This is a genomic window from Bacillus sp. TH13 (genome assembly GCF_016651175.1).
Lineage (GTDB): Bacteria > Bacillota > Bacilli > Bacillales > Bacillaceae_G > Bacillus_A > Bacillus_A thuringiensis_S.
In genome coordinates this window covers 3,437,353-3,493,383 of sequence record NZ_JAEKEJ010000025.1, presented here as the reverse complement: position 1 = coordinate 3,493,383, position 56,031 = coordinate 3,437,353, and the positions used below count along the sequence as shown (strand labels likewise).

Below are 56,031 nucleotides of genomic sequence, written 5' to 3'. Positions count from 1 at the left end.
CAATTCCAACAATAATTTTCTCTTTATATAGACGAACTGCTTCCTCTAAAAATGACTTATCATAAAGAGCTGCTGTTCCTAAAATCACTTTTTCTACACCTACTGACAATAACTCCTCCACCGCTACAAGTGAACGAATTCCTCCTCCCACTTGCACAGGAATACGTACCGCCTTGCAGATTTTTTCAATGACGGGCAAATTTAACGACTCGCCAGCAATTGCACCGTCTAAATCAACAATGTGTAGTATTTCCGCTCCAAGCTTTTCAAATATGATTGCCTGCGCTACCGGATCTTCATTCATCACCGTTTCTTTACTAAACTCTCCTTGATAAAGTCTAACGCATCGTCCTTCTTTTAAATCGATAGCTGGGAAGATTTCCATGTTTCTACCACCCCTTGAAAATTTTTTAATATTTGCATGCCAATTTCGCCACTTTTTTCTGGATGAAACTGTGCACCAAATACATTTCCTTTCGCTACAAACCCTGGTACTTGCATTCCATAATCACTTACTCCGCATACAATTTCATCTGGACAATCCGCGTAATATGAGTGAACATAATACACGAAAGAACCATCCACTAATCCATTCCAAAGCGGAAATTCTCTTTCCTTCCTTAATTCATTCCATCCCATATGAGGAATTTTATACGAAACTTTTAACTTACGAATTTCCCCTGGTAGTAAACCTAGCCCGCTACAATCTTTTAGTTCCTCACTTCGTTCAAATAAAAGTTGCATGCCCAAACATATACCGAGGATTGGTTTTCCTATGTCACAAACTTCTTTTAATACACACACTAAATCTCTTTCTTCTAATACGTCCATCGCTTTCGGAAATGCACCTACTCCCGGTAAAATCACGCCATCGCTTCTCAATATCTCTTCTTTATCACTCGTTACAATGTACTCTGCCCCAATATATTTTAATGCTTGCTCTACACTGCGAATATTCCCCATTCCATAATCTATAATGGCAATCAATTACAACATCCCTTTCGTTGAATTTACACCAGTAATGTTGGCATTTTTTTCGACCGCTTCTCTAAGTGCTCTACCAAAAGCTTTAAATAATGCTTCAATTTTGTGATGTGTATTACTTCCATATAGAACGCGCGCATGTAATGTAATATTGGCAGCATGTGCAACTGCTCTAAAAAATTCTTCCGTCAATTCTGTATCAAAATCCCCGAGCTTCGGATTTGTTAATTCCCCTTGAAATACACAATATGAGCGTCCACTTATATCAATTGCGACAAATCCTAAAGATTCATCCATCGGTACATACGCAGAACCGTAACGATTAATTCCCTCTTTATTTTGCAATGCTTCTTTCAAGCAATTTCCGAGTACAATTCCAACATCTTCAACGGTGTGATGTGCATCGACAAATACATCACCTTCTGCTTCAACTTGCAATCCAAATCTTCCATGTCTAGCAAATAAAGTAATCATATGATCGAAAAAACCAACCCCCGTTTGAATAGATACATTTGTACTTTCATCAAGCTGCAAACTTAATTTAATTTTTGTTTCTGTCGTCTGACGTACTTGACTGGACTGACGCATTATTTTTCCTCCTCAAACCTTATTTGGATTGCTCTCGCATGTGCATGTAACCCTTCTTTATTTGCAAGCTCTGCAATATGATGCTGTACATTTTTTAATGCTTCCTCCGTATAAGAAATAAAACTTGATTTTTTCACGAAATCATCGACTGATAACGGAGAAAAAAATCTTGCCGTTCCGCTCGTTGGTAATACATGATTCGGTCCCGCTAAATAATCCCCGAGCGGTTCAGGTGCATATGGCCCAAGGAAAATAGAGCCTGCATGTTTCACATAACCTAGAGCATTCATCGGTTCTTTTATATGTAACTCTAAATGTTCTGGAGCAATTTCATTTGATAACTTTAGTGCCTCCTCTAAAGAAGGAACGATAAAGATGGCTCCATTTCTATTTATCGATTCACGTGCAATTTCACTTCTTGGTAACGTTTCTAACTGTCTTTCTATCTCTTTTTCTACTTCTTTAGCTAGTTCCATATTCGTTGTAATACAAATCGCCGTCGCCCTCTCGTCATGCTCTGCTTGCGATAATAAATCCGCTGCGATATATTTTGCATTACCTGTTTCATCCGCGACAACTACAATTTCTGATGGACCAGCAATCATATCGATATTTACTATTCCGTATACTTCTCGCTTCGCTAGAGCGACATACAAATTTCCCGGTCCAACTATTTTATCCACTTTCGGAATCGATTCCGTCCCGTATGCTAAAGCAGCAATTGCTTGCGCGCCACCTATCGTATAAATTTCATCTACTCCCGCAAGATTTGCAGCAGCTAATATATGCGGATCAATTCCTCCTTTCCTCGGCGGTGTTACCATTACAATCTTTTTCACACCTGCGAGTTTCGCCGGCAATACATTCATTAATACTGAAGAAGGATATGAGGCTGTCCCACCCGGTACATATACACCTACATTTTCTAACGGCCGAATGAGTTGCCCTCTAATTATCCCTTTACTTTCACAATCGAATATTGAGTGCTTCTTTTGCTTCTCGTGATACGAAACAATGTTTTTCTTCGCCTCTTTTAAAGCTTCTAAAAATGAATTCTCTACAAACATACTCGCTTGCTGTATTTCTTCTTCACTTACACGAAAATCTTTCATCTCTATACCATCAAACTTTTTTGTATAGAAAGATAAAGCTTCATCTTTCCCTTCCCTTACATTTCTAATGATTTCTCTTACACTTCTTTGAACAGTTTCTTCTATTATATTAGCGTTTTCTCTTAGCACTTTTACTTTAGATAATGCCTCCTTAAAGTCTTCATAAATGATTTTCATTTTAAGTCCTCCTATTTCCCTGATAAGATTTCTTGCTCCATCATATTTATAATACTGAATATTTCGTCTTTTTTAGTTTTTAAGGCTGCCTTATTTACAATCATCCGAGCCGATATAGAGTGCATTTCCTCAAATACAATAAGTCCATTCTCTTGTAATGTTTTTCCTGTTTCAACAATATCTACAATCGCATCTGCCAATCCAAGAAGAGGAGCGATTTCTACAGAACCTTCTATTTTAATAATTTCTACATCCTCTCCCTTATCATGAAAATAAGTAGAAGTAATATGTGGGTATTTCGTAGCAATTCTTTTCTTCCGGTAACTCTTCGGATTATACGTAGGAATAGAAGCAACACAAAACTTACAAATCCCCACTCCTAAATCCAGCATTTCATAAATATCTTTCTCGTTTTCCATTAAAATATCTTTTCCAACGATCCCAATATCAGCTACCCCATGTTCTACATAAGTAGCAACATCAACCGCTTTTACTAAAATAAATGAAACATTTGTATTTTTACTTTGAAATACAAGCTTCCGACCTTTATTTTTGAGCTCAAAACAATCAATTCCAATCTGCTCAAAAAGTGAAATGACATGTTTTTCTAATCTTCCTTTCGTTAACGCAATTTGAATGTTACGCATGAAGCCTCTCCTTCTTTCTGGACTACCCATTTCTCATTCCATACATATTCCACTAAATATTCATTCTTTGCCTCAACGACCGTTCCTATTTTATTTTTTCTTGCAAATTGAAAGGTATCGCTTAGATTAGAGAATAGAGATAACCAAGCATTCTTCCCATCCTTTCGAAGTAAATTTCGTAACCTTTCTGCTTCCGCTAATCTATTTAACTCATAATGAATCACAATATCAATTTGATTTCGTTCATATGGTTCTTGCTGCTCTTGCAGCGCCTTCACAATTTGATTTACTTGTACCGCGAGTCCAACAGCTGGCAGCATTTCTCCAAAATTCCCAATTAGCTCATCGTATCTTCCGCCACTAACGATTTCTTCTCCAATTTCATATATATATCCTTTGAAAATAACACCCGTATAGTAATCTAAGTGTTGAATCATGCCCAAATCAATTGATATGTAAGAACCATATCCTAACGTTTCAATTGTTTCATACATTTCTTTTACTCTTGCAATTGCCATTTTCATTTCATTACTTGAAGCAAGCTTTTCTGCCTCCTCAATAACTTCTAAATTTCCAAATAGCCTTGGTAATTTCTCAAGTAATCTTACTGTCTCATCGCATCGATCTAATTTCTTTTCTCCGATAAAATTTGAGAGGGCAGCATAATTTTTACTTTCTATATACGTTCTAAGTACCCTTTCTTCTTCATCATGGATGGAGAGTTTTTTTACAATACATTTATATAACTGTACTTGCCCAATCTCAATTGTAAAAGATTGCACCTTCAACTTTTGAAGTGCTTGAATGACACTTATTACACATTCAATTTCAGCTCTTACATTATCAATCCCGATAACTTCAATACCACTTTGTACGATTTCATTATATTTTCCAGAATGGGATTCATTCGCTCGAAATACATTCCCGCTATACGTCACTTTAAGTGGCGTATCCCATCTCTGTGTTCCAATCACTCTTGCTAAAGGAATTGTCATATCTGGACGTAAAACGATAATCCTTCCCTTTTCATCAAAAAATTTATACATCTTCTCTTCATCTATCGGTCTATTTTGAAATGCAAAAACATCATAAAATTCAATTGTAGGTGTTCTTATTTCCTCATAACCTCTCTCTAAAAAAGTAAGCCTTAATTTTTGCTCCACTTCTTCAATTAACGTACATTCTTCGAATAAATAATCTCTCGTTCCATTCGGGTTTGCCCGTTTCCATTTTGTCATCTGAATTTTCACACCTTTCCCCTTCTAATGTATGCCTATTTCATTCACCTAAGCCGAAAATAAAAAGAGCCTTGTAGACAAAATACCTACAAGGCTCTTCAGTAGAGTGTAGGTACAACGGGAATACCCCTTGTACCTACACGTTTTCACGCTAGGTTCAAGGGTTTCATGTATGATGATGTAGTTGTGTAAGCATTGTAATAGATTTTATTGTATTCATAATACTTACTCCCTTTCTCCTCTGATTTTCACATAGTATATAACAGTTAATTTTGAATGTAAATACATTTTTAATATTCCGTCACTTTTTTAAATATAAAGCCACTTTTCTTTCATACTCTTTTATTTCTTGTTCATATTGCATTGTAATACTAATTTCATCTAAACCATTCAATAACTTCTCTTTCCACATTTTCTCGATTGTAAAATGAAATCTGTGCATATTCGTTATAATTATTTCATTTTCTAAATCAACTGTGATTTGTTCCCTCGCATCTGTTTTTGCAAGTTGTTCACGCATATCTTTGTCCATTACAATCGGTAACATGCCATTCTTCATACAATTCATATAAAAGATATCGGCAAATCCTCCAGCGATAATAACGCGGAAACCATAATCAGCAAGCGCCCATGGAGCATGTTCTCTAGACGAGCCACATCCAAAATTATCACCTGTGATTAATATGCTGGCTCCTTTTCTTTCTTGCGCATTAAGCGGGAAATTAGGGTTTTCTTGGCGATTATTATCATATCGCCACTCATCAAATAAAAACTTCCCAAACCCAGTTCTTTCAATTCTCTTTAAATATTGCTTCGGAATAATTTGATCTGTATCAATGTTATCATTCATCAGTACTGCGGCAGTACCTTTATGAATACGAAATGGCTCCATCATAACTCTCCTTTCTAATATCAACAAAATGACCATGTAACGCAGCCGCTGCCGCCATTGCCGGGCTAACTAAATGCGTTCGTGCTCCCTTTCCTTGTCTTCCTTCAAAATTGCGATTTGACGTAGAGGCACAATGTTCTCCTTCAGGCACTTGATCTGGATTCATACCTAGACACATTGAGCATCCGGGCTCTCTCCATTCAAATCCAGCTTCTTCAAATATGCGATGTAATCCTTTATGCATCGCTGCTTCTCTTACCCTTTGAGATCCAGGTACAACAAGTGCTCGCACACCTTCTTTTACTTTTTTACCTTTCACGACAGATGCAGCAATTTCTAAATCAGAAAGCCTAGAATTTGTACAAGATCCAATGAAAACATGTTGAACTGGAATGTCATACGTACTTTGTCCGGGACTCAACCCCATATAAGAAAACGCTCTTTCGTCATTTGCATCATGCTTTTCTGGCAATTTCTCATCAATCCGAACACCCATACTAGGATTTGTTCCCCACGTAACGTACGGCGCTAAATCCGTAACATCTACTAGAATATGTAAATCATAAACTGCATCTAAATCTGTATAAAGTTCTGACCATTTTTCCTTAATAGATTCATAGTCTTTCGGCGCATATTTACGCCCTTTTACGTAAGCAACCGTTTTTTCATCTGGTGCAATAATGCCAGCCTTTGCTCCCCCTTCAATTGCCATATTGCAAAGCGTCATCCTCTCTTCCATATCCATAGCATGAATGGCCTCTCCGTAAAACTCCATTACGTAACCTGTTCCAACTGCTACTCCGTACTTTGAAAGGAGATGTAAAATAATATCTTTCGCATAAACACCTTGCGGTAACTTTCCTTTTAACTCAATGCCCATCGCTTTCGGCTTTCGTTGCCATAACGTTTGCGTTGCTAATACATGTTCCACTTCACTCGTACCAATACCAAACGCTAGTGCGCCAAAAGCACCGTGTGTTGCTGTATGACTATCACCACAAACAATCGTTTTTCCTGGCTGTGTGAGTCCAAGTTCTGGTCCTATAACATGAACGATCCCTTGCTCTTCATCTCCGATATCCGCTAATGGCACCTGAAATTGTTTACAGTTTTCCCGGAGTGTATCTAGTTGCTGCTTCGCAATGCGATCGGTAATATTCCAAACATCTTTCGTTGGAATATTATGATCCATTGTTGCAAATGTTAAATCTGGTCTGCGGACTGTTCGATTTGTAAGCCGCAAGCCTTCAAAGGCTTGCGGTGACGTTACTTCATGAACAAGATGTAGATCGATATATAATAAATCCAATCCATTTTCATTTGTCGCAACTACATGTCTTTCCCAAAGCTTATCTAGTAACCTTTTCCCCATTATTTTCCTCTCCCTACTAACGCTTGCTCTTCCATTTCTTGCATAACTGCCTTTGTAAATGAAGTTGTCGTTTCAGTCCCCCCGATATCTGCTGTACATTTTCCTGATTTAAGGACTGCAGAAACTGCTTCTTCAATTGCATATCCTTCTCTCGTTAATCCGAACGATTGCCCAAGCATCATTGCAACAGAACGCATCATCGCAATTGGATTTGCCTTATTTTTCCCCGCAATATCCGGTGCTGATCCGTGAATAGGCTCGTATAATGAAGGCCCCTTTTCAGCGTGACTTGCTGATGGAAGCATTCCTAATGATCCAGCTAATACTGAAGCCTCATCACTTAAAATATCACCAAATAAATTTTCCGTTACAATAACATCAAATCTTCCTGGATTCCGAATTAATTCCATAGCCGCTGCATCTACTAAAATGTGTTCTACTTCCACATTTGGGTAACGAAGTGCTACTTCTTCTGTCACAGTTCTCCATAGTTTACTAGATTCTAAAACATTCGCTTTATCAATAGATGTTACTTTTTTCTTCCGCTTATTTGCTAATTGAAAGGCATACGAAACGATACGTTCAATTTCATGTCGATGATACGTAAGTGTATCTGTCGCCACTTCTTCCGTTCGCTCTTTCGGATAAGAAAAATAAATTCCGCCTGTTAATTCACGAACGACAACGAAATCAATTTCATCAGCATTTTTTAATGGTGATAAATGTGCAGTTGCACTTTCTACCGTTACAGGGCGAACATTCGCAAATACACCGAGTCCTTTTCTTAATGCTAATAATCCTTTCTCAGGCCTTTCTTTCGCACTATCCCACCTTGGTCCACCTACTGCTCCAAGTAAAACCGCATCACTCGCTAAACAGGCGGCAAGTGTTCGCTGTGGTAATGGTTGCCCAGTTAAATCGATAGCAACACCACCAAAGTACTCATCTTGCAAATGAAAATGATGTCCATATAGCCTTTCTACCATATGCAATACTTCCTTCGCACTTTCCATAACTTCTGGACCAACACCATCACCAGCTAAACAAACGATACGTTTTTCCATTTTTAACACTCCTTTTAACTGAATTTTCAGAACTTCGATTTGATAGGTGAGGAAAGCTTCTCTCACCTATCAAATATTTATTTCACAAGCGCTATAAGAGATTTTAATTTCCCTGCTGCATGGACATAAGCTCTCGCCGACGCTTCCAATACGTCTTGCGCAACTCCGAAACCTGATATTTGGTGACTACCTTCTTTTAATTCAACATGAACGTGAGCAAGTGCATCTTGACCTTGTGTAATAGATTGTATGCGATAATCTGCCAATTCACATTCTAATCCTAAAATTCTTTGAATCGCATTGTATATCGCTTCAATACTACCAGAACCAGTGGCTGCATCTTCATATACATTTCCTTCCTCATCCTTCAGCACAACTGTTGCGCATTGTGTACTATTTGATACGAAATGCACTTGTAATTGCGTAATGTTATATTGCTGGGCTGCAAATGCTGCTTCACCAAGCATAATTGCGCGTAAATCTTCCTCAGTAATTTCCTTTTTACGATCCGCCAATTTTTTAAATGCTTCGAATGCCGCATCTCGCTCTTCATTTGTAAATTCATAACCAAGCTCTTTCATTTTTTCCGTAAACGCATGACGGCCAGAATGTTTCCCAAGTACAAAGAGATTTTGAGATTCTCCTATAAGCGCTGGTTCGATAATTTCATAAGTTGTTACTTCTTTTAGAACCCCATCTTGGTGGATGCCTGATTCATGAGCAAATGCATTCGCTCCAACGATTGCTTTATTTTTCGGTACAACCATACCCGTTAACCTGCTTACTAATGTACTCGTTGCCTTAATCTCTTTTAAAGTCATCGAAGGTTCTGCTTTATAAAAATCTTTTCTAATATGAAGAGCAACCGCAACTTCTTCTAACGCTGCATTCCCTGCTCTTTCTCCAATGCCATTAATCGTTCCTTCTACTTGCAATGCTCCACCTTCAACCGCAGCTAACGAATTTGCTACTGCCATACCAAGATCGTCGTGACAATGACAAGAAAAAATCGCTTTTTCATATGATGGAACGGATTCTTGTAAGTATCTAAAAAGAGAATAATATTCTTCCGGATTCGTATATCCAACTGTATCCGGAATATTAATTACATTCGCTCCTGCGCGAATCGCAGTTTCTACTGCTTCAGCTAAAAATGCTCTCGATGTTCTTGTCGCATCTTCTGCAGAAAATTGTACTGTCGGAAATAATGATTTTCCAAGCGTAACCGAACGATGAATACTATTTAACACATCTTCTTTTGACATACAAAGTTTATATTTCATATGAATATCACTCGTAGCTAGAAATACGTGTAGACGAGGAGATACAGCACCTTTCACAGCTTCATATGCTCTTCGAATGTCACTTTCTTTCGCTCTAGCTAAACTCATAACCGTAGCATTTTGAATTGTATTCGCGATGCGTTTTACCGATTGGAAGTCACCTTCGGAAGCTGCCGCGAATCCAGCTTCCATTACATGAATACCAAGCCTCTCTAATTGCCTAGCAATTTGTAACTTCTCTTGTTCATTTAAATTTACTCCTGGTGATTGTTCGCCATCACGAAGCGTTGTATCCATGAACAAAATCTGCTTCATATTATTTAATCCCTACCTTTACTCGCGGCTGTACGAAAGGCATCATTTCACGTAATTTACGTCCAACTACTTCGATTTCATGTTCATTCTCTTTCTCATTTGTCGCATGGAAATTTGGTTTTCCTGCTTTATGCTCTGCAATCCAGCCTCTTGCAAATGTACCATCTTGAATTTCTGCTAATACTGTCCCCATCGCTTTCTTCGTATCTTCAGTCACAACGCGCGGTCCTGATACGAAGTCTCCCCACTGCGCTGTATCTGAAACTGAATATCTCATATTTTCAAGTCCACCTTCGTACATAAGGTCGACAATTAGTTTTAGTTCATGTAAACATTCAAAATATGCAAGTTCCGGTTGATAACCAGCATCAACTAACGTTTCAAATCCAGCTTTTACTAGCGCAGTTACTCCGCCGCAAAGCACAGCTTGCTCTCCAAATAAATCTGTTTCTGTTTCTTCTTTAAACGTCGTTTCTAATACACCGGCTCTCGTCGCTCCAATTCCATCAGCATAAGAAAGTGCCTTTTCAGTCGCAACTCCTGTTGCATCTTGATATACGGCAAATAATGCAGGAACAGCCCCGCCCTCGGCGAACGTACGACGTACGAGATGCCCCGGTCCTTTTGGCGCTACTAGAAATACATCTACATTAGCTGGTGGTTTTACTTGATCAAAGTGAACATTAAATCCATGTGCGAACACGAGAGAGTTTCCGGCCTGTAAATTTGGTGCAATTTCAGCTTCATATACTTCTGGTTGTAATTCATCAGGTAGAAGAATCATTACTACATCAGCTTTTTCCGCTGCTTCTGCTACTGTATATACAGAAAACCCATCTTCATTCGCTTTATCCCAAGACTTACCTTTTCTTAAACCTACTACTACATCAAATCCGTTATCTCGTAAATTTTGCGCATGCGCATGACCTTGCGAGCCATATCCGATGATTGCTACTTTCTTTTCCTTTAATACATTTACTGTTACATCTTTCTCATAATAAACTTTTGCCATTTTCATTTCCCCCTATATTTAAATGATTATTGAATTAACATAACTTGCTTATCTTGTTTTTTCATACTACGTGTAAATGCTGTTACACCTGTTCTCGCAATTTCTTTCAAACCGTATGGACGAAGTAATTCAATTAACGCTTCTACTTTATCTTGCGTACCTGTTACTTGCACAACTATGGAATCCTTCCCAACATCTATTACAGCGGCTCGAAACGGTTCAATTAAACTATATAATTCTGCCCTCGCTACAGAAGTTGCTACTTTAATAAGAGCAAGCTCTCTAGCAATCATTGCTTCTTCTGTAATATCTGACACTTTCAGAACATCGATTTGCTTATGAAGTTGTTTAATTAACTGCTCAACTTGCTGTTCACTTTCCACATGCACAACTATCGTCATTCGTGAAATATCCGATGATTCCGTATGCCCCACTGAAATACTTTCAATATTAAAATGTCTTCGGGTCATAACACCTGTAATTCTATTTAACACACCGCTCTGATTACGAACTGTCGCTGTAACAATTCTCTTCACCTTTTTTCCACTCCCTCCATTTGGTGAACACCTTTCCCGGGCGCAACCATCGGCATAACTTTCTCAGATTGAAGTACACGGCAATCAATTACGACTGGTTCTTGTAATTCGATCGCATGCTGGATTTGCTTCTTTGCAAGAAGTGGATCATCAATACGAACACCTTTTATACCATACGCATTCGCAAGAGCGACGAAATCTGGTTGGCATAGCAATAAAGAATGTGAATATCTTTGATTATAAAATTCGTCTTGCCATTGCCTTACCATCCCTAAAGCTTCATTATTTAAAATAAATACTTTAACAGGTAAAGAATGTTCTTTTAATACACTTAATTCTTGCAGAGTCATTTGAAACCCAGCGTCACCGACAATTGCAATGACTAGTTCATCTGGCTTTGCAATTTGTGCACCAATTGCTGCCGGAAATCCAAATCCCATCGTCCCTAATCCTCCAGAAGTTACCCATTTATCTGGATTTTTCAACGGATAGTATTGCGCTGCCCACATTTGATGTTGCCCAACGTCTGTTGTTACAATCGCTTCTCCTTTCGTGATTTCATATAGCATATCAATCGCGTATTGAGGTTTAATACTTTCAGAATTTCGTTTATAAGAGAATGGATACTTTTCTTTTCTACTCTTTAATAAAGAGAGCCATTCATGATGATTTTCTTTCTTTCCTTCTGATTGAAGCAATACTTCTAACGCCTGCTTAGCACTTGCAACAATAGGAATCTCTGTTGGCACATTTTTCCCGATTTCTGCTGGATCAATATCAATATGTGCGACAGTCGCACCTTTAGCAAAATAAGCTAAATTCCCAGTAAGACGATCGTCAAATCTCGCACCTATATTAATCAGTAAGTCGCATTCATATAACGCCATATTAGCTGTATAAGAACCGTGCATTCCCCCCATCCCTAGAAATAGCTCATCATCTGGTGGAAAACCACCAAGTCCAAGTAATGTATGCACAACAGGGATTTCATATTTACGTGCAAAACTTGTCAATTCTTTCGAAGCTTTCGCATGCAGTATACCTGCTCCAGCTAAAATTAACGGTTTTTTTGCGGTTTCAATTGCTTGTAGTAATTTGTTTATTTGAAGTAGATTCGGTTCATAATTTGGATTATATCCTGGTAAATCCATTTGTACATTGCTACATCGCTCACCTTTCTCGACTACCATATCTTTCGGAAGGTCAATAACGACTGGTCCTGGTCTTCCTGTTCTAGCAATATGAAATGCTTCTTTAATAATTCGAGGTAAATCTGAAGCCTTTCGCACTTGATAGTTATGTTTTGTCACCGGCATCGTAAGCCCCATAATATCAGCTTCTTGAAAAGCATCACTTCCAATTAACGTCGTTGCTACTTGGCCTGTAAATACTACAAGTGGCAATGAATCAATCATCGCGTCTGCTAGACCAGTAATAACATTTGTAGCACCTGGTCCACTCGTTGCAATGACAACCCCTGGATTACCAGTAATTCTGGCATATCCTTCAGCAGCGTGAATAGCCCCTTGCTCATGCCTTGTTAAAATATGCGGAATTTCACAATCATACAGTGCATCATAGAGAGGTAAAACGGCACCACCCGGATAACCGAAAATCACTTCTACGCCTTCCTTTTCTAGCGCTTCTAACAATAGCTGTGCACCAGTTGCCAGTTTCTCTTCCGTTTTTGAAGACATTGTTCTTATAAGCCCCCTTTTTCAAACTTTTATACAATAAAAAAATCCTACGTCCACACTCCAGCTATGTGCTGAAGGGACGAAAGATTTCGCGGTACCACCCTTCTTTGCAAGAATACTCTTGCCTCAGTGATCCATAAATGGATCTAGCTAATAACGGAGCTACCGTCTAAGCCTAGACAAATGCTTTAGCTTAGCACTCAAGGGCGATGTTCGTCGACGTGAACCATCGGTTTTCAGCAACCACCGACTCTCTGTGAGGCTTCACAATCAACTACTCCTCCCTATCAACGCTTTCTTATGTTAAAAAAGTTGTTATCCAACTTTATTTTCTTCGTAAATTTTCTCTCCATCTTCTACAACTAACTTACGAAACTCTTCTAATAAACGGTTCGTATGTGGACCTGTTTGCCCTAAGCCAATCGTTCTACCATCTACTGTCGTAACAGCAATAACTTCAGCAGCTGTTCCTGTTAAAAACACTTCATCAGCTACATATACATCATGTCTTGTAAATAACTCTTCTCTTACGTCATACCCAAGTTTTTCGCCGATTTCTAAAATAGCGTTTCGTGTAATACCTTCTAACGCTCCAGCAGAACTTGGTGGTGTAATTAATTTATTTCCTTTTACAATAAACACGTTATCTCCTGATCCTTCAGCTACATATCCTTGATCATTTAACATAAGTGCTTCTTGTACTCCAGCTAATTTCGCTTCAATACGAACTAAAATATTGTTTAAGTAATTTAAAGATTTTACTTGAGGGGATAAAACATCGGGACGATTTCGGCGCGTTGCAACTGTTACAACTGGAATCCCTTTCTCATAATATTCTTGTGGGAATAAAGATAATTGTTCTGCAATTACTACTACATTCGGCTTCTTACATGAATCGGGATCTAATCCAAGATTTCCTGCTCCTCTCGATACAACAAGGCGAATGTATCCATTAGATAATTTATTTTGTCGAATCGTCTCAACAACAATATTTGTTACTTCATCTAATGAATATGGAATTTCTAAAAGGATTGATTTTGCTGATTCATACAACCGAACAAGATGCTCTCTCAAACGGAAAACATTACCGCTATAAACTCTAATTCCTTCAAATACTCCATCGCCATATAAATAGCCATGATCATATACTGAAACTTTTGCTTCATCTTTTGGAACAAATTCTCCATTTAAGAAAATCCATTGCTCATTCACTGGAAGCGCCTCCTATGTTCTATGAATTTTTTATTGTTTCCTAGTTTACTCTCCTTTTTAAATAAATCAAGTGAATTTTTAGAAAATTTATAATCTTTAATCGTACGTACATCTTAAATTATATTGATTTAACAACATTGTTAACGTTTACAAAAAGTTCAAAATTTTTTTCGCCAATTTTCACTAAAAAAATATTTGTTTAAAAGAAGGATTTTCATCAATTAATACGAATCTATTGTATTCAATAAACGGACGTCCGATTTTATAAATCCGGGAATATATAACGACTTTTGCTGAAAAAGGGGGAAAATAACAAAAATAGCGCTGTCTAAAAATAACATTCATATTTTTCATTTCGTAATCATAATCCTATTTTTAAAAAACAATTTGTCAAAATGAAGGAGGAAATAAATATGGCGTGTGTACAAATTAAAGGAACGAGACAAGAGGTAGTAGAAATGCTGCAATTATTTGATCTAATGGACACGAAAGGTTTTTGTAAATTCGATAATTACGTAGAGGTAGAACCAAATACGCAAGAACATAATCATTTTATTGCTTCAATCGACATCCATTCAAATACTTCTTCTGCACAAGATACATTAAACGATCAATTCGTTAGTCAAATGCTTACTGGCGTATATAACGACTAAACAAAGATTTACTTCCTACCGTCTTTTCATAAATATATGCAGTGAACTTGAGCATACTAGCAATTAGATGGTAGGAGGTGAGAATTATGGCTAGAATTGGCGTTGAAAACTCATTAACAGACGTTCAACAAGCTCTTCAGCAACAAGGTCATGAAGTTGTTACACTTAACTCAGAACAGGATGCACAAGGGTGTGATTGTTGCGTTGTAACTGGGCAAGATTCTAATGTGATGGGCATTGCAGATGTATCAATTAAAGGATCAGTCATTACAGCTCACGGTTTAACAACGGATGAAATTTGTCAACAAGTTGAAAATCGCACTTAAAAAATGAAAGAGGACTCCTTTTAAAAGGAGTCCTCTTTTTTATATTCACCTAACGGGAAAGTAACATATACTGGATGAAAGCCCTACCTCTCTCTCATCATTACGGTTCCACTGACCGCTCCTTGATTCACTAGTATACATATATAGCTTACAAATACAATTTATAGGGTTTGTTCACAAAAGTTGTTGATAAAATTACCCGATCTTTCGCAAACTTTTCGTATTGCATTCATAAGAGATATTTACTTTACACTAGCTGTAACCGAGACACGAACTAAAATTCTAACACCAATACAATAACTTGTCAACTTTTTTCCACAAATTAAAAACAGACAGTAACGGTTTGTCTGTTTTAGAATGGAGCTTTTTCTTTTATTACATATACAACAAAGCCGCTTACTAACATAAATAAGCCAACTACTAAGTTTTTGATATTAATCATAAATTCCTCTCCCTTATTCCACACATCATATATATTTACATTTCAATTATTCCGATCATCCTAAAGCGCACTTTTTCTAATATATCATAATTCCTAAAAAATGCAAGTTCACTTTCGACGACCATTCACAAATTTATCTACAGTGCTTGGTACCGTATTTAAAGCCTTTTCAATTAAATGTGTACTACTATTAAGGTGTAATACTTGCACACCGTTAGAACCGACTACTAAAAAAGCAACTGGGCTAATAGAAACCCCAGCCCCGCTTCCTCCTCCAAATGGATGCCCTTGCTTGTTCTCTTTATGCTGATTTTGCCCACCGTTATGTTTTTCAGTAATGAAATCCCCTTTAAAATCACTTCCACCAGCTCCAAAACCAAAAGCCACTTGAGATACTGTTAATACTACATTTCCGTCAGCTGTTGAGACCGGGCTCCCAACAATTGTATTTACATCTACCATCTCTTTTAAATTTGTCATTGCCGTTTTCATTAAATTTTCAATTGGATGTTCCATTATGTATTGCACCCTTTCCTCATTATTCCTTTTTATACTTTCCAAAATAGAGGAAGTCATACTAACTTTTCCTATTTCAAGAAAACATTTTCCTCCTTTTATAAGATACTACTCCCTGTACATGCTCCGGTATAGTGAAACTTTAATCAGTGGGATGTGTACGTAGCTCGACTCCCACAAATAGCAGGATAAAAAAGAAAAAGAGATACATACTACTATTGAACCTTGTTATGAAAGGAGTCATGACTTTGACTGAGAAATTTGATGATTATAAAAGAACAGATAGAATAGATAGTGATTATAGTGACTATAAAGAAGAGTACGCCGCTGAGGTTGCACCACAACGCATTGATTATGATTACGATGATAAAGACGATAAAGATGCTGTAAAATCATCCGCCGCTGGATCAACTGCTGGTTTTATCGCTCTTGCGCTATCTATCTTATCGCTATTTACATTCCCAACACTATTTGGTCTTGTTTCTGTTTTACTCGGTATTTACGCTTATAATCGCGGAGCTACTGTAACTGGCGGTATCGCTGCAGTTGTCGGTGGGATTGCTGCACTTATCGCAATTTTATTCCGAGTAGCACTAATTGGTTTACTGTTCTCTCTGTTCTAAAAAAGAAAAAGGTATCTCGCTTAACGCGGGATACCTTATCCTGTAAACACATCTTCCGATGGATATTTTATTTTTTGTTTTGCTGGTCGTGCTAAAGAGAACACAAGTGTTAATGGTCCAATTAATCCGCAAAACATAACAAACATAATAATACATTTTCCTAATGCCGATAGCTTTGCAGTAATTCCCATCGTTAACCCGACTGTGCCAAACGCTGATATTGTCTCAAATAATAATTGAATAAAGCTGAAGTTTTCTGTAAGCATTAATATAAATACCGCTGCAAAAATAAGTATTTGACTCGCAACAGCAATCGCTAAGGCCCTCGTTACTGTCGACATTTTAATTGTACGCTGAAATAAAACAATTTCCTCCTTTTTTCTAAAGAAAGAAAGGACAGATGTAATTAAGATAACAAACGTTGTTAATTTAATCCCTCCACCTGTTGATACACTTCCTGCACCAATAAACATTAAAATCATCGTAAATAATATAGATGATTCTTCCATACCTCCATAGTCAACCGTATTGAATCCAGCTGTCCGCGGGGTAATACCTTGAAAGAAGGAAGCCCATAGTTTTTCATTTAAAGATAAATTCCCTAACGTCTTAACATTATTATATTCCAATACGAAAATTACAATCATTGCTATAACATTTAGCACTACTGTTCCAATAATCATTATTTTTGAGTGAAGTGATAATTTTCGAAAACTACGACTATACCATATATCAATTAATACGGTAAAACCGAGTCCCCCGATTACAATTAAAGAGCAAATCCCAATATTAATAATGGGATCCCCTACATATCTTGTTAAATTATCTGGCCATAAAGCAAATCCTGCATTATTATAAGATGCAATTACATGAAAAATACTATAGTATAAACCTTTTCCAAAACCAAACTCTGGAATAAAGCGAAACGATAAAAAGATGACCCCAATAAGTTCAATACAAATCGAAAATATAAAGACACGCTTTACTAATTTTACAAGACCACCTATATTTGTTTGATTAAATGCTTCTCCAATTAATAAACGATGGCGTAATCCGATTTTTTTACCTAGTACCCAAACAATTAAAATGGCAATTGTCATAAGACCTAGACCACCTGTTTGAATTAAAAACATAATAACAATTTCGCCAAATATCGTAAATGTACTTGCTGTATCCACTACTCCCAAACCAGTTACGGTCGCTGCTGACGTTGCTGTAAAGAAAGCATCTACCCAACTAATATGTGCTTTCGTTGCGAATGGTAATTTCAACAACAAACCGCCAACCACAATTAAGCAGAAAAAGCCTAATGCTAATATTTGTGGTGGGTTTAATCGTATAAGACGATTATACAGCCCTTGTTTTTTTGCTACGTCCATATCACTAACTCCCTTATTAAAGTGAAGCTTTCCCCTCATACAATAAAAAGCTTTTTAAAAGCCCTTAAATAATTGGGACAAACCTTATATTCTCATAATATAGTTGAGCATAATCCTTTTTTTCATAGATTACAACTTTTATTTATATTCAGATTCCTTTTCATTTTATGCTGGAAAACTCTATATCCTAACTCAATATTGTTAGCAATAACAATTTCATATGTACTATTTTTCAAATCCCCATATCTTTCACTCTATGTTCACATAGAGGTCACATCCACCTTTTATAGTATATGTATCGAAGCTGTTCCTCCCTAATTTATAAGACATTCCCCAGTGTCTTTGAATAGCTTCCATCCCTAATTAAATTGACATAAATTGTCCCCTTCCTTGACCATCTTATAAATGATGGTCTTATTTTTTTGTCTTTCTATCTTTTATTTAAAACTCCCTCTCTCTTTCACTCTATATTCACACAGAGGTCACATCTACCTTTTATAGTATATGTATCGAAGTTGTTCCTCCCTAATTTATAAGACATTCCCCAGTGTCTTTGAACAGCTTCCATCCCTAATTAAATTGACATAAATTGTCCCCTTCCTTGACCATCTTATAAATGATGGTCTTATTTTTTTGTCTTTCTATCTTTTATTTAAAACTCCCTCTCTCTTTCACCCTATGTTCACATGAGAGTCACATCTACCTTTTATAGTATATGTATCGAAGTTGTTCCTCCCTAATTTATAAGACATTCCCCAGTGTCTTAAAGCAACTTCCATCCCTAATTAAATTGACATAAATTGTCCCCTTCCTTGACCATCTTATAAATGATGGTCTTATTTTTTTGTCTTTCTATCTTTTATTTAAAACTCCCTCTCTCTTTCACCCTATGTTCACATGAGAGTCACACCTACCTTTTATAGTATATGTATCGAAGTTGTTCCTCCCTAATTTATAAGACATTCCCCAGTGTCTTAAAGCAACTTCCATCCCTAATTAAATTGACATAAATTGTCCCCTTCCCTAGACCATCCTATGTGATGGTCTATTTTATTTTCCAAACACAAAATCAGTCTATCTACACTTAAATAAAAACCAAAAAATTCAGAAAATATTGTCAAATTAGGTATTTTTTCGGTATAATTACTTTAGAAAGAAATTTCGCAAAAACAAAAGGGGGGATTTTATTGAAACAAACAAAAGCAATCTTAATCGCATTATTTCTAGGTCTAGTTGTTGGACTCACTCTAAATTTAGCTGCTCCATCTATCTTTGAGCCACTAAATCAATATGTGTTCAACCCAATTGGTCAATTATTTATTCGACTTATTAAAATGCTAGTTGTTCCTGTTGTGTTCATTTCTATCGTACTTGGTGCTGCCGGCCTTGGAGATCCGAAACAACTTGGAAGAATCGGTTTAAAATCAATTTCATTCTTTCTCGTAACAACTGCGGTTGCCATCTCTATAGCGGTTACATTTGCACTTATTATAAAACCAGGAGCTGGCGGTAATTTTAAAACAGAAGGTCTTAAGTATGAAGGTGCAAAAACTGAAACATCTTTCGTCGACACATTGCTAAATATCGTACCAGATAACCCAGCAAAAGCGATGGCTGACGGAAACATGTTACAAATCATTGCCTTTGCCGTATTGATTGGACTCGGTATAGCTATTTTAGGAAAACGAGTTCAAGGTATCCATTCATTACTTGAACAGGGCAACGAATTAATGATGTATCTTGTTAATCTCGTTATGAAATTAGCCCCAATTGGAACATTCGGTTTGCTCGCTTCATCCGTTGGTAAAATGGGGCTTGCAGGCGTCGCTGCGATGTTCAAGTATATGATTGTCGTTATGTTAGTACTCATTATTCACGGGGTCTTTGTATATGGTGGCTTATTAAAGGTATTAGCAAAAGAAAGTATTGTTCGTTTCTTTAAACATTTCGGACCAGTAATGGCAATTGGCTTTAGTACATCTAGCTCTAATGCATCGCTTCCATTTGCAATGAAAACAGCACAAGATAAGCTTGGCGTTCCAAAAGCGATAAGCTCATTTGTACAACCACTAGGGGCAACTATTAATATGGATGGTACTGCCATTATGCAAGGGGTAGCCACTGTATTTATCGCTCAAGTATACGGTGTTGAACTTACATTACCGCAATTAGCTATGGTCGTATTAACTGCTGTACTAGCTAGTATCGGTACTGCTGGTGTGCCAGGTGTTGGACTTGTAATGCTTACAATGGTTTTAAATCAAGTAAATCTACCAGTAGAGGGTATCGCTTTAATTATCGGTATTGACCGTATTCTAGATATGTCTAGAACAGCTGTAAACATTTCTGGTGATGCAATTTGCGCAATGATTGTCGCAAAATCAGAAGAAAAATATAATACTGATCAATCGGCAGCATCTTAAATCAAAAAAGGAGTGAAATATATTCACTCCTTTTTTGATTTACTCCCTTTTTTAGAACGATATTCTTTCCCTTTATTATCATTACCAGTTTCAAATTCAGTGCTAAATTCCTGATTGAACTGGCCGGACTTTGGTGATCCTTGATTACCGCTCCCTTTACTACCGTTACGATTCGTCATATTTCTCCCTCCCTTCCTTGTATTAGTAGTATGGCGCTCTATCTTTTTTCATACACATTTTATTTTTTAACATCTATTACACACGAAAGAAGACCTCCCATATATAAGGAAGATCTTCTATTTCATCACGTAAGCGTTTTCTTGTTTATAATCACTTAAATAAGTTTTTTGGAAATTGAAATCATTACATTCATTTCATCTTCTGAAAGTGCAGAGAATCTTTCTTGTAAATATTGTTTTTTCGCATCTTCCATTTTCGCAACTAAATCTTTCCCTTGTTCTGTAATCTCTAAATACACAACTCGGCGATCTGATGTAGAACGTGAACGAGTTACAAAACCTTTATTAATTAATTTTTCTGTAACAGCTGTAATATGACTATTCGACACATTTAATTCATTTGCTACACGCGATACCATTTCTTTATTCGTACGATTTAATATTCTCAGGACGATGAATTCATTCCACGGTATGTAACCACCGAATATTTTTCCGATATCATTACGCAATGTGCGAAACATAGCAAACACATTTGTCGATAGTTCTTCCATTAATTGCTCTCGATTTTGAGACAACATTGACAGCTCCTTTTATTTCATTTAGTTAAATAAAAACCTTATTAATAATTTTACATGAAATCTTACTTTTTGTCACCTTATTTTCCCATAATTCGTAGTTTTTTAATATGTATTTCATGATAAAATGAAGTCAACTTCCAGAAAAAGGGGGTATTTTAATGCGTGAGGAGGAGAAGTTCTCAAATCTCAGCCTAAAAGATAAAACGATTATCATTAGTATTATTGCTCTTTTTCTCATTATAGTTTTTGCATTTATATTTTTTGTATATGTAGGAATCTTTCAAATTACAGGTATAGAGTATAGTTCACGTAATGCGTTACTTCTCTTTTTTTTATTAATCACTTTCTTAGACAGTATTACATTTTTCATCTTCAGTTTCTTCAAAGCGCTGCTATATCCACTGACACAAAACATGCCAAATTGGATTTCTATTACTCTTTTCTCATTCATTGAAATTACACTAGATTGGTTCGTCATTCATACTGCTGATGATTGGATAGAAAGCGTACAAATGTCCAACATAGCTGAATTATGTGTCGTACTATTCTTTTTCCTCTTAAATAAATTATTAAGTGACGAGAAAGAGTAAGAATACAAGCTTTTCTATATAAAAATTGGTACAATGAAAGCAAATCTTACTAAAGAGGTGCTAATTATGAACTTACAACAATGGGCTGATAAAGGTATGTCCTTTGATACATATGTGAATGAAATGCAAGTAAACCAATATGAGCTACTACACATTTACAATAACTTTTTAATTCCAAATGAATTACTTCCTGTATTAGAAGAACGTCAAAATGACGGCTGGCGTGTTATCGTATTAACTGCTGATTGGTGTGGCGATGCTCTTTTATGCGTACCTGTTATGAAACGAATTTCTGAAGTTGCAAATATTGAAATGAGTTTATTAATTCGCGACGAAAACTTAGAATTAATGGATCAATATTTAACAAATGGAACAGCACGTGCGATTCCAATCTTTATTTTCATTGATAAAGATGGAAATGAACAAGCCGTCTTTGGACCACGCGCTCCAAAAGTACAAGAATTAGTAACTTCAATGCGCGCTACATTACCTGAAAAAGAAGATCCAACATTCGAAGAAAAACAAAAAGAAATGTATGCTAATTTCCGTGCTACATTAGCTGATGATACTTCTCTTTGGGAGCATGTAATGGAAAATATGGTGGAAAAAATAGTAAAATAAAAAAACTGCCGAGCTCGGCAGTTTTTTTTATTACATAATGAAGAAATAGAATACCGCAGCTAAAATGAAACGATAATAAGCGAACGGTGTTAGTTTCACACGAGATAATAATTTCAAGAATGAAACAATTGCAAGCATCGCAACAACGAATGCAGTTACAAATCCTGTTACAAATAGCGTTATATCTGCCGAGCTTAATACATCCCAGCTTTTAATTAAATCTAATCCACTTGCAGCTACCATCATCGGCACCGCTAAAATGAACGTATATTCAGCTGCCGCTGTATGCGACACGCGAGCTAATAAACCACCACTGATTGTAGAACCAGAACGAGAAAATCCTGGCCAAAGAGCTAAACATTGAAACATTCCAATTGTAAATGCCTGTTTATATGTGATTTCATCTAACGTTCTTGCTGTACTTGGTTTTGAAAACTTCTCAGCAACAATCATTAAAATACCACCGGCTACTAAGCTAATAACAACTGGTCCTGGACCAAATAAAACCTCTTTAATAGTGCTATGGAATAATACGCCAAGTATCCCGGCAGGAATCATCCCGATAATAATATGTAATAAATTTAACGATGGTCCGTCTGTTACTTTACCTATTCCAACTAACGACCATAGACGCTTCCAAAATATAACAACAACTGCTAAAATCGATCCCAATTGGATAACAACTTCAAAAACTTTCGCTCTCTCATCGTCAAATCCAATTAAATGTCCTGTTAAAATCATATGTCCTGTTGATGATACTGGTAGAAACTCTGTTAACCCTTCAACAGCACCCATGATTAAACCAATTAACCAATCAGCCACAAGTAGTGCCTCCTTAATAACAAATAATATGTAATTTTTTCACACCTTATCATAATACCTTATCCCTTTTCAAAGTGCATCCTTTTTTTATTGGTTTCATATGTTGTAGGCGCGTATTTCTTTTCTAATCTTTGATTAAATTGTATGATAGTAAGAGTTTGTTTTTTTATATGGAAAGGGGATTTTATGAAAGAAACTACTTCATTTTCACAAAAGTTAAAGCAATTTGTATTACTATTTTTTCCGATTTTCGTAACGCAAATGTCATTATTTGCGATGAGTTTTTTTGATACAACAATGTCAGGACATGCAAGTCCAACTGATTTAGCAGGTGTTGCAATTGGAACAAGTATATGGCTTCCAGTTAGTACGGGATTAACAGGAATTTTAATGGCTACTACTCCCATTGTTGCACAGCTCGTCGGATCCAAGAAAAAAAAGGACGTTCCCCACGTTGTCATACAAGCAGTTTATTTAGCAATTTGTGCTAGCTTCGTTGTTATCCTCATCGGTTTCTTCGTCGTTTCACCTATTTTAAACGGCATGCGCTTAGAAGAACCTGTGGAACGAATTGCAGCTCAATTTTTAAGTATTATCGCAATAGGAATTATACCTTTATTCACTTACACTGTTTTACGTGGATTTATTGATGCATTAGGAAAAACTCGAACAACGATGATTATTACATTGCTATCATTACCAATTAACGTAATATTAAATTACCTATTAATTTTTGGTAACTTCGGTTTCCCAAAGCTTGGTGGTGTCGGAGCAGCAATTGCTTCCACTGCAACATATTGGTGCATTTTAATTATTACAGTCATTATTATTCAGACGAAAGAGCCTTTTGCCTCTTTCAACATTTTCAAACAATTATATCGCCCTTCTCTTTCTAGTTGGACAGCATTCTTAAAGCTTGGCGTTCCTATCGGATTTGCTATCTTTTTTGAAACGAGTATTTTTGCTGCGGTAACGCTCATGATGAGTAATTTTAGTACGACAACTATTGCAGCTCATCAAGCAGCTATGAACTTTGCTTCCTTGTTATATATGACTCCGCTCAGTTTAGCAATGGCAATGACTATTGCAGTCGGATTCGAAGTTGGAGCAAAACGTTACGATAATGCAAAACAATACGGACTGATTGGAATTGGATTAGCCCTTGCCTTTGCTTTATTATATTCGATTCTTCTCTACTTCTTTGATAATCAAATTGCTTCTATTTATACGACAGATGCAAAAGTTCATCATTTAGCAAAAGAATTTCTTATCTTTGCGATTTTATTTCAAATTTCAGATGCAATTGCAACCCCTGTACAAGGAGCTCTGCGTGGTTATAAAGATGTAAATGTTGCTCTAATTATGACTTTAATTGCTTATTGGATAATAGGTCTACCACTAGGTTACATATTAGCAACGTATACAGAATGGGCCGCAAAAGGCTATTGGATCGGTCTTATTATCGGTCTAGCATTTGGCGCTGCCTTCCTACTTATCCGTCTCTTTCAAGTACAACGAAAATATACAACACAAAACAGCCGCTAATAATAAAGTGGCTGTTTTCTTTATGCATATTTTTTCTTGTAACGTATAATATAATGAAAAAGAAAGGTGGGTACATATGGACGAAAAAGAAAAAAAGCAACCATTCGATGAAGAATTTGCCCCTGAAATTTCACCTGGATATCGGCAAGATGTACATAAGCCACCTAAATATAAAAACACTTCGTTTTTAATGGGCATTACCATTTTCGCTGCTGTATTACTCATACTTATCATTTTCGTTTATTTTTGATGAAAGGTGGCCTATTATATGAAGAAACAAAATTCCAATCGTTCCAAAAGAACTGTTAAAACACAAAAAGGATATGCAGGCGATTCTGTTCATACACTTAAACAAGTAGAGCAAGGAAATTTATATATTGCTCAAAAAGAACTTGGTCAACAAAATGAAAATCTTTAAAGGTCCTTGATTCCTTGAGGGCCTTTTTATTCCGCATTAAGTAGTACACCCCCAAATGATCTATTGAGCAATGAATTTCCTTTATTGTACGCGCTGCTTTTGTTCTAGCACCATAAATATATTATTAACCTTTACAATTTTCACTTCATAATTCAATTTCATTTCGCTTCTCTTACCATTTTCAGTACCCGCAACGTACGCTACAGCTTGATAGAGAAAACTCTCATCTGTCTCTTCACGTATCTCCTCGTTTGTAAATTTATACTCTAACTCTTGAAAACGATTTGGATAATAATTTTCCATTAATTGTTCATACCCTCTATTTAAAAATATTTCTTCACCTTTTCGTTTCACATCTTCTTTATTATTAAACTCAAACACTGATAGTTGTTCAGTCACAAAATGCTCTCCTACCTTTTTCATTTCATTATGAGTTAAATTTTCTATACTTTTATTCTTTAACTCCTTATTTAATCCGTACTGATCAATCGGTTTAAAGGTAGCAAAAACCTCCTCTTTATATGACCAAAACAATACAAAAGCGATACATAGAGAAATGATTAACAGTCTTTTTTTCGTAATACTCCCGCCCTTCTTCATAATGATAGCTATATTTTAACATATAGAAAGAAAATTCTGATATCATAAAGTAGAATAACTTAACTCAGAAACGAGGAACAATTATGGACTCTTACAAACATTATATAAAAGAAGCTTTGCCTAATCTTTCTATACGTTCATATAAACAAAATGAAGAAGGATGGGATAATGTAGCAGTTATAGTAAATGATGAGCTACTGTTTCGTTTCCCGCGAAAACAGGAATATGCAATGCGAATTCCGTTAGAAAAAGAACTATGCACAATTCTCACTCAATCACTACAAGAAATCGAAGTTCCACAATATCACCTAATTTATAAAAATGAATCTGAGGAGGTTCCTCTTTGTAGTTACTATACTCTCATTCATGGTGAACCATTAAAAACAGAAACAGTTGCCAATCTGGAGGATACAGAGCTAAAAGCAATTATTACACAATTAGCTACTTTCCTTACGGTACTACATAGTATTCCTTTAAACCAAGTTACACCGCTATGTTTCCCTATTGAAAAAACATGTACCTACTGGAAAGAGCTACAAACAAAATTAAATCAATATCTCACTACTAACCTTACTTCATTACAGAAACTAGCCTTAAATCGCTTATTTGAAAATTTCTTTGCATGTTTAGCTACATCCACTTTTCAAAACACAATCATTCACGCTGATTTTACACATCATCACATTTTATTTAACAAGCAGAACAAAAGCATTTCAGGTGTTATCGATTTTGGTGATGCGCAAATTGGCGATCCTGCTTTTGATTTTGCAGGACTATATTATGATTTCGGACATGAGTTTACTACTTCTGTATATGAACAGTACAGTACACTTATTTCTCATCATGATCCATTACTCATTCACCGCATTACTACCTTTTATCAATACAGTCCTTTATTACATAATATTATTTATAACTTTGAGTCAGAGAATGAACTCGAATTCATTACAGGTACAGAACAGCTAAAAATGATATTACAGGGATGAGATTACATTCTCTCCCTATATACTCTCTCCTCATACATCATTAACTTTTTATCCATTTCAACAATAACTTTATACAATTGAAATGCCTGTAAGATTTGCAGTTGAATTTCAAAAGGAGCATTTTGTTCTTTTAACCATTGAAATACTTTCGTTTCATCTTTCATTAATTATTCCTCCCTTTATCCCGCTATTTGCGGGCAGTAAGACCCCCACCTCATAATTCAGCGGAAGCAAAGAAGTTAGGTGGGGGGCGGGCTGCCCGTTAAAGCCCGATTGGTTAAGGCTAATAATCAGTGGGGGATGAACAACCCCCCACTGATTAAAGTTTCACTTTATTAAAATCTGCTACAAATATACCGTAAATGATGAAAAGCTTTTCATGTCAATAACAAAAAAGGATGCAAAATTGCATCCTTTAATGTACGATATTTTTCTTCTGCTTCGCTTCTTTCTTTACTTCTTCCCTTTGGCATTCGCTACGAAACGCGCAACTCATACACTCAGAACGAAAATGACGCTCTGTATAATGCTCAGGTTGCTGTAACATTTCTTTCATTCTAGATAAATCAGCCATTCCAGTTATAATATCTTCCTGTTTCGGAATGTACTCATACTTAGTTCCTTCTATTAAATTAATAACTTCAATTTTTCCTGGAAGAACGCCGAAAGCTTTATAACTGAATACTGTTATTAGCTTCTGACAAAGAGCAAGCATTTCCTCATCTGCATCGACAACATACTTTTTAATTACAAACGACTCAGCACTCCACTCACCAACTTCAAATGTCAATGACATGTGGACACCTAACTCTTCCATATATGTTTGAAACTTCTCGTATAAAAACAATGGTGGTGTCTGACTATCATCCCTTTCAACAAACTGTAATAAGTGATCCGTTAGCTTCGCTAATACAATATAGTACTCTGTCTTCGAAGCAAACATATTAATCCTTACTTTTTTCCAACACTTTTCTATTAATATTAAAAGTACAATTTTCGTTTGTTGACCCGCAGGTAGCGTGTAATACTCGTTAATAATTTGATTCACAATCATTTGTGCTATTTGTTGCCATTCAAATGAAGAAGGTTCTCTTCTTTTTATATGACGAAAATAAAATTTATGCGGACACCGCATAAAATCATACAAATGATAATCTGTCATCGTTTTAATTGAGATTTTCTCATGCACTTGCTCTTCATCTCCCTTCTGCCATTAAGAAAGGTGTTTTACAAATTCAGCTCCAAACTGTAAACATTTCTCTACATCTTCATCTTCTGGCGTTAATTCTACTTTTAGTCCTTCTAACACAACTGCTGCACCGCGCTCTTGTAGCTTTTCTATTAAAATGTCAACCGCCACTCCGTATTTCGGATAAGCCGAATCACATGATCCGAATACTGCCGCTTTTTTCCCAGTTAAATCAATAGAATCCATTGCATCATAAAAATCTAAGAAATCATCAGGAAGATCACCATCTCCCCAAGTGTATGCACCTAAAATAATTCCATCATACTGTTCTAATATAGAAGCTTCTGGTGAATCCATAATATCAATAACTTCAATTTCATTTTCTGTTTCACGAATTACGCCGGCAATATGGTCAGCCATTTCCTCTGTATTTCCACTCATACTTGCAAAAATCATTACTAACTTACTCAACTGAACCTCTCCCTTTACTTTGTATCTCTTTTTCTGTTTGAATACTCTTCTTCTCATCTACATATTCAGACCGAATTATATTTCGTTGCCATTCCATATGCTGATCAACATCTTTATTTTTATCTTTTAATCCCCTCCGTAGAAGGTGAAATTTTTTTCTCATTAACATGTCGCATCCATCCTATTGATAATAATTATCAATTTCAACTACATTTAGATTAATTGACATTGATTATCAATGTCAATAACTTTTTTTAAAAAAATGATTAAAATGTACAAGCTTGTCCGTTAGCTATTCATATACTATGAATGAGCATAGTTCTTTCTCAGCCCTCTCTGACGGAAAGAAATAAAAGCAACTGCAATAGAGCGCAGTTGCCTTTTTTTGTTTTTCTATGATTTTATTAACCTTATAGTCGTCTCTAAAAATAGCTCCACTCCACAAATTAATGCTGATTCATCCACATCAAATTTCGGATGATGGTGTGGATAACAAGTATCTATATTTTCATTACCTGTTCCTAATTTAATGAAACAACCCGGCGCTTTTCTTAAATATGCTGAAAAATCTTCTCCTCCCATAGAAGGTTCAAGCTTCACAACACGCTCATTCCCAAACAAATGTAGTGCACTTTCTTCTACTACTTTCGTAATATATTCATCATTAATAACAGGATCATATCCGTAACGATACGTATATGTATAATCTCCTCCATGTGCTTTTGTAATTCCTTTCACGATTTTCTCAATTTTTTCTTCCGCTTCTATTCTTAATGTTTGATTAAAAGAACGTACAGTTCCCATTAAAGTTGCTGTACTTGGAATAATATTATCAGCCATTCCCCCATGAAACTGCGTAACTGAAACGACTCTTTGCATGAAAGCACTTGTATTTCTTGATACGATATGTTGTAAATTTGTAATAATCTGTGCTCCGATAGCAATAGGATCAATCGTTTCTTCTGGACGTGCTGCATGTCCTCCTTTGCCTTGAATCTCAACTGTAAATACGTCTGGAGCTGCCATCATTGGCCCATACGCAATGCCTATCTTTCCGCTCTCCAATCCAGACATAACATGTAAACCTATTACATAATCAACACCGTCCATAACGCCCGCCTCGACCATTTCTTGTCCACCACCAGGGTATACTTCTTCTGCATGCTGAAAGAATAGACGAATTTCCCCTACAAACTCTTCCTTCATATTTGATAACACCTCTGCTGTACTTAATAAAATAGCTGCATGAGCATCGTGCCCACATGCATGCATCACTCCTTTATTTACAGACGTATAAGATTTCCTTGTCTCCTCTTGGATTGGTAAAGCATCTATATCAGCTCGAATCGCAATCACTTTCCCTTGCTTCACGCCTCTTTTAATTGCTAGTACACTATACTTCGTCGGTCTCGTTACTTCAAAAGAAGAAAACGAGCATAATGTATCATATATAAATTTCGAAGTTTCTTTTTCATGAAATGATAATTCCGGATACTTGTGGAAATGTCGTCTCCATTTTATAATGTTTTCTTCTGAAATAAGATCCTTCCAAACCCTCTTCATTAGAGATTCCTCCTTTTAAGAAACTTTAGGAATTCATACATTAACTATGAAAAAATGCAAACAAATATTGCATTTCTATACATTCTCTCAGGGCAATTTTATACATTCACACAATCCACTTCCTATTTACATATCAAACCCATTACAAATTCATGCTGAATGTAATATAATTGCTAAGTTAGGGATTTTCTTTTTTAGTATTTAGTGCTAATATCAGAAAAGAGCCTTTTGACTTATTTTTACCTAAAATGTGGGATTTTGTTTTTTTCACAATAATGTAGGACATGATACCTACAAAGAGCTATTATTTCATTAAGAGAGGGAAAGACATGGAAAGATTAAAAGAGATATGGTCTCGACCACTCACACAATGGATTGCAAAGACGGTTTATTACCTTGCAATTTTATTTGCATTACTTTGGTTGTATGGATTCCATGATACAAACACAAGTACATTTATTTACAATGAATTCTAGGGTGGGAACGTTATGAAGTTATTAGAACTAATTGAAAAGTGGGCTATTGAAACGCCTGATCAAACTGCTTTTGTTTGGCGAGATGCGAAAATTACGTACAAACAATTAAAGGAAGATTCTGATGCGTTAGCACATTGGATTTCTTCTGCGTATCCAGATGATCGTTCACCAATTATGGTGTATGGCCATATGCAACCTGAAATGATTATTAACTTTTTAGGATGTGTAAAAGCTGGACATGCTTATATTCCTGTAGATTTATCTATCCCAGCTGATCGTGTACAACGTATCGCTGAAAATTCTGGTGCGAAATTACTTTTATCGGCAGCAGCAGTAACTGTAACTGATTTACCAGTTCGCATCGTAAGTGAAGACAACTTAAAAGATATTTTCTTTACTCATAAAGGGAACACTCCAAATCCTGAACATGCGGTAAAAGGTGATGAGAACTTCTACATTATTTACACATCAGGAAGCACAGGTAATCCGAAAGGGGTTCAGATTACTTATAACTGCCTTGTTAGCTTTACAAAATGGGCTGTAGAAGATTTCAACTTACAAACAGGGCAAGTATTCTTAAACCAAGCACCTTTCTCATTCGATTTATCTGTCATGGATATTTACCCATCATTAGTAACAGGTGGTACACTTTGGGCAATCGATAAAGATATGATTGCGCGTCCAAAAGACTTGTTTGCTTCTTTAGAGCAATCGGATATACAAGTATGGACTTCCACACCTTCTTTCGCTGAAATGTGTTTAATGGAAGCATCCTTCTCTGAGAGTATGCTACCGAACATGAAAACATTCTTATTCTGCGGTGAAGTATTACCAAATGAAGTAGCTAGAAAATTAATTGAGCGTTTCCCAAATGCAACAATTATGAATACGTACGGTCCAACAGAAGCTACTGTCGCTGTAACAGGTATTCACGTTACAGAAGACGTACTTGATCAATACAAATCACTTCCAGTTGGCTATTGTAAATCAGACTGTCGCCTTCTTATTATGAAAGAAGATGGCACGATTGCACCTGATGGTGAAAAAGGTGAAATCGTAATTGTCGGTCCAAGCGTAAGCGTTGGATATTTAGGAAGCCCTGAATTAACAGAAAAAGCATTTACTATGATTGACGGTGAGCGCGCCTATAAAACAGGCGATGCTGGCTATGTAGAAAATGGTCTTCTATTCTATAATGGTCGTCTTGATTTCCAAATTAAGCTGCATGGTTATCGAATGGAATTAGAAGAAATTGAGCATCACCTTCGTGCGTGTTCTTACGTAGAGGGAGCAGTTATCGTTCCAATTAAAAAAGGTGAGAAATACGATTATTTATTAGCGGTTGTTGTTCCTGGAGAGCATTCGTTTGAAAAAGAATTCAAATTAACATCTGCAATCAAAAAAGAACTCAATGAGCGATTACCAAACTACATGATTCCACGTAAATTCATGTATCAATCTTCTATTCCAATGACACCAAATGGAAAGGTAGATCGCAAAAAATTATTGAGTGAGGTTACAGCATGACCGCATATGGATCATTTTATTTTTTCGCTATAGTGGGCATTTTATTAATACCTACTATCATAGCTGGATTAAAAGGTAAAATGTTGCGTAAATATAATGCCGTTTTAACATTAGTCATGCTTGCTATTATCTTCTCAGATAAACCAAAGCAAGCAATGATGTTAGCTGCATTTATTATTTGGCAATATGCCCTTATTAAAGGCTATTTAATTTTAAGAAAGCAAAATAATAGTACATTCACATTTTGCATAGCTGTTATTTTATCGATTTTGCCTCTTATTTTGGCAAAAATCGCACCCTTTGCATCGTTATTACCTGAGTTAAAACTTGTTGTTTTTCTAGGTATATCTTACGTAACATTCAGAGCAGTTCAAATGGTATTTGAAGTTCGTGATGGTTTAATTAAAGAGCTTTCTTTCTTTAACTTCTGGGAATTCGTTTTATTCTTCCCTGCAATTTCAACAGGACCTATCGATCGTTACAGAAGATTCCAAAAAGATATTCAAAAGCCACCTAGCGCTGAAGAATATCAAAATTTACTATATACAGGACTAAATCGTATTTTCCAAGGTTTCTTGTATAAATTTATTATTGCTTACTTAATAAAGCAATATTGTATGGATCCAGCATTCGCTCAACACGATACAATCTTTTCAAATATGATTTACATGTATAGCTATAGCTTATATCTATTCTTTGATTTTGCTGGTTATAGCTCTTTTGTAATTGGTGTAAGTTATATGATGGGAATTAAAACGCCAGAAAACTTTAATAAGCCATTCCTTAGTCGTAATATTAAAGACTTCTGGAACCGCTGGCACATGAGTTTATCATTCTGGTTCCGTGATTTTATTTACATGCGTTTCGTCTTTTTTGCAACGAAGAAAAAGTTAATTAAGAACCGTTACACAATTTCATATATCGGTGCATTTTTAAACTTTTTCATTATGGGAATTTGGCATATCCAAGGAAGCGCTGTTGCGCAGTATATTATTTATGGTCTATATCATGCCGCACTGTTTATTTTATTCGATATTTTCGAACGAAAAAACAAAAAGCATAAGTTTTGGCCAAACAATAAATTCACACGCATCCTTGCGATTGTAATTACGTTCCACGTTGTATGTTTCGGTTTCCTAATCTTCTCTGGACACCTTAACAGATACTTTTAATGCACCCTTCTTATTCCATTAAGAAGTTGCACATATAATAATTTCGGATATAAAGGAGATTTTAAAAATGGCAGAATTCAAAGAGCAAGTATTAGATATTTTAGAAGAAGTATGTGAAAACGATATTGTGAAAGAAAACTTAGATGTTCAATTATTTGAAGAAGGTATCCTTGATTCTTTCGCTGTAGTATCTTTATTAGTTGAATTCCAAGAGCGTTTAGATATTGAAGTTTCTATTTCTGATTTTGACCGTGACGAGTGGGCTACACCAAACATGGTTATTAAGAAGTTGGAAGAAATCCGATGAACAAAGCAAAATTTGGTCCGATGCTTTTAGCATTGGCCCTTTTTGCTGTATTCTTACTTATTCCAACGCGCTTCCTACTTCCACTTTTAAGTGATGAAAAAGTAGAACAAGCTGCTACTTCTTTAAAAGAAGAAAAAATTCAAAGTATAATTTTACAGCAAAAGATGTTAGCAAATCCAAAATATCTTCCGATGTACGGTTCATCGGAATTCGCACGTATGGATGCTTTCCATCCATCTAATTATTTTAAAGTAAAGCCTGAAGGATTTACGCCATTCCTTCTTGGACGCGGCGGAACACAAGACCTTGTACATGTGTTAAACTTCGCATCTACAATGGATCAATTGAAAGATAAGAAAATGGTATTCGTTCTTTCTCCGCAATGGTTTGTACCACAAGGTATTGATGAAACGCACTTTGCACCTAACTTTTCAAAACAACAAGGTTACCACTTCATTTTCAACAATGATTTACAACCTGAAATGAAAAAACAAATTGCAAAGCGTTTATTAAACTTTGAGATTGTAAAAAAAGAAACTTTATTAAAAATTTCGCTTGAAGGTATCGCTTATGATGATACGAAGTATAAAGTAAAAGCACTTGCAGCTAAACCTTTCGCTTATATTTACCGTAACATTTTAGATCGTAAAGATTTATTTACAGCCATGTTTAATATTAAACCCCACAAAGAGAAGCTCGATCCTTCATTAAAACAAATGAACTGGGAAGAAGCTCGTAAACATGCGGATCAAACAGGTGCAACAGAATCTGGATCTAATGAATATGGTATCGAAGATGGTTACTTCAATAGCAAAATTAAGAAAAAATTAAAGCAACGTGAAGGTTACTTAAAAAATGATGCTTACGACCAATCGCCAGAATATGAAGATTTACAAATTGTACTTGATTTATTAAAACAATCTGGTGCAAAACCACTCTTCATTTCTGTTCCTGTAAAAGGTCCTTGGTACGACTACGCTGGCTTCCCGAAAGAACGCCGCGAAGCATACTATAAGAAAGTTCATGAGCAAATTGAAAAAGCTGGTTATCCAATTGCCGACTTCTCAAATCATGAATACGATAAATACTTCTTAAAAGATCATATGCACTTAGGTTGGAAGGGCTGGGTTTACATCGACGAAGCCATCCAACAATTTTATAAAGCAAATTAATGAAAAGACCGCTTGAATTATGAAGTGAACCCCGAAAACGGGACACCAATCAAAACACCTAAACCACTTGTTCCCTAAATTCTTTAGGGGATAGGTGGTTTAATTTTTCTTGAATTCGCACACAATTGTAGTAATGAATGTATTCTAGCACAATCTTTCGCACAGTTGTGTTGGATACTTTTGTTATCTTTTGTGAATAGAAAGCTTCACTTTTTAAATGACCAAAGAAGCTTTCCATGACGGCATTATCATGGCAATTTCCTCTCCGGGACATGCTGGTGATCATGCCGTTTTCTTTGGCATACGCTTGAAATTCTTTTGCTGTATAAATACTTCCTTGATCCGAGTGAAGAAGGACATCTTTTACTTTTCGCCCTCTCATTGCTTGTTTCAATGTTTTCATCGCTAATGTCAGTGTTTGTGATTCGCTGATGACACAACTAATAATTTCACGATTAAAGGCATCCATGATCGTTGATAAATACAAGGTACGCTCTCCAAATAAGAGATACGTCACATCCGTAAACCACTTTTCATTTGGTTTGGATGCATCGAATTGGCGCTCCAATCGATGAGGGGCTACCATTGGTTCCGCACCATTGATATATTTCTTTTTCTTCCGACGCACTTTTGAAAGAATATGATTTTGTCTCATGATTCGTAATACTTTTTTATGATTGACACACAGTCCCATTTTTCGAAGAGTAGCGGTCACTCTTCGATATCCATACCGGAATTTATGCCTAAGACAGACGTCCTTTACTCTTTCTTCTATATCATCTTTCAGATCTTCCGTTCGTTGTAACCAACGATAAAATGTAGAACGGGGTAATTCTAATACGTTACACAAGTCTTTTACCGTTATTTTTGTTTGTACATTTCTCCATAAAGTAACTACAGTTTCTGGTTTCAGCCCCTTTCGATTTCCAGATACTTTCCCCATACAAGTAATTTTGTTTTTAGATGTTTATTTTCTAAACGTAGCTGTTCTAATTCACTGAGCTCTTTTGGTCCTTTTCCATAAGAATATTGTTTTCCTACAGGTTGTTGAAAACGATACGTTTGATCTGTACGATACCATTTCATCCATGTCTTAATTTGGGAAACATTTTTAATTCCGAGTTTCTCCATAATTGCACGATTTGAATAACCGTCTTTCTTCATTTCAATGACTTTCCACTTTGTTTCTTCTGGGTAATGAACTCTTGTCTTCAAACGAAAAACACCTCCAATGAATTTGCATACTTAGTATGCGAATTCAGGAGGTGTTTTTTCATGTACCACTATTCGGGTTCACTTCATTACTCAAGTGGTCTTTTTGTATATATTTTGTAATTGTTCGATTGCATTCTCCGCTTCTTTCATAACTCGCTCCACTACATGCTGAGCTGATTCGATTCGTGCCAACGATGCTGCCTGTCCTGCCCAAAGTGACATATATTCTTCCTTATTTTGCTTCGCTGCCTCTTGGCGTATTTTAGAAGTTAATACGTTTTGCACTGGATACATCGGAAGCCCTTCTTCTTTTCCTTCATGTCTCTCTATAAATTCATTACGGATACCCCGTGCATATTTCCCGGAAAACGCACGAGTTACAGTTGTGCTCGTATCTGTACTATGTAAAATCGCTTCTTTATACACATCGTGCGTAATACTCTCTTCACTTATTAAAAAGGCGGATCCCATTTGAACACCTTCTGCTCCTAGTGCCAATGCCGCAACAAGCCCTTGCCCGTTCATTACACCACCTGCTGCAACAATCGGGATATCCGGAACTGCTCCTACTAACTGAGGTATTAACGCAAAGGTACCGATCATAGCATCTCGTTCTTTCCCAATAAACGTTCCTCTATGCCCTCCGGCTTCGCTACCTTGCCCGACAATAATATCTACTCCTAGCTCGGCAAGTACTTTCGCTTCCTTCACATGGGTAGCTGTTCCGATAACTTTTATTCCACTTCTTTTCAAATCATTTATTTCTTCTTTTTCTAACGTTTGAAATGCAAAACTAACGACCGGTACTTTTTCATCTAATAGCACTTGTAATTGTTCCTTATAGCTTTTTGGAAGCTTTAACGTCCCTTCTACTTCTATACCTAATTCTCTATTCACTCCACTTAGTAATACTTTCGCCTCATTTACCTTCTCTTCTTCTATTTGTATCTCTTTCGTTACAAGTAAATTAACACCGAAAGGCTTATCTGTTAGTTCTCTTATTCTATAAATTGCTTCACGAATTTGTTCTGGGCTCATATAGCCCGCTCCAAGCATCCCTAACCCTCCGCTATTACTTACTGCTGCAACAAGTTCTGGCGACGTAATCGCGCCTGCCATACCGGCTTGAACGACGGGATACTCAATTTTTAATATGTCTGTTACTCGACTTGTAAACATCATTTTCCCTCCTATTTCCCTTATATCTTCTTTATTTGATAAGCTTTCCCCTGCTTTTGCAAGGGTTGAACTTCATATGAAGCGAATATATTGAAAGAGAAGGAGGCTGAGCTTAATGATTTATCCAAATGCATTAAAACAAGGTGATACAGTAATGATTATTGCACCATCTGGTCCACCTACAATCGAAAATGTATTAAAAGGTGTGAATATATTACAAAAGATGGGGTTATCTGTAATAATCGGGAAGAGTGTTTACGAGAAATATGGATTTTTAGCCGGAAGTGATCAGGTTCGGCTTGACGATATACATGAAGCATTTACAAATAATGAAGTAAAGGCAATTTTTTGTGCACGAGGTGGTTATGGAAGTGCTCGTCTTCTTCCTCACATTCAATATGAAGTTATTAGGCAGAATCCAAAAATCTTTTGGGGATATAGCGATATTACAGCTTTGCATACTGCTGTTTCACGTTATGCAAAGCTTATAACATTTCATGGTCCGATGATTGAAGAACTAGGAAAAGGTATTGATTCCCTATCTTTCTCCTCTTTCAATCAGCTATTCCATCCGTATTCAACCATTTTATCTGCATCAGAATGTATCGTGCCTAGCTCTCACAGTAAAGTTACAGGTACGTTAGTTGGAGGAAATTTAGCTGTGTTAACGAGTATAATTGGCTCGCCCTACGAGATAAATACGGACAATACACTTTTATTACTTGAAGACATTGGTGAAGAACCGTACCGCATTGACCGTATGTTAAATCAGCTACTTTTATCTGGAAAGTTTAATGAATGCATGGGCGTTATTTTCACAAGTTGTCACGACTGCACCCCTTCAAAGCCATCTCAATCATTGCAAACAATATTATATGAATATTTCACGCCATATCATATACCTGTCCTATTCGGTTTACCAATTGGACATATAAGTCCAAACATCGGTATTCCACTTGGAGCTACAGCAACAATAAACACAAATAATAAAACAGTCTCTATTTCTTCCGGTATAGCCACTCCATGTTCAAATTAAAAAGGAAAAGCGATTACGCTTTTCCTTTTACTTATAATAATTAAAAATTCGTCCAGATGCGATATCTGCAATTTCTTCTGGAACAAATGTTTTACTTATATCAGTGCCAGCATTTAATACAGCTGTAGCATCTTTCTCAATGCTACCAAATAACTCTTTCCCACGTATCGTAATAAGGGGCGTTCCTTCTGGCAACACATCTTTTACAAATTTCATTTGTGTAAAGAACGGAACGATCCATCTACCCTCTCCTTGGAAATGACGCAAACGAAGTATTCCTTCTGCTGCCCCGTCCTCTGCTTCTAGTGAACCAGCAACATAAAACTCAGTAGATAAGAGCAGTTCATAAAATTCCTTTTGCTTCTGTTTATCATCCCCTGCTACAACAAGTACTTCTTCTATTCTCTTTACCGGAATTTGCTCCATATGATGCCACCCCTATTTCAAAATGATTGTACTTAGATTATACGAAATATTCTTATTTTTTTCTATATAATTCGCAATTATTTTTTTAAAATAATTTTAATGCTTCTTTTGTCGTCACAATCGTAGCAAACTCTTCATGTAAATTTACAAGCGTCATATTGTGAATATCTTCTGCACTATACTCTTTACCATCTAAACCTTTACGGTTAAAAGTAGCCGTTGCATCACTCACTAAATACGTTGTAAATCCTAAATTCCCTGCCATTCGTGTCGTAGTTTCCACGCAATGATTTGTCGTTAATCCCACAACTACTACTGCATTACATTTCTTCTCTCTTAATTGCTCTTCTAAATTTGTCCCAATGAACGCGCTATTAACGAACTTCTGAATAACCACTTCACCAGGTAGTGGTTGCACTTCTTCTTTAAAGTTTACCGTTTCCGCTCTCTCATAAAACATTGACTGAGCATTTTCTTTATTTACATGTTGAATATGAAAAACTGATTGTTTCCTTTTTCTCCATTCTTCTAACAAAATTCTCATATTTTCTTCAGCAAAAATATTATTTCTCTCGCCCCAATCTGGTAATTGAAATGCCTTTTGTACATCGATTATGATAAGTGCTATTTGATTTGTCATCATTTCCCCCTTAATTTGGCTGTAATTGAAATAGAAAACCAAGTTGTTGTGACGCAGTAATAAAGCAAACATAGGCGCAAAGCTCTACAATTTCTTTTTCTGTCCAATATTGTTTTAATACGTGAAACATAGTATCATCTATCGCTTTTCGGTCATGAACAAATGTATGCGCAAAAGTAACGGCTACACCTATCTCCTCTGCCTTTTGCACACCTTCAGGTCTTCCCTTTGCCATACAGTATGGACATTCATTCCCATACGCTAATGTTCTTCTCACTTGCTCCTTCAACTCTGCTGAAAGAGTTCCTTTATTGTACAGTGTATCCTCTAACGTACTCCACGAATGTAATATATCCGAATTATGCCCTAATAACTTTTGAAACTTTGTATCTCCTACATTTGATAATGAAATTCTCTCCATCATTTCCCCTCCTATTTCCTTCTGTTTTATTGTAAAATAAATAACGTTCACTTTACATTTCATATGAATCTTAATTTATATTTTTCCTTTACAAAAATCATTATTTTACTGGAGGTATATTTACAAATGCAACTAGACCGTGTTGATCGAAAAATTTTAAATGAATTATATAATGATAGTCGCCTTTCTATGCGTGAATTGGCGAAACGAGTAAACTTATCTGCTCCGTCTACTGCAGAACGTGTTCGTAAACTTGAAAGTGAAGGCGTTATTCAAAAATATACAATCGATATCGACTATAAAAAAGCAGGGCTAGTTTTAGATTGTATTTTAGAAATCACTTTAAAAAATGGTGATACAACACGTATGCAACAGTTTATTCAGTCTTATCCATCTGCAAGTTTTTGTTACCGAGTAACAGGAAGCTTATGCTACATTGTAAAAATTTCTGTTCCTTCACTCGTTGAACTTGAAGAATTTATCAATGATGTTTCTTCATATGCAACGACAGTTTCTCATATCGTATTATCAGAAGTATCTCTTACTCCTGATATTGAACATATCTTCCCAGAAAATTAATTTATTTTTATTCATAAAATATAAAAAAACCCCTTACATTAAGAATAAAAATAATATATCATGTATTAAAATACATAAAGTTCGAGAAAGGGGCCTTACATTGAAAATCTGGTTTTATGAAAAAACGGCACAATTAGATGACTTACTTGGTATTTGGGACAATGTTCCAACCATCCCGCGAATTGGTGAAAAAGTGGAGATTTTAAAGACGGTCCGCACTGTTACAGATATTAAATATGTAAAGAACGGTAATAATTTTCGTGTGGAAATTATTACAAATTAAAAAGCAGCTCCTAAGGAGCTACTTTTTAATTATCTATTATGTGCTTTCTTTATAATGATTTTATCTTCTTCCACAGATACTGTTACATAATCATTTTCTTCTAACCGAAGCTTATTTACAACCTCATCTGGTAACTCTATAGCCATCAATCTATCGGTTATGATCACTTGACTATACACTTCATTTTCTTGTGATGCACTCACTACTTTTAGCTCATTTATAAACCGTACTGGTGGCACGCCAACTTCTTTTACTGTACGCCATTGTTTCCAAATGTAAGGAATTAACCAAAGTAATCCGACAATCGTAAGACCGATACCAATCCATAAATTACTTTGCGCTTGTAATTCAGTAATTGAGATTGTACCACTTTCTTCTCCACCGAAAAATTGCATACTTGTTGCAATCAAATTATTTAGAGCGTGCACAGCTATATTCGTCCATATATTTTTTGTGTTTATGTATAAAAGACACATAACGACACCAAACATGAACGCACCAATAACATCAAAATGTCCTAGGCCAAAAATAATTGAAGATATAATTACAGCTTTTTTAATTCCCCATTTATAAGCCATTCGCTGTAAGAAAAATCCCCTAAAAATAACCTCTTCCATAATAGGCGCTAACACACATGCTGAAATGAAAGTAAATATCGTCATATATATGTTACTCGTATTAATAACATTTCCGTCTTCTAACATAGTAACTAAGAAATTCGGTAACGTATGTGCTAATATGTAAAATTGAATCTGAGATATGCCAACCGAAAAAATCATTCCCATTATCGTTGCTAATACAATTAATCCCCAAGGTAAACGTCCTGGCTTATCAAAAAAACTGTTAAATACAACATTATTTTTATTTGTTTTTACGTATAGCCAAAGTAACGGAAATACAAAAAATACAGTTATTTGTGAAATAACCTCCATCGTATTCTCAGAAACATTTGCTAGACCTAATGGAATCATTGTAAGGAACACCCCTATAATCATCCATCCAAAAAAACTACGTAGTCTTATACGTGAAAATGCATAGTGCACATGAAACACCCCCAAAGATAGTAAAAAATAAAGTAAAACTTGAATCAATATTTTATAGGCGTCCTTTCCTTATAAATAATTGGATAACTAAATTACAATATGAATCTAGTTGAAATTCTTCCTATTTTTCTCAAATCATTTCAAACAGCATATCTCTTAAAATACCATATCTCTGTTCTTCAAGTTGCAATCTAAGAGAAATTTATGTAATAAAAATCCCCGTTTTTACAAGCGGGGATTTCTTTTATTATAATACGTCACGTTTTTGGAATAATGCACTTGAAGCTACAAGTAACACAACAAAGTATGCAACTACAAGTAATAATGAAGTTGTAAACGTAAATTCTGTAAATGTAGGTTCTACTCCACCACTAATTAATTTATTACTGTCGTAAGCTCTTAAATCCAAATGGAAGAATACTACAAACTTCGCTACACCTTTTGCAAACATCATTAGTGCCATATTAATTGCTCCTTGTAAGAATAATAGGAACATCGTAATAATTAATGGTAATACAGACTTTCTAAATACGTTTGCTAAGAAAAATGCAAGTGTTGCAAAGAAAAATGGCGATAGCAACTGATATAATATTGTTTTCAAAACAATTCCTAACGTTAATTCAGTTTTACTACCGTCCATTACAATTAATCCAATAATCATGGCAATTAACATACTAGCAAATACAATAAATAACATCGTTAATAACACTGTAATATATTTAGAAAATAAAACTGTCATTCGTTTTCTTGGACGAATTAATAATTGTTTAATCGTTCCTTTTTGGAATTCATCTGTAATTGTACGAGAAGCTGTTGTAATTCCAAAAATCGTTGTGAATATCATAATTAAGCCGATATCTGAACTTACAAAATCTAAGTAAGATCCACTTAAACTACCAGCTTCACCCCATTTCGCCAGTACTACAGCTCCTAAAATCTCCAATAAAGCAATGACACTAATTAAAATATACATACCTTTTTTCGCATGTAATTTTAAAAATTCATTTTGAATTAATTTAAACATTACGCTTTCACTCCCCCAGTAATCGCTAAGAACTCATCCTCTAACGTTTTATTTTGAACAGTAACTCCGTATACAAGCACCTCAGCATGAACAAGTTTTTTGACAAGTTGCGGAATGTTTTCTTTTGTTACAGATGCTACAATCACATTCCCTTTTGCTTTACCTTTAATAATTTCATTCGCTTTCTGAACCTCATCTACTTCAAACGCTACAACGACTGCCTCATCATGTTTCACTTTTTCATGTAAGTTGTACTCTTGTACAAACTCACCTTGTTTAATAATAACAACGCGATCACACATTAATTCAATTTCACTCAATAAGTGACTTGATACGATTACAGCAATATTCTCTTCTTTCGCTAAACGTTGTAAATAATCACGAATTTGGCGAATACCAGCTGGATCTAATCCATTTGTCGGCTCATCTAAAATTAAGATTTTTGGCTGATGAAGTAATGCCTGTGCAATTCCTAAACGTTGTTTCATACCAAGTGAATATGTTTTCACCTTTTTATGAATTGCATGCTCTAATTCAACAAGCTTTACAATCTCAGCAATACGCTCTTTACTAATCGGTGTAATGGCCATGTTCGCAAAATGCTTTAAGTTTTGCATTCCTGTCATATAATCATATAGTTCAGGATTTTCTACAATCGCTCCAATTTGCTCTAGTGCCTTTTCACGCTCCGAGCGAATACTATGTCCACAAATTGTAATATCGCCTTCTGTCATTGAAATAAGACCTGTCATCATACGGATCGTCGTCGTCTTACCGCTACCGTTCGGTCCAAGGAATCCGTATACTTCTCCTTCACGAACCTCAAATGATAAACCACGAATAATTTCCGTTCCACCAATCTTTTTTCGAACATTCTCTAATTTTACTACTACGTTTCCCAATGCTGATTCCTCCTTTAGACTTCTAGTTTTTTATCGATAATATAAGCAATTACATATATTATTAGAGCACTAACCATTACCATGAAACTTATATTAAAAATATTAAATCCATTTTCTTGAAACATATTAATAAACAGACTCTTGCTTTCACTATGATATTCTACTCTTCGCAATACTTGGAAAGCTGGAGCTAATTTTCCTAGCAAAGTTGTCGCTAAAGTAATTGCGATATTTATTACTAGAAAAATAATAACGATTAGTATATTTTGCGCTTTTTTCTTTTTAACAAGTAACTTAACTAAAGTAATCACTAATATAATTTGTAACACACTAAACAAAAATTCAAATAAATCGCTTATTGTATATATTAAATTGTTCATTATGCCCATTTGCATAATCTCTTTTGCCTCTATATATACAGAAGTCGTAGGAAAAGCTAATACATAACTTACGTAGAAAAGAATTCCACATATCCCATACCATATAGCCATTGCGATAAATGAGAAAATAAGCATAGAAATTACATATTGTTTCCCAGATATTGCTGTAAGTCGTAACATTGGATTAGTTAGTAAGCGTGAATATGATTTCATTGTTTGTATAAACATATAAACAACATAAAAGAAAAATATAATCATAATGATTCCAAATATGCCCTCTTGTCTACTGATAGCCGCATCACTTTTTCTTACAATCATTTGTGAAAATAACACAGCTTCAATTAGCACAAAGAGTAAAAAAGTAACAATATATCTTTTCTTATTTACATTCCATAAATAGGAAAGTACTGACTTCACTTACTAAACACCTCCTTAAACAATTCATGAACCGCTTTTCCTCTCTGAAAACGAATTTCTTCTACATTTTCATATAGAACCATTTCTCCATCTTTTAAAAAGATCACTTCATCAAAAATATTTTCAATTTCATTTATTAAGTGAGTGGAAATTAATATCGTACAATCTTCTCTATAGAACTGTAGAATTAGATTCAATACATGTTCTCTAGAAAGAGGATCTATCCCGCCCAATGGCTCATCCAGTACGTATAGTTTCGCTTTTCGAGAAAACGTTAAAATAATCTGCAGCTTCTCAACCATACCTTTTGACAATGCTGTAATTTTTTCTTCTAACGGTATTTTAAATTCTGCAATCGTATCTACCGCTTTTTGAATATCGAAGTCTTTATAAAAATCTCGGTAGAAAAATAAAGCGTCTTTTATAGTCATCCAATCATCAAAGACTGGCTTATCGGACATAAATGAAACGATTTCTTTCGTCTGTAATCCTACCTTTTTACCGTCTATTGTAATACTACCTTCAGAAGGGTGTTGCAAACCTGCAATTATTTTCAATAACGTCGTTTTCCCGCTCCCGTTATCTCCAACAAGCCCAACGATTTTCCCTTCCGTAATCTCTATGTTTAATTCACGGATCACTGCTTTTAATCCGTATCTCTTCCATAAGTTTTCTATTTTTAATAGCTCTGTCATTGGCTCTCCTCCCTCTTATCATGTAATGAAGAACGAAGAATTGTAAGAATTTCTTCTTCTGAAAAACCTAAATTGTCCATTCCATCTATAAAAGAATGAAGTAATTCTTTCGCCATCTCTTTTCGCAGCTCCATAATTTTCTCCCCTTCATTCGTTACATACCGGCCCATTCCTCTACGTGTTACAACAACTCCATCCCGTTCTAGCTCTTGAAATGTACGCTGAATCGTATTTGGATTCACTTGTAATTCACTGGCTAATTCACGGACAGAGGGAATTTTATCGCCAGGCAATAAATGTCCTGTTACGATCTCTTTTTTTATGTATTCCATTACCTGAATGTAAATTGGTGTATTTGGAGAAAACTCTATTTTCATTTCTTCCCTCCTTTTGTATCGGTGTACTAGTTAAATAATACACCGATACAAAAAGTTTGTAAATACCCATTTAATTACAAAAAAGTTCTATCCGTTAACTGAATAGAACTTCCAAAATATTAATCACTATACAAAAATAATAGTGTTATGTAAACAAAATTATAAAGAAAAGCTGTCTTATCAATCAATAAGACAGCTTTTCTTTATAATCCTATATTAAAAGTTAAACACGAAGTCATCGTCAGCTAACTTTTCAACGTTCGTTGCTTTTACGTAACCATTTCCTTTTACAGAGAAGAAATCATGGTTTTTCGTATCTGTACGTAAACCATTTAAAACGATTGGGTTAATTTCTTCTTCTTCAAACTTCGGCTCAAGTCCTAAGTTCATAAGCCCTTTATTCGCATTGTAACGAACGAAACGATTTACATCTTCTACAAGACCGATAGAAGTGTAAATTTCTTCTGTATAGGCCATTTCAATTTCATATAGTTCCATTAATAACTCTTGTGTTTCCTTCTGCACTTCTTGTTGCTCTTCTGCAGAAAGTTCTGCGAAGATTTGTTGTGCTAAAATACCGACGAATACGCCGTGAATTGACTCATCACGAATTATCAAGTTGATAATCTCACCACTTGCTGTTAGTTTTCCTTGACCAGCTAAGTAAAGCGGATAGAAGAATCCACTATAGAATAAGTAACTTTCTAAGAACACACTTGCTACCATTGCCATATATAGCTCTTTTTTCGTCACTTCAGGCTTTAACAAACGACGATAATAACCAGTAATAATACCGGCCTTTTTCTCAAGTAATGGATGATTGTCTACCCAGTCAAAAATATCATCAATTTCTTCTTCTGTAGCTAATGTTGTGAAAATGTGACTATAACTTTTCGCATGTACTTCTTCCATAGCTCCCATGAAAGCTAATACACTTTTCGCTTGTAAATTTTCAAGATGAACAAGTACAAGAGGCATACCTTCGCCGCCTTGTTTCGTATCTAAAAGTGTTAAACCACCTAATACACGCTTATAAGCAATCTGCTCTTCTTTTGATAATTGTGCCCAAGTATTTTTGTCAGAAGATACCGCGATTTCTTCTTCTGTCCAAAACTGAGCGATATTTTGCTTCCAAAACATTAAACTAAAATCATCTTCTTTTTTGTTCCAGTTTACCGCACGCATTAAATCGCCCCTTCTCTAAATATGATAACTAAGCATGAGCAGGGTTCAGAAAACCCTGCTCATCATGTCTCACTTTTTATATTAAACGGTACAAGCCACACACTCTTCCACACTTAATTTACGTGTTCTCGTATAATACAGACTCTTTAAGCCTTTTTTATGTGCATAGATGTAGTAACGTGCTAATTCACGTGTTGAAATATCACTATTAACGTAAAGAATTGTACTAATTCCTTGGTCAATATGTTCTTGAATTTCTGCGATTAAATCAATTAATTTAAACTGATTCATATCGTAAGAAGATTTATAGTACCAGAACGTATCTTTTGATAAATACGGCATTGGATAATATGTTGTCGCATTCGCATATGTTCTTGATTCGATTTGACTTACGATCGGCATTACGCTTGAAGTTGCATTTTGAACGTAACTGATTGATTGTGTTGGAGCAATGGCAAGACGATATGAGTTATATAAACCATTCTTCTGCACTTGCTCTTTTAAACTTGTCCAATCTTCTTTTGTTGGAATATGAATTCCTTCAAATAGTTGCTGAACTTTTTCAGTTACTGGGCTGTAATCTGTCGTTTCATACTTTTCAAAGTATGTGCCATTCGCATAATCAGATTTATCGAAGTCTTTAAATGTCTCGCCTTTTTCTGTAGCGATTTCCATACTTTTCTCAATAGAGTAGTAATTTAACATCATAAAGAATGTACGAGCAAACTCTTTCGCTTCTGCACTTTCATAAGCGATTTTATTTTTTGCTAAATATCCGTGTAAGTTCATTGCTCCAAGTCCAACTGAATGAAGCTCATCATTTGCTTTTTTCACAGTTGGTGCATTCGGAATGATCGTCATATCAGAAACAGCTGTTAAAGCTTCCATTCCTGCATGAACCGCTTCACGAATTTCTTTATTTTCCATTACGTTTACAATATTTAACGATCCTAAGTTACAGTTAATATCACGACGGATAATGTCATCTGTACCGTAATCATTTATTTCTGAAGTTTCTTGAAGCTGGAAGATTTCTGTACATAAGTTCGACATCTTCACAGTTCCAATATCCTTCAATGGATGTTGATTATTTGCATTTGATTTAAACATTAAGTATGGGTAACCAGACTCAAGCTGAATCATAGCGATTTTAATAAGCATATCACGTGCACTAATATCTAGTGGCTTCTTCTTCACTTTCGGATTGCTCATTAATTCATCGTACATTTCATCAATGTCAATATCATCTAAATGCTTGCCATATTCTTTATAAACCGTATAAGGCGCGAAAACATGGAAAGGTTCGTTTTTCTCAGCAAGCTCAAAGAACTTACTTGGAACGATAATTCCGATTGATAGAGACTGAATACGGCTCTTCTCATCGGCATTTATTTTTTTTGTATCAAGGAATTCAATAATATCCCAATGGAAAATGTTTAAATATACTGCGCCGGCACCTTTTCGTTGGCCAAGCTGATTCGCATATGAAAACGAATCTTCAAGCAATTTCATAACAGGCACTACACCACTTGCAGCGTTATCAATACCTTTAATTTGCTCACCACGTGCGCGTAGTTTAGATAAGTTTAAAGCTACTCCCCCGCCGATTTTCGATAATTGCATCGCAGTATTAATGTTAAAGCCGATTGAATTTAAGCTATCGTCCATCTCTAACAAGAAACAAGACACCATTTCTCCTCTTCTGCTTCTTCCCGCATTTAAAAAGGTTGGTGTCGCTGGTTGGTAGTTTTGTTTTACAATCATGCTTGCGAATTGTCTTGCCTTCGAAACATCACCGCGTCCTAAGTATAATGAAACAATTGCTACACGATCTTCATAGCTTTCTAAGTATTGTTTTTGATCATTCGTTTTTAACGCATAATCTTTGTAGAACTTAGATGCTGCCATATAAGATTGGAACTCGAAGTTTTCACCATAAGCGATGTTATATACTTCCTCTACTTCCTCCAAGCTATACTCGTCCAGAACGTTGTAATAGTAATCATGTTCTTTCATATACTCCATTCGCTCTGCCACGCTATTAAAAGGAACGGTATTCTCTCTAGCTTCTTCCATAAAGACTTCTAATGCCTCTTTATCTTTATGAAGCTGATAAAAACCGTCCTGCATTTGCGTGATTTCATTATTCAGTTCAATGTGTCGCAATCTCCCGCACCCTTTCCTTAAAATATTCTACATCGTTATTTGTTCCAGATAACTCAAATTTTGATACAATAGGCACTTCATATTTAGTAGAAATCTTGTCAGCACTTGCACCGAACATGTCTCCCCAGTTACGATTTCCGCTTGCAGATACGCCTTTTAATTTTTCATTATTGCGCTCTAAAAAGTCTAAAACACGTTCTGGTACATTGCCAAAACCTGTTGTATACGTAATAAGAATAAAGTCTTCATCTATTACTAGATCTTCATCAATTTGAACGGCCGGCATATTTAATTTGTGAATGAAACGCTTCACGTTTCCTGTCATAGAATCATATGCAACTAACATTTCCGACCCTCCCTCTCAAATCTATATTCTCTATATGTTGTTCTTGATTTCTCTATATATTGTATTACGTTTCAAAATAAGACACAAGATATATGTATAAATTCTTTCTTTTTTTAACTTTTACTTTTCGACATGATAGCCGTTTTTTTTCAATACAATGACTATGAAACAACATTCTAAAACTCATGTCAATAAAGTGCTTTTCAAAAAAGTTGTCAACGAATTTAACCTTATTTTTTAAAAAGTTAACAATATATTTTGTCATAAAACGTTAGATACTGAAGAAATATATTTCTCCAGCATCACGCAAAAAAGAACAGATATGAAACTATAATCTGCTCTAAAAAACGATTACATTTATCAAATTTACCTTATTAAATATATTATACATATACTTTCGTTTTTCGTTACATACTAAAAGATAACTATTATAGAAAAAGATTATTATTATGGAACTTCAATTTATTTATGAAAAGTTTATTCAGAGTGCTCAATACGCAAAATATCTTTTACAAATATGTGATGTGGATTTTCATCTTTATCAAGCATTGTACATACAGGAGCCTCTTCATCAAAGTATACAATCATTCCTTCTACGTACTGATATGTATGTTGAACTTGTACAGTTACTTTAATTTCTATCGCTTCTTCATATGCTCTTTTTATTTTCTGAAGCATTTTTGCTGAACATTTTCGTTTCTCTGGATACATAACCATTCCCATAAATCTATTGCCGGCTCTATCTTTCCACATATAATCCCAATGTGGTAAAATGCCTTGTTTAAAATCGCCCATAATTCCCCTCTCCTTTATCTTTTATTTATCCCGCATTAAACGTTCGATTGGTGTTGGCTACTAATCAGTGAGGGATGCCCTGCTGATCAAAATTCCCCTTTATGAACGTGGCGTTTCTGAATATGTATAAATCACTTGCCCGCCTCGCTGTGCGTTACCAATGAAATGCTTAAAGTCTTCTCTATTTACAACAACTTCTCTGAACGTATAAAATACATCTTTCGTAACAACATACTCCGTTATTTCACCATTTTTCAGCTGATCTAAAATTGTATTTGCTAATTCTTTATCCATGTATTTCACCTCTCTGCAATATTTTATTTTATCGTATATTCTATAGGTCAACAACTGTAAAATTATCCCGCTATTTGCAGGCGGTCCGATTGGTGTTGGCTACTAATCAGTCGTGGAATGAACAAAAAGTCTTACTGATTAACGTTTCATTTTATCTCGTTGTTATGCCATGATTTTATTTTCGTTATTTCGCAAACAATATCGTTTTACTATATGTCCACTAAATATCATATACTAACATAGCTACTTCTCTATATCAAACATTTCGGCATTCAATTATGCAAAGTTCAATACCACTATGCTACAATATACAAATAGAACTAGGAGGGATACTATGATTCGGAAAGCAAAAAAGACAGATGCAATGGCAATAGCTCCTTTATTGTATAATGCTCTGCATGAAATTGCTGAAAAAATCACAGGTAGCACAGTTAAAGCAGAAGTATTACTAGGACTTGAGACATGGTTCTCAAAAGAAAATAACCGTCTGAGCTACGAAAACTGTTTTGTCTATGAACAAGACGAGAGTGCAGTTGGAATTATTGTCGCTTATCACGGTAGTGAAGCAACACAGCTTGACGCACCAATTGTACATCACTTAAGAGAATTACATAAAGATGAATCAATTACGTTAGAAAAAGAAGCTGAGCTTGATGAGTATTACATTGATACATTATCAGTTTCAAGTGCACACGGCGGAAAAGGTATCGGTTCTAAATTAATTGAAGCTGCCGAAATCTATGCAACTGAAAAAGGGTATGAAAAAATCGCTTTACTTGTTAATTTAGAAAACACACGCGCCTATTCACTATACGAAAAGTTAGGTTATAAAAAAGATGAAATTGTTATGCTAGTAGGCGAACCTTATGCTCATCTCGTAAAAACATTAAACGTCAAAATTTCTATATCTTAAAAAGAAAGCACACGATTTATATAAATCGTGTGCTTTTATGTTAAATTCGTATTTAATATATTTCCATCCATCGCCTCGTGAAACGTATATGTTGTACATCCCCATGGCTTTCTATGCAAAACAGGAGAACCAGACCATCCCATTGCCCTCAGCTCCGTTCCAATCATCGAATTAAAATACTTATGACCTACAAGAGCAATACTTCCATGTACGAGAGCATAACGATGTAACAGGTAAGCCGCTTGCCTTGCCCTCTCTCTTATTTCCTTATAAGACTCAACATCTTTATGGTAGCCAAGTATCCATAATGTTCGTCCAATGAACATCCATACCTTAATTGTGCATTTCAACCACTTCGGAGCAAAAAAGCATGAAGGAACTTCAGCTTCTCTAAAAAGAGAATTTTGCATAAAAGATAAAGAATCCGTCAATTCAGCTGCTGATTGTACAGCACGCCTTTGATCACTTGTTAAGACAAATTTCGCTGCTTCAATTGCCTCTATTGTTTCTATCGGCATTTTAGCTTTTTGTATCATTGACTCGGAATCATACTGTTTCATCCATTCGTGAAATGAATTAATTGTCATCGGTTCTCTTATACGACCTAAACAACCATGACGAATAAAAGAAATCTTCATTCTTTTCACTCTCCATTCATCACTTACGAACTCTATTATGCACTAGTTCTAAATATCATACCACGCAAGAAAAGAAAGTTATATACCTTTACATCTCCCCACCACTATCATGTGTTATCGAAGCATGGATACCATCCATCCCATCAAAATATGTACTCGTATCATATTGACGAATCTTTTTAAATGCATATAAGAAAATAAAAATAAAATTAAAGCTATAACACTCCCCACAAATTCAAACATCATTTTACCGCCTCTAATTTCTCCCACTTCAGCAGGTTATTCTACTTTTTCATTATACCTCGATATAAAGATTCCCGCATTTTTGCTATTTTTTTCAAATAACATGGATTTTCTACATATTTTCTTACAAAAAGTGAATATTTTTCGATTTTTTACTTTGGAAACATTTACAAAGTAGGAAATATGGTTCAAAATAGGAGGAAATAAAAAAACCCAAATTTATTCTTTTTTTGGGAAAACTGTAACAAGGAGAGTTGCTTATGCAGATCGCAGAAACTGGAGATATCATCGAATTTAAAGGTGGAATGCAAGGCCGTGTTCAAAAAGTAAATCAAAACTCTGTTATTGTTGATATAACAATTATGAAGAATTTTAGAGAACTAGATATGGAACCTCTTACAGTTGTAAGTCATAAAAACTATACTGTCATTAATCAAAATGCATAATATAATAAAAAGAAAGGGCCTGTATAGTATACAGGCCCTTTCTTTTTATTAACGATTATCAATTGTTTCCGGATATAGATCGTGGTTCATCATGCGGTAGTCAGCCATTTGTTCATACTTCGTCCCCGGGCGACCGTAGTTGCAGTATGGATCAATTGAAATGCCACCACGTGGTGTAAATTTCCCCCATACCTCAATGTAACGTGGATCCATTAATTTAATTAAATCGTTCATAATAACGTTCATGCAATCTTCGTGGAAATCACCATGATTGCGGAAACTAAATAAATACAACTTTAAAGATTTACTCTCTACCATTTTTTGCTCTGGAATATAGCTAATATAAATTGTTGCAAAATCTGGTTGTCCTGTTTTCGGACATAAACTTGTAAATTCAGGACAATTGAATTTTACAAAATAATCACGGTTTGGATGATTATTATCAAATACCTCTAATATTTCTGGGCTATATTCAAATAAATATTTTGTATTTTGATTTCCTAGTAATGTTACATCTTTTAAATCTTCATCTAATCTTCCTGTCATTTTAAACATCCCTTCTCGTTATACGCCGCGTTTATTTCCCCATACTAACGCATGAAGCTGGGGCAATACTTTTGCATCATTCATCTCTTTACAATTTACAGCTTTATCAATCAGCCACTCATACTTATCTAATAATTTTTTAATAAGCATCGCATCATCCACTGTTTTTGTATCATCGTTTCCTACTTGTAAGAAAAATGGTACATCTGGATAACGTTCGTGCATCTTAACTGCATATTCAAAATCATGATCATCGAATACTACTACTTTTAAACTAATATCTTTTCCTGCTAGTTTCTGAATAATAGCATCTAACTTCTGAAAATCTGTTTTCATCGTCGAACTTGGTGGTTTTGGAGAAATTGTTACTTCATCAATTTGAAGTAACCAATTTTGCCATTTACTCCCTTGTGTTTCAATTGCCGTCCGCATTCCATTTTCTTTTAATATAGAAAGAAGAAACTCAATATTTTTCAGCAATGCCGGATTTCCGCCTGAAATCGTAACATGAGAAAAATTTTCTCCTCCAATTGTAACAAGCTCATCCCAAATATCTTCTGCTGTCATCTGTCTAATTTGATTTTTAGCTGATCCATCCCATGTAAAAGCAGAATCACACCAAGCGCAGCTATAATCACAACCAGCCGTACGGATAAACATTGTCTTTTGCCCTACAACCATTCCTTCACCTTGAATAGTCGGACCAAATATTTCTAAGACAGGGATTTTACTCATCGAGCATCCACTCCCGTCTTACTTCCGCATAACTAGTCGGCGTCTCAAATAGACGAACAAATTCTACGCGAGCTCCTTTATATTCGTTCACTCGATTCTCTTTAGTTAGTGCCTCTGCCATCTTTTCATAAATCCAAACGACCATATTTTCAGCAGTCGTATTCATTGCAGGTAACGTTTCGTTTAAATAACGATGATCTAAATAAATTTCGATTTCATTCTTCCAAATCTCTTTTATATCACCAAAGTCAATTGCAAGTCCTATTTCATTTACATATCCACTAATTCCAAATACAACTTTATATGTGTGACCATGTAAGTTTTTACATTTCCCTTCATAACAGTGTAAATGGTGTGCTGCATCAAATGTAAATTCCTTGCTGACCATTACTCTTTTATTATGGTATTTGAGCTGTTTACGCTGAATATCCTTGTCCATTTTTTGCAAATTTTCTACGATGCGAAATCCAAAGAAATTATCCATTAGTTGTTCGCTCCTTCGCGTTCTTGTAGGTACGTATCTAATCCTGCTTTACGAAGTTGGCACGCTGGACATTCACCGCAACCATCACCAATGATTCCGTTATAACATGTTAATGTTTTTTCTCGAACAAACTCAAATGCTCCAAGTTCATCTGATAATTTCCATGTTTCAGCTTTATCAATCCACATAAGTGGCGTGTGAATGACAAACGGGTAATCCATGGATAAATTTAAAGTAACGTTTAACGATTTCACAAACACGTCACGGCAATCTGGATAACCACTGAAATCAGTTTCACATACACCCGTTACAATATGACGTGCTCCAACTTGTTTTGCTAATACAGCAGCAAATGATAAGAAGAGTAAATTTCGTCCATCTACAAATGTCGATGGCAATTCACCTTCTTCATGTGTAATCTCCATATCCGTTCTCGTTAACGCATTTGGAGCAAGTTGATTTAATAGACTCATATCTAGTACCGTATGCTTTATTCCTAGCTCTTTTGCAATTTTCGCTGCACAATCAATTTCTAGCTTATGACGTTGATTGTAATTAAACGTTACAGCTTCTACCTCTGCAAACTGCTCTATTGCCCAAAATAAACATGTTGTACTATCTTGTCCTCCACTAAAAACAACAACTGCTTTTTCTTTTTTCATTTCACTCATTCTCCTTCTCTACTATAAATAAGAAGAAAGAACGTTCTTGAACTGTCACAATAAAAAAACAAAACAATACCTAAGGATATTGTTGTTTCCATAGTTTTTTATAGAGGGAGTTCGCGAACCTCTCCCGCGCGGTGCACGGAATTTCTTCTTTAATTGACACAGCTTATTGTAACATATTGTATACTAGCGTAAAAATTTCTGATTTTTCCGCTATTTATTATTTCATTTCTTTCATTTTATAGTATGATTAATTTAATATAAGAAGAGAGGAGGCATCCCACTGAAATCCTTTATTATTTATCTCTTTTTAAATATATTATTCATCCTTATTACAATGCTCGTATATCATTTATTTTGGAATCAAAAAGGGAAACGCTCTCCTAAATTAAATTCAGCTATATTTATTGTATTGTGTTGCCTCGCTACCGTACTCTGTATTACATTTGCAGCAAAAACAAATAATGGTTTTCAATTTGATATGCGCCATATTGTATTAATTGTCGGTACATTAACGGGAGGGCCTATTGCTGGTGGTTCTATCTTAGTTGTATTAAACATATATCGCTTATTATTAGGTGGGGTAGGTGTTTTGCCATCTCTTATCGGTTCTGTTCTTCTATTTATTGTTCTACTATTAACATATAAATTTTTCAATCGAACTTCTAATCGTATAAAAATAACACTTGCTATTATCTACAGTCTCACATACGGATTTAGTTGGATACCTTTCTTCCTTTCAAAGGTTACAAATAAGACTGATTATATACCGCATATTATTGTATATGAGTTATGTTCAATGCTTGGTACGATCCTAATTTTATATTTACTACACATATTACAAACTCAAGTTCGTCTCCAAAACGAACTTATAAATGCTGAAAAGTTTCATTTAATTGGTGAAATGGCAGCGTCTATCTCTCATGAAATTCGCAATCCATTAACTTCAACGAAAGGGTTTTTACAACTGTTACAATCAGATACATGCACTGCGCAGGAACGAAAATTATATATCGACATTGCCATTAACGGCATCGAACAAGCAAATCATGTTCTTACAGATTATTTAACTTTTGCCAAACCAAGCATTGAAAAAGAACAAACATTACAGTTAGAAGAAGAATTACTACATGCATTGTCGTTAATTACACCGCTTGCTAATTTAACAAATGTACGTACTCATTATATAAAGCAAAGCACTTCTTTTTTTATCGCTGGAGAAAAACAAAAACTAAATCAATGTTTATT

Annotated in this window: 68 protein-coding genes, 1 riboswitch and 1 other annotated feature (2 of these 70 cut by a window edge); of the genes, 21 read left to right on the top strand and 47 right to left on the bottom strand. The window is 35.5% G+C overall.

Annotated features, from left to right (window positions below):
* The 14 genes from hisA to ilvE form a co-directional block, all read right to left on the bottom strand.
* A protein-coding gene (gene hisA / locus JFU02_RS26545) for a 1-(5-phosphoribosyl)-5-[(5-phosphoribosylamino)methylideneamino]imidazole-4-carboxamide isomerase (protein ID WP_086790438.1) crosses the window boundary here: on the bottom strand, window positions 1-385 show its 5' portion. It extends 335 nt beyond the left edge of the window; 385 of the gene's 720 nt are visible here — the first part of the coding sequence; the start codon lies at window positions 383-385; its stop codon lies beyond the left edge, outside the window.
* Window positions 358-987, bottom strand: coding sequence for an imidazole glycerol phosphate synthase subunit HisH (hisH, locus tag JFU02_RS26540; RefSeq protein WP_000560352.1), 630 nt, complete (start codon window positions 985-987; stop codon window positions 358-360). The genes hisA and hisH overlap by 28 nt, the downstream gene beginning before the upstream one ends.
* Window positions 988-1,572, bottom strand: a complete 585-nt coding sequence (hisB, locus tag JFU02_RS26535; RefSeq protein ID WP_001249963.1) for an imidazoleglycerol-phosphate dehydratase HisB — start codon at window positions 1,570-1,572, stop codon at window positions 988-990. It abuts the gene before it with no gap.
* Window positions 1,572-2,861, bottom strand: coding sequence for a histidinol dehydrogenase (hisD, locus tag JFU02_RS26530; protein WP_000692517.1), 1,290 nt, complete (start codon window positions 2,859-2,861; stop codon window positions 1,572-1,574). Before hisD ends, hisB begins: the two co-directional genes overlap by 1 nt.
* 11 nt (window positions 2,862-2,872) lie before the next feature.
* Window positions 2,873-3,508 (bottom strand): ATP phosphoribosyltransferase, encoded by a 636-nt coding sequence (gene hisG, locus JFU02_RS26525; RefSeq protein WP_001244496.1) that lies wholly within the window; start codon window positions 3,506-3,508, stop codon window positions 2,873-2,875.
* The gene (locus JFU02_RS26520) at window positions 3,484-4,746 is read right to left on the bottom strand and encodes an ATP phosphoribosyltransferase regulatory subunit (RefSeq protein ID WP_000170292.1); all 1,263 of its coding nucleotides are present in this window, start codon (window positions 4,744-4,746) and stop codon (window positions 3,484-3,486) included. Before JFU02_RS26520 ends, hisG begins: the two co-directional genes overlap by 25 nt.
* A gap of 301 nt (window positions 4,747-5,047) precedes the next feature.
* On the bottom strand, window positions 5,048-5,638 hold the full coding sequence (gene leuD, locus JFU02_RS26515; RefSeq protein WP_061666725.1) for a 3-isopropylmalate dehydratase small subunit: 591 nt from the start codon (window positions 5,636-5,638) through the stop codon (window positions 5,048-5,050).
* Entirely contained in the window at window positions 5,616-7,010 is a 1,395-nt protein-coding gene (gene leuC, locus JFU02_RS26510) for a 3-isopropylmalate dehydratase large subunit (protein WP_000518099.1), read from the bottom strand. The genes leuD and leuC overlap by 23 nt, the downstream gene beginning before the upstream one ends.
* On the bottom strand, window positions 7,010-8,074 hold the full coding sequence (leuB, locus tag JFU02_RS26505; protein ID WP_000415385.1) for a 3-isopropylmalate dehydrogenase: 1,065 nt from the start codon (window positions 8,072-8,074) through the stop codon (window positions 7,010-7,012). The genes leuC and leuB overlap by 1 nt, the downstream gene beginning before the upstream one ends.
* 77 nt (window positions 8,075-8,151) lie before the next feature.
* Window positions 8,152-9,672, bottom strand: coding sequence for a 2-isopropylmalate synthase (gene leuA / locus JFU02_RS26500; protein WP_042972357.1), 1,521 nt, complete (start codon window positions 9,670-9,672; stop codon window positions 8,152-8,154).
* 1 nt (window position 9,673) lies between these two features.
* Window positions 9,674-10,684, bottom strand: coding sequence for a ketol-acid reductoisomerase (gene ilvC, locus JFU02_RS26495; protein WP_061666726.1), 1,011 nt, complete (start codon window positions 10,682-10,684; stop codon window positions 9,674-9,676).
* 26 nt (window positions 10,685-10,710) lie between these two features.
* Window positions 10,711-11,220 carry an acetolactate synthase small subunit gene (gene ilvN / locus JFU02_RS26490; protein ID WP_000822952.1) on the bottom strand — a complete coding sequence of 170 codons (510 nt, stop codon included), beginning with the start codon at window positions 11,218-11,220 and terminating at the stop codon, window positions 10,711-10,713.
* Window positions 11,217-12,917, bottom strand: coding sequence for an acetolactate synthase large subunit (gene ilvB, locus JFU02_RS26485; protein WP_000095840.1), 1,701 nt, complete (start codon window positions 12,915-12,917; stop codon window positions 11,217-11,219). Before ilvB ends, ilvN begins: the two co-directional genes overlap by 4 nt.
* A gap of 72 nt (window positions 12,918-12,989) precedes the next feature.
* Window positions 12,990-13,217, bottom strand: a binding site (T-box leader).
* Window positions 13,218-13,232: 15 nt separating this feature from the next.
* Complete coding sequence (ilvE, locus tag JFU02_RS26480) at window positions 13,233-14,129, bottom strand: branched-chain-amino-acid transaminase (RefSeq protein ID WP_001005486.1); 897 nt, start codon at window positions 14,127-14,129, stop codon at window positions 13,233-13,235.
* Window positions 14,130-14,542: 413 nt separating this feature from the next.
* Here ilvE and JFU02_RS26475 point away from each other — a divergent pair, with 413 nt between their 5' ends.
* Entirely contained in the window at window positions 14,543-14,782 is a 240-nt protein-coding gene (locus JFU02_RS26475; protein ID WP_000752514.1) for a DUF3911 family protein, read from the top strand.
* A gap of 86 nt (window positions 14,783-14,868) precedes the next feature.
* Window positions 14,869-15,108: a YkuS family protein gene (locus JFU02_RS26470; protein ID WP_141526993.1), complete on the top strand. Its 240-nt coding sequence runs from the start codon at window positions 14,869-14,871 to the stop codon at window positions 15,106-15,108.
* A 352-nt stretch (window positions 15,109-15,460) separates the two neighbouring features.
* Here the strand turns inward: JFU02_RS26470 and JFU02_RS26465 are convergent, their stop codons facing one another.
* Window positions 15,461-15,550 (bottom strand): hypothetical protein, encoded by a 90-nt coding sequence (locus JFU02_RS26465; protein ID WP_000608227.1) that lies wholly within the window; start codon window positions 15,548-15,550, stop codon window positions 15,461-15,463.
* Window positions 15,551-15,658: 108 nt separating this feature from the next.
* Window positions 15,659-16,126, bottom strand: a complete 468-nt coding sequence (gene ytfJ / locus JFU02_RS26460; RefSeq protein ID WP_042972355.1) for a GerW family sporulation protein — start codon at window positions 16,124-16,126, stop codon at window positions 15,659-15,661.
* 188 nt (window positions 16,127-16,314) lie between these two features.
* On the opposite strand from ytfJ, the gene JFU02_RS26455 reads away from it, so the two are divergent.
* Window positions 16,315-16,689, top strand: coding sequence for an imidazole glycerol phosphate synthase (locus JFU02_RS26455; RefSeq protein ID WP_179879786.1), 375 nt, complete (start codon window positions 16,315-16,317; stop codon window positions 16,687-16,689).
* Window positions 16,690-16,724: 35 nt separating this feature from the next.
* Here JFU02_RS26455 and JFU02_RS26450 read toward each other — a convergent pair whose 3' ends face one another.
* Entirely contained in the window at window positions 16,725-18,068 is a 1,344-nt protein-coding gene (locus JFU02_RS26450) for a TrkH family potassium uptake protein (RefSeq protein ID WP_000382144.1), read from the bottom strand.
* Window positions 18,069-19,255: 1,187 nt separating this feature from the next.
* On the opposite strand from JFU02_RS26450, the gene JFU02_RS26445 reads away from it, so the two are divergent.
* The gene (locus tag JFU02_RS26445) at window positions 19,256-20,491 is read left to right on the top strand and encodes a dicarboxylate/amino acid:cation symporter (protein ID WP_000814809.1); all 1,236 of its coding nucleotides are present in this window, start codon (window positions 19,256-19,258) and stop codon (window positions 20,489-20,491) included.
* 23 nt (window positions 20,492-20,514) lie between these two features.
* Here the strand turns inward: JFU02_RS26445 and JFU02_RS26440 are convergent, their stop codons facing one another.
* Window positions 20,515-20,670, bottom strand: coding sequence for a hypothetical protein (locus JFU02_RS26440; protein ID WP_000184928.1), 156 nt, complete (start codon window positions 20,668-20,670; stop codon window positions 20,515-20,517).
* Window positions 20,671-20,825: 155 nt separating this feature from the next.
* The gene (locus tag JFU02_RS26435; protein WP_000081432.1) at window positions 20,826-21,245 is read right to left on the bottom strand and encodes a MarR family winged helix-turn-helix transcriptional regulator; all 420 of its coding nucleotides are present in this window, start codon (window positions 21,243-21,245) and stop codon (window positions 20,826-20,828) included.
* A gap of 161 nt (window positions 21,246-21,406) precedes the next feature.
* Here JFU02_RS26435 and JFU02_RS26430 point away from each other — a divergent pair, with 161 nt between their 5' ends.
* Both JFU02_RS26430 and JFU02_RS26425 read left to right on the top strand, forming a co-directional pair.
* Window positions 21,407-21,838, top strand: coding sequence for a regulatory YrvL family protein (locus JFU02_RS26430; RefSeq protein WP_001206403.1), 432 nt, complete (start codon window positions 21,407-21,409; stop codon window positions 21,836-21,838).
* Between the two features lie 33 nt (window positions 21,839-21,871).
* Window positions 21,872-22,459, top strand: a complete 588-nt coding sequence (locus JFU02_RS26425) for a thioredoxin family protein (RefSeq protein WP_002040836.1) — start codon at window positions 21,872-21,874, stop codon at window positions 22,457-22,459.
* Between the two features lie 30 nt (window positions 22,460-22,489).
* On the opposite strand, the gene uppP is transcribed toward JFU02_RS26425, so the two are convergent.
* A complete protein-coding gene (gene uppP, locus JFU02_RS26420) occupies window positions 22,490-23,281 on the bottom strand; it encodes a bacitracin resistance undecaprenyl-diphosphatase (protein WP_000796253.1) in 792 nt (263 codons plus the stop codon).
* A gap of 186 nt (window positions 23,282-23,467) precedes the next feature.
* Here uppP and JFU02_RS26415 point away from each other — a divergent pair, with 186 nt between their 5' ends.
* The 3 genes from JFU02_RS26415 to JFU02_RS26405 all read left to right on the top strand — a co-directional run bounded on the left by JFU02_RS26415 (window position 23,468) and on the right by JFU02_RS26405 (window position 25,244).
* The gene (locus JFU02_RS26415; RefSeq protein ID WP_000665559.1) at window positions 23,468-24,826 is read left to right on the top strand and encodes an MATE family efflux transporter; all 1,359 of its coding nucleotides are present in this window, start codon (window positions 23,468-23,470) and stop codon (window positions 24,824-24,826) included.
* A gap of 76 nt (window positions 24,827-24,902) precedes the next feature.
* Complete coding sequence (locus tag JFU02_RS26410; RefSeq protein WP_000343556.1) at window positions 24,903-25,076, top strand: hypothetical protein; 174 nt, start codon at window positions 24,903-24,905, stop codon at window positions 25,074-25,076.
* An 18-nt stretch (window positions 25,077-25,094) separates the two neighbouring features.
* Window positions 25,095-25,244, top strand: coding sequence for a hypothetical protein (locus JFU02_RS26405; RefSeq protein WP_000744623.1), 150 nt, complete (start codon window positions 25,095-25,097; stop codon window positions 25,242-25,244).
* 81 nt (window positions 25,245-25,325) lie between these two features.
* Here JFU02_RS26405 and JFU02_RS26400 read toward each other — a convergent pair whose 3' ends face one another.
* Window positions 25,326-25,844 (bottom strand): hypothetical protein, encoded by a 519-nt coding sequence (locus tag JFU02_RS26400; protein ID WP_061667997.1) that lies wholly within the window; start codon window positions 25,842-25,844, stop codon window positions 25,326-25,328.
* 83 nt (window positions 25,845-25,927) lie between these two features.
* Here JFU02_RS26400 and JFU02_RS26395 point away from each other — a divergent pair, with 83 nt between their 5' ends.
* Window positions 25,928-26,830 carry an aminoglycoside phosphotransferase family protein gene (locus tag JFU02_RS26395; protein WP_000378989.1) on the top strand — a complete coding sequence of 301 codons (903 nt, stop codon included), beginning with the start codon at window positions 25,928-25,930 and terminating at the stop codon, window positions 26,828-26,830.
* A gap of 2 nt (window positions 26,831-26,832) precedes the next feature.
* On the opposite strand, the gene JFU02_RS26390 is transcribed toward JFU02_RS26395, so the two are convergent.
* From JFU02_RS26390 to JFU02_RS26370, 5 genes are all read right to left on the bottom strand, one after another.
* On the bottom strand, window positions 26,833-26,994 hold the full coding sequence (locus JFU02_RS26390; RefSeq protein ID WP_000651086.1) for a hypothetical protein: 162 nt from the start codon (window positions 26,992-26,994) through the stop codon (window positions 26,833-26,835).
* Between the two features lie 251 nt (window positions 26,995-27,245).
* On the bottom strand, window positions 27,246-28,019 hold the full coding sequence (locus JFU02_RS26385) for a hypothetical protein (RefSeq protein ID WP_000544568.1): 774 nt from the start codon (window positions 28,017-28,019) through the stop codon (window positions 27,246-27,248).
* 24 nt (window positions 28,020-28,043) lie between these two features.
* Window positions 28,044-28,490: a flavodoxin gene (locus JFU02_RS26380; RefSeq protein WP_000041153.1), complete on the bottom strand. Its 447-nt coding sequence runs from the start codon at window positions 28,488-28,490 to the stop codon at window positions 28,044-28,046.
* Window positions 28,483-28,659 carry a hypothetical protein gene (locus tag JFU02_RS26375; RefSeq protein WP_000929008.1) on the bottom strand — a complete coding sequence of 59 codons (177 nt, stop codon included), beginning with the start codon at window positions 28,657-28,659 and terminating at the stop codon, window positions 28,483-28,485. The genes JFU02_RS26380 and JFU02_RS26375 overlap by 8 nt, the downstream gene beginning before the upstream one ends.
* A 224-nt stretch (window positions 28,660-28,883) precedes the next feature.
* The gene (locus JFU02_RS26370; RefSeq protein ID WP_000832762.1) at window positions 28,884-30,053 is read right to left on the bottom strand and encodes an amidohydrolase; all 1,170 of its coding nucleotides are present in this window, start codon (window positions 30,051-30,053) and stop codon (window positions 28,884-28,886) included.
* A gap of 329 nt (window positions 30,054-30,382) precedes the next feature.
* Between JFU02_RS26370 and JFU02_RS26365 the strand changes: the two genes are divergently transcribed.
* From JFU02_RS26365 to dltD, 5 genes are all read left to right on the top strand, one after another.
* On the top strand, window positions 30,383-30,529 hold the full coding sequence (locus JFU02_RS26365) for a teichoic acid D-Ala incorporation-associated protein DltX (RefSeq protein ID WP_000440291.1): 147 nt from the start codon (window positions 30,383-30,385) through the stop codon (window positions 30,527-30,529).
* A gap of 12 nt (window positions 30,530-30,541) precedes the next feature.
* Window positions 30,542-32,056 carry a D-alanine--poly(phosphoribitol) ligase subunit DltA gene (gene dltA, locus JFU02_RS26360; RefSeq protein WP_097888293.1) on the top strand — a complete coding sequence of 505 codons (1,515 nt, stop codon included), beginning with the start codon at window positions 30,542-30,544 and terminating at the stop codon, window positions 32,054-32,056.
* Window positions 32,053-33,228 (top strand): D-alanyl-lipoteichoic acid biosynthesis protein DltB, encoded by a 1,176-nt coding sequence (gene dltB, locus JFU02_RS26355; RefSeq protein WP_000127954.1) that lies wholly within the window; start codon window positions 32,053-32,055, stop codon window positions 33,226-33,228. Before dltA ends, dltB begins: the two co-directional genes overlap by 4 nt.
* 67 nt (window positions 33,229-33,295) lie before the next feature.
* Window positions 33,296-33,535 carry a D-alanine--poly(phosphoribitol) ligase subunit DltC gene (dltC, locus tag JFU02_RS26350; RefSeq protein ID WP_000807310.1) on the top strand — a complete coding sequence of 80 codons (240 nt, stop codon included), beginning with the start codon at window positions 33,296-33,298 and terminating at the stop codon, window positions 33,533-33,535.
* A complete protein-coding gene (gene dltD, locus JFU02_RS26345; protein ID WP_201071893.1) occupies window positions 33,532-34,707 on the top strand; it encodes a D-alanyl-lipoteichoic acid biosynthesis protein DltD in 1,176 nt (391 codons plus the stop codon). Before dltC ends, dltD begins: the two co-directional genes overlap by 4 nt.
* Before the next feature lie 58 nt (window positions 34,708-34,765).
* Here dltD and JFU02_RS26340 read toward each other — a convergent pair.
* Window positions 34,766-35,922 (bottom strand): IS3-like element ISBt2 family transposase gene (locus JFU02_RS26340; RefSeq protein WP_097821174.1). Its coding sequence is split into 2 segments (ribosomal slippage): window positions 34,766-35,670 and window positions 35,670-35,922, totalling 1,158 coding nucleotides; the frame shifts between segments, so codons are not numbered across the junction.
* Between the two features lie 90 nt (window positions 35,923-36,012).
* Window positions 36,013-37,101 carry an NAD(P)H-dependent flavin oxidoreductase gene (locus JFU02_RS26335; protein ID WP_061667999.1) on the bottom strand — a complete coding sequence of 363 codons (1,089 nt, stop codon included), beginning with the start codon at window positions 37,099-37,101 and terminating at the stop codon, window positions 36,013-36,015.
* Window positions 37,102-37,216: 115 nt separating this feature from the next.
* On the opposite strand from JFU02_RS26335, the gene JFU02_RS26330 reads away from it, so the two are divergent.
* Entirely contained in the window at window positions 37,217-38,137 is a 921-nt protein-coding gene (locus JFU02_RS26330) for a S66 peptidase family protein (RefSeq protein WP_061668000.1), read from the top strand.
* 27 nt (window positions 38,138-38,164) lie between these two features.
* Here JFU02_RS26330 and JFU02_RS26325 read toward each other — a convergent pair whose 3' ends face one another.
* The 3 genes from JFU02_RS26325 to JFU02_RS26315 all read right to left on the bottom strand — a co-directional run bounded on the left by JFU02_RS26325 (window position 38,165) and on the right by JFU02_RS26315 (window position 39,627).
* Complete coding sequence (locus JFU02_RS26325; RefSeq protein ID WP_201071890.1) at window positions 38,165-38,563, bottom strand: SseB family protein; 399 nt, start codon at window positions 38,561-38,563, stop codon at window positions 38,165-38,167.
* Window positions 38,564-38,648: 85 nt separating this feature from the next.
* A complete protein-coding gene (locus JFU02_RS26320; RefSeq protein ID WP_000184432.1) occupies window positions 38,649-39,203 on the bottom strand; it encodes a cysteine hydrolase family protein in 555 nt (184 codons plus the stop codon).
* A 10-nt stretch (window positions 39,204-39,213) separates the two neighbouring features.
* The gene (locus JFU02_RS26315; protein WP_103945161.1) at window positions 39,214-39,627 is read right to left on the bottom strand and encodes a carboxymuconolactone decarboxylase family protein; all 414 of its coding nucleotides are present in this window, start codon (window positions 39,625-39,627) and stop codon (window positions 39,214-39,216) included.
* A gap of 123 nt (window positions 39,628-39,750) precedes the next feature.
* Between JFU02_RS26315 and JFU02_RS26310 the strand changes: the two genes are divergently transcribed.
* Together JFU02_RS26310 and JFU02_RS26305 are read left to right on the top strand one after the other, a co-directional pair.
* Window positions 39,751-40,203, top strand: coding sequence for an Lrp/AsnC family transcriptional regulator (locus tag JFU02_RS26310; RefSeq protein WP_001175499.1), 453 nt, complete (start codon window positions 39,751-39,753; stop codon window positions 40,201-40,203).
* Between the two features lie 100 nt (window positions 40,204-40,303).
* Window positions 40,304-40,486 (top strand): DUF3913 family protein, encoded by a 183-nt coding sequence (locus JFU02_RS26305; RefSeq protein ID WP_000707107.1) that lies wholly within the window; start codon window positions 40,304-40,306, stop codon window positions 40,484-40,486.
* Window positions 40,487-40,515: 29 nt separating this feature from the next.
* On the opposite strand, the gene JFU02_RS26300 is transcribed toward JFU02_RS26305, so the two are convergent.
* The 11 genes from JFU02_RS26300 to JFU02_RS26250 form a co-directional block, all read right to left on the bottom strand.
* On the bottom strand, window positions 40,516-41,529 hold the full coding sequence (locus tag JFU02_RS26300; RefSeq protein WP_000558814.1) for a CPBP family intramembrane glutamic endopeptidase: 1,014 nt from the start codon (window positions 41,527-41,529) through the stop codon (window positions 40,516-40,518).
* Window positions 41,530-41,776: 247 nt separating this feature from the next.
* Entirely contained in the window at window positions 41,777-42,553 is a 777-nt protein-coding gene (locus tag JFU02_RS26295; RefSeq protein WP_061668002.1) for an ABC transporter permease, read from the bottom strand.
* Complete coding sequence (locus JFU02_RS26290; protein ID WP_000528789.1) at window positions 42,553-43,455, bottom strand: ABC transporter ATP-binding protein; 903 nt, start codon at window positions 43,453-43,455, stop codon at window positions 42,553-42,555. Before JFU02_RS26290 ends, JFU02_RS26295 begins: the two co-directional genes overlap by 1 nt.
* Window positions 43,456-43,469: 14 nt before the next feature.
* Window positions 43,470-44,252: a hypothetical protein gene (locus tag JFU02_RS26285; protein WP_061668003.1), complete on the bottom strand. Its 783-nt coding sequence runs from the start codon at window positions 44,250-44,252 to the stop codon at window positions 43,470-43,472.
* The gene (locus JFU02_RS26280; protein WP_061668004.1) at window positions 44,249-44,947 is read right to left on the bottom strand and encodes an ABC transporter ATP-binding protein; all 699 of its coding nucleotides are present in this window, start codon (window positions 44,945-44,947) and stop codon (window positions 44,249-44,251) included. The genes JFU02_RS26285 and JFU02_RS26280 overlap by 4 nt, the downstream gene beginning before the upstream one ends.
* Window positions 44,944-45,324: a GntR family transcriptional regulator gene (locus JFU02_RS26275; protein ID WP_000687512.1), complete on the bottom strand. Its 381-nt coding sequence runs from the start codon at window positions 45,322-45,324 to the stop codon at window positions 44,944-44,946. The genes JFU02_RS26280 and JFU02_RS26275 overlap by 4 nt, the downstream gene beginning before the upstream one ends.
* A 216-nt stretch (window positions 45,325-45,540) precedes the next feature.
* Window positions 45,541-46,509, bottom strand: a complete 969-nt coding sequence (nrdF, locus tag JFU02_RS26270; RefSeq protein WP_001203008.1) for a class 1b ribonucleoside-diphosphate reductase subunit beta — start codon at window positions 46,507-46,509, stop codon at window positions 45,541-45,543.
* A gap of 81 nt (window positions 46,510-46,590) precedes the next feature.
* The gene (gene nrdE, locus JFU02_RS26265; RefSeq protein ID WP_001215839.1) at window positions 46,591-48,675 is read right to left on the bottom strand and encodes a class 1b ribonucleoside-diphosphate reductase subunit alpha; all 2,085 of its coding nucleotides are present in this window, start codon (window positions 48,673-48,675) and stop codon (window positions 46,591-46,593) included.
* Entirely contained in the window at window positions 48,662-49,021 is a 360-nt protein-coding gene (gene nrdI, locus JFU02_RS26260) for a class Ib ribonucleoside-diphosphate reductase assembly flavoprotein NrdI (protein ID WP_000959447.1), read from the bottom strand. The genes nrdE and nrdI overlap by 14 nt, the downstream gene beginning before the upstream one ends.
* A 477-nt stretch (window positions 49,022-49,498) precedes the next feature.
* Window positions 49,499-49,816: a hypothetical protein gene (locus JFU02_RS26255; protein WP_000502199.1), complete on the bottom strand. Its 318-nt coding sequence runs from the start codon at window positions 49,814-49,816 to the stop codon at window positions 49,499-49,501.
* A gap of 99 nt (window positions 49,817-49,915) precedes the next feature.
* Window positions 49,916-50,110, bottom strand: coding sequence for a hypothetical protein (locus JFU02_RS26250; RefSeq protein WP_000356686.1), 195 nt, complete (start codon window positions 50,108-50,110; stop codon window positions 49,916-49,918).
* A gap of 334 nt (window positions 50,111-50,444) precedes the next feature.
* Here JFU02_RS26250 and JFU02_RS26245 point away from each other — a divergent pair, with 334 nt between their 5' ends.
* A complete protein-coding gene (locus JFU02_RS26245; RefSeq protein ID WP_000619551.1) occupies window positions 50,445-51,023 on the top strand; it encodes a GNAT family N-acetyltransferase in 579 nt (192 codons plus the stop codon).
* Window positions 51,024-51,058: 35 nt separating this feature from the next.
* On the opposite strand, the gene JFU02_RS26240 is transcribed toward JFU02_RS26245, so the two are convergent.
* Window positions 51,059-51,661 carry a hypothetical protein gene (locus tag JFU02_RS26240; protein ID WP_000703090.1) on the bottom strand — a complete coding sequence of 201 codons (603 nt, stop codon included), beginning with the start codon at window positions 51,659-51,661 and terminating at the stop codon, window positions 51,059-51,061.
* Window positions 51,662-52,164: 503 nt separating this feature from the next.
* Between JFU02_RS26240 and JFU02_RS26235 the strand changes: the two genes are divergently transcribed.
* Window positions 52,165-52,350, top strand: a complete 186-nt coding sequence (locus JFU02_RS26235) for a YkvS family protein (protein WP_001165082.1) — start codon at window positions 52,165-52,167, stop codon at window positions 52,348-52,350.
* 48 nt (window positions 52,351-52,398) lie between these two features.
* On the opposite strand, the gene queF is transcribed toward JFU02_RS26235, so the two are convergent.
* From queF to queC, 4 genes are read right to left on the bottom strand one after another with little or no spacing between them, the layout of a single operon-like run.
* Window positions 52,399-52,896: a preQ(1) synthase gene (gene queF, locus JFU02_RS26230; protein WP_001986050.1), complete on the bottom strand. Its 498-nt coding sequence runs from the start codon at window positions 52,894-52,896 to the stop codon at window positions 52,399-52,401.
* Between the two features lie 18 nt (window positions 52,897-52,914).
* Window positions 52,915-53,631, bottom strand: coding sequence for a 7-carboxy-7-deazaguanine synthase QueE (gene queE / locus JFU02_RS26225; RefSeq protein WP_000036304.1), 717 nt, complete (start codon window positions 53,629-53,631; stop codon window positions 52,915-52,917).
* Window positions 53,624-54,115 (bottom strand): 6-carboxytetrahydropterin synthase QueD, encoded by a 492-nt coding sequence (gene queD, locus JFU02_RS26220; RefSeq protein WP_000368414.1) that lies wholly within the window; start codon window positions 54,113-54,115, stop codon window positions 53,624-53,626. The genes queE and queD overlap by 8 nt, the downstream gene beginning before the upstream one ends.
* On the bottom strand, window positions 54,115-54,777 hold the full coding sequence (queC, locus tag JFU02_RS26215; protein ID WP_000711598.1) for a 7-cyano-7-deazaguanine synthase QueC: 663 nt from the start codon (window positions 54,775-54,777) through the stop codon (window positions 54,115-54,117). The genes queD and queC overlap by 1 nt, the downstream gene beginning before the upstream one ends.
* A gap of 93 nt (window positions 54,778-54,870) precedes the next feature.
* Window positions 54,871-54,914: riboswitch (PreQ1 riboswitch) on the bottom strand.
* 206 nt (window positions 54,915-55,120) lie between these two features.
* Between queC and kinB the strand changes: the two genes are divergently transcribed.
* On the top strand, window positions 55,121-56,031 hold the 5' portion of the coding sequence (gene kinB / locus JFU02_RS26210) for a sporulation sensor histidine kinase KinB (protein WP_061668005.1). It continues 298 nt past the right edge of the window; 911 of the gene's 1,209 nt are visible here — the first part of the coding sequence; its start codon is at window positions 55,121-55,123; its stop codon lies beyond the right edge, outside the window.

What these genes read in the sequence shown, in the direction of transcription:
- hisB (WP_001249963.1), bottom strand. Translation starts at nt 1,572, where the DNA reads ATGCGTCAGTCCAGTCAAGTACGTCAGACGACAGAAACAAAAATTAAA.
- hisD (WP_000692517.1), bottom strand. Translation starts at nt 2,861, where the DNA reads ATGAAAATCATTTATGAAGACTTTAAGGAGGCATTATCTAAAGTAAAA.
- hisG (WP_001244496.1), bottom strand. Translation starts at nt 3,508, where the DNA reads ATGCGTAACATTCAAATTGCGTTAACGAAAGGAAGATTAGAAAAACAT.
- JFU02_RS26520 (WP_000170292.1), bottom strand. Translation starts at nt 4,746, where the DNA reads ATGACAAAATGGAAACGGGCAAACCCGAATGGAACGAGAGATTATTTA.
- leuD (WP_061666725.1), bottom strand. Translation starts at nt 5,638, where the DNA reads ATGGAGCCATTTCGTATTCATAAAGGTACTGCCGCAGTACTGATGAAT.
- leuC (WP_000518099.1), bottom strand. Translation starts at nt 7,010, where the DNA reads ATGGGGAAAAGGTTACTAGATAAGCTTTGGGAAAGACATGTAGTTGCG.
- leuB (WP_000415385.1), bottom strand. Translation starts at nt 8,074, where the DNA reads ATGGAAAAACGTATCGTTTGTTTAGCTGGTGATGGTGTTGGTCCAGAA.
- leuA (WP_042972357.1), bottom strand. Translation starts at nt 9,672, where the DNA reads ATGAAGCAGATTTTGTTCATGGATACAACGCTTCGTGATGGCGAACAA.
- ilvC (WP_061666726.1), bottom strand. Translation starts at nt 10,684, where the DNA reads ATGGCAAAAGTTTATTATGAGAAAGATGTAACAGTAAATGTATTAAAG.
- ilvB (WP_000095840.1), bottom strand. Translation starts at nt 12,917, where the DNA reads ATGTCTTCAAAAACGGAAGAGAAACTGGCAACTGGTGCACAGCTATTG.
- JFU02_RS26475 (WP_000752514.1), top strand. Translation starts at nt 14,543, where the DNA reads ATGGCGTGTGTACAAATTAAAGGAACGAGACAAGAGGTAGTAGAAATG.
- JFU02_RS26470 (WP_141526993.1), top strand. Translation starts at nt 14,869, where the DNA reads ATGGCTAGAATTGGCGTTGAAAACTCATTAACAGACGTTCAACAAGCT.
- JFU02_RS26465 (WP_000608227.1), bottom strand. Translation starts at nt 15,550, where the DNA reads ATGATTAATATCAAAAACTTAGTAGTTGGCTTATTTATGTTAGTAAGC.
- ytfJ (WP_042972355.1), bottom strand. Translation starts at nt 16,126, where the DNA reads ATGACTTCCTCTATTTTGGAAAGTATAAAAAGGAATAATGAGGAAAGG.
- JFU02_RS26450 (WP_000382144.1), bottom strand. Translation starts at nt 18,068, where the DNA reads ATGGACGTAGCAAAAAAACAAGGGCTGTATAATCGTCTTATACGATTA.
- JFU02_RS26440 (WP_000184928.1), bottom strand. Translation starts at nt 20,670, where the DNA reads ATGACGAATCGTAACGGTAGTAAAGGGAGCGGTAATCAAGGATCACCA.
- JFU02_RS26430 (WP_001206403.1), top strand. Translation starts at nt 21,407, where the DNA reads ATGCGTGAGGAGGAGAAGTTCTCAAATCTCAGCCTAAAAGATAAAACG.
- JFU02_RS26425 (WP_002040836.1), top strand. Translation starts at nt 21,872, where the DNA reads ATGAAAGCAAATCTTACTAAAGAGGTGCTAATTATGAACTTACAACAA.
- JFU02_RS26415 (WP_000665559.1), top strand. Translation starts at nt 23,468, where the DNA reads ATGAAAGAAACTACTTCATTTTCACAAAAGTTAAAGCAATTTGTATTA.
- JFU02_RS26410 (WP_000343556.1), top strand. Translation starts at nt 24,903, where the DNA reads ATGGACGAAAAAGAAAAAAAGCAACCATTCGATGAAGAATTTGCCCCT.
- JFU02_RS26405 (WP_000744623.1), top strand. Translation starts at nt 25,095, where the DNA reads ATGAAGAAACAAAATTCCAATCGTTCCAAAAGAACTGTTAAAACACAA.
- JFU02_RS26400 (WP_061667997.1), bottom strand. Translation starts at nt 25,844, where the DNA reads ATGAAGAAGGGCGGGAGTATTACGAAAAAAAGACTGTTAATCATTTCT.
- JFU02_RS26395 (WP_000378989.1), top strand. Translation starts at nt 25,928, where the DNA reads ATGGACTCTTACAAACATTATATAAAAGAAGCTTTGCCTAATCTTTCT.
- JFU02_RS26390 (WP_000651086.1), bottom strand. Translation starts at nt 26,994, where the DNA reads ATGAAAGATGAAACGAAAGTATTTCAATGGTTAAAAGAACAAAATGCT.
- JFU02_RS26375 (WP_000929008.1), bottom strand. Translation starts at nt 28,659, where the DNA reads ATGTTAATGAGAAAAAAATTTCACCTTCTACGGAGGGGATTAAAAGAT.
- JFU02_RS26370 (WP_000832762.1), bottom strand. Translation starts at nt 30,053, where the DNA reads ATGAAGAGGGTTTGGAAGGATCTTATTTCAGAAGAAAACATTATAAAA.
- JFU02_RS26365 (WP_000440291.1), top strand. Translation starts at nt 30,383, where the DNA reads ATGGAAAGATTAAAAGAGATATGGTCTCGACCACTCACACAATGGATT.
- dltA (WP_097888293.1), top strand. Translation starts at nt 30,542, where the DNA reads ATGAAGTTATTAGAACTAATTGAAAAGTGGGCTATTGAAACGCCTGAT.
- dltB (WP_000127954.1), top strand. Translation starts at nt 32,053, where the DNA reads ATGACCGCATATGGATCATTTTATTTTTTCGCTATAGTGGGCATTTTA.
- dltC (WP_000807310.1), top strand. Translation starts at nt 33,296, where the DNA reads ATGGCAGAATTCAAAGAGCAAGTATTAGATATTTTAGAAGAAGTATGT.
- dltD (WP_201071893.1), top strand. Translation starts at nt 33,532, where the DNA reads ATGAACAAAGCAAAATTTGGTCCGATGCTTTTAGCATTGGCCCTTTTT.
- JFU02_RS26335 (WP_061667999.1), bottom strand. Translation starts at nt 37,101, where the DNA reads ATGTTTACAAGTCGAGTAACAGACATATTAAAAATTGAGTATCCCGTC.
- JFU02_RS26330 (WP_061668000.1), top strand. Translation starts at nt 37,217, where the DNA reads ATGATTTATCCAAATGCATTAAAACAAGGTGATACAGTAATGATTATT.
- JFU02_RS26325 (WP_201071890.1), bottom strand. Translation starts at nt 38,563, where the DNA reads ATGGAGCAAATTCCGGTAAAGAGAATAGAAGAAGTACTTGTTGTAGCA.
- JFU02_RS26320 (WP_000184432.1), bottom strand. Translation starts at nt 39,203, where the DNA reads ATGACAAATCAAATAGCACTTATCATAATCGATGTACAAAAGGCATTT.
- JFU02_RS26315 (WP_103945161.1), bottom strand. Translation starts at nt 39,627, where the DNA reads ATGATGGAGAGAATTTCATTATCAAATGTAGGAGATACAAAGTTTCAA.
- JFU02_RS26310 (WP_001175499.1), top strand. Translation starts at nt 39,751, where the DNA reads ATGCAACTAGACCGTGTTGATCGAAAAATTTTAAATGAATTATATAAT.
- JFU02_RS26295 (WP_061668002.1), bottom strand. Translation starts at nt 42,553, where the DNA reads ATGTTTAAATTAATTCAAAATGAATTTTTAAAATTACATGCGAAAAAA.
- JFU02_RS26280 (WP_061668004.1), bottom strand. Translation starts at nt 44,947, where the DNA reads ATGACAGAGCTATTAAAAATAGAAAACTTATGGAAGAGATACGGATTA.
- JFU02_RS26275 (WP_000687512.1), bottom strand. Translation starts at nt 45,324, where the DNA reads ATGAAAATAGAGTTTTCTCCAAATACACCAATTTACATTCAGGTAATG.
- nrdF (WP_001203008.1), bottom strand. Translation starts at nt 46,509, where the DNA reads ATGCGTGCGGTAAACTGGAACAAAAAAGAAGATGATTTTAGTTTAATG.
- nrdI (WP_000959447.1), bottom strand. Translation starts at nt 49,021, where the DNA reads ATGTTAGTTGCATATGATTCTATGACAGGAAACGTGAAGCGTTTCATT.
- JFU02_RS26255 (WP_000502199.1), bottom strand. Translation starts at nt 49,816, where the DNA reads ATGGGCGATTTTAAACAAGGCATTTTACCACATTGGGATTATATGTGG.
- JFU02_RS26250 (WP_000356686.1), bottom strand. Translation starts at nt 50,110, where the DNA reads ATGGATAAAGAATTAGCAAATACAATTTTAGATCAGCTGAAAAATGGT.
- JFU02_RS26245 (WP_000619551.1), top strand. Translation starts at nt 50,445, where the DNA reads ATGATTCGGAAAGCAAAAAAGACAGATGCAATGGCAATAGCTCCTTTA.
- JFU02_RS26240 (WP_000703090.1), bottom strand. Translation starts at nt 51,661, where the DNA reads ATGAAGATTTCTTTTATTCGTCATGGTTGTTTAGGTCGTATAAGAGAA.
- JFU02_RS26235 (WP_001165082.1), top strand. Translation starts at nt 52,165, where the DNA reads ATGCAGATCGCAGAAACTGGAGATATCATCGAATTTAAAGGTGGAATG.
- queF (WP_001986050.1), bottom strand. Translation starts at nt 52,896, where the DNA reads ATGACAGGAAGATTAGATGAAGATTTAAAAGATGTAACATTACTAGGA.
- queE (WP_000036304.1), bottom strand. Translation starts at nt 53,631, where the DNA reads ATGAGTAAAATCCCTGTCTTAGAAATATTTGGTCCGACTATTCAAGGT.
- queD (WP_000368414.1), bottom strand. Translation starts at nt 54,115, where the DNA reads ATGGATAATTTCTTTGGATTTCGCATCGTAGAAAATTTGCAAAAAATG.
- queC (WP_000711598.1), bottom strand. Translation starts at nt 54,777, where the DNA reads ATGAAAAAAGAAAAAGCAGTTGTTGTTTTTAGTGGAGGACAAGATAGT.